50 protein-coding genes and 2 pseudogenes (1 of these 52 only partly in view) are annotated in these 56,781 nt (G+C 68.1%); 15 read left to right on the plus strand and 37 right to left on the minus strand.

What is annotated here, in order from left to right; all coding sequences use genetic code 11:
• Positions 1-110: 110 nt before the first annotated feature.
• Positions 111-1,322 carry an oxygenase MpaB family protein gene (locus ACFV15_RS00790; protein WP_378348025.1) on the minus strand — a complete coding sequence of 404 codons (1,212 nt, stop codon included), beginning with the start codon at positions 1,320-1,322 and terminating at the stop codon, positions 111-113.
• 72 nt (positions 1,323-1,394) lie between these two features.
• Here ACFV15_RS00790 and ACFV15_RS00795 point away from each other — a divergent pair, with 72 nt between their 5' ends.
• The gene (locus ACFV15_RS00795; protein ID WP_378348026.1) at positions 1,395-2,045 is read left to right on the plus strand and encodes a TetR/AcrR family transcriptional regulator; all 651 of its coding nucleotides are present in this window, start codon (positions 1,395-1,397) and stop codon (positions 2,043-2,045) included.
• On the opposite strand, the gene ACFV15_RS00800 is transcribed toward ACFV15_RS00795, so the two are convergent.
• The 3 genes and pseudogenes from ACFV15_RS00800 to ACFV15_RS00810 form a co-directional block, all read right to left on the minus strand.
• Positions 2,046-3,299: a cation:proton antiporter gene (locus ACFV15_RS00800; protein ID WP_378348027.1), complete on the minus strand. Its 1,254-nt coding sequence runs from the start codon at positions 3,297-3,299 to the stop codon at positions 2,046-2,048. It abuts the gene before it with no gap.
• A gap of 110 nt (positions 3,300-3,409) precedes the next feature.
• Positions 3,410-3,985 carry a type II toxin-antitoxin system Phd/YefM family antitoxin gene (locus tag ACFV15_RS00805; RefSeq protein WP_378348028.1) on the minus strand — a complete coding sequence of 192 codons (576 nt, stop codon included), beginning with the start codon at positions 3,983-3,985 and terminating at the stop codon, positions 3,410-3,412.
• A gap of 309 nt (positions 3,986-4,294) precedes the next feature.
• Positions 4,295-4,489, minus strand: a pseudogene (locus tag ACFV15_RS00810) (hypothetical protein); the annotation flags it as partial.
• Between the two features lie 75 nt (positions 4,490-4,564).
• On the opposite strand from ACFV15_RS00810, the gene ACFV15_RS00815 reads away from it, so the two are divergent.
• A complete protein-coding gene (locus ACFV15_RS00815; RefSeq protein ID WP_378348029.1) occupies positions 4,565-5,413 on the plus strand; it encodes a class I SAM-dependent methyltransferase in 849 nt (282 codons plus the stop codon).
• Between the two features lie 160 nt (positions 5,414-5,573).
• The gene (locus ACFV15_RS00820) at positions 5,574-8,429 is read left to right on the plus strand and encodes a S8 family serine peptidase (RefSeq protein WP_378348030.1); all 2,856 of its coding nucleotides are present in this window, start codon (positions 5,574-5,576) and stop codon (positions 8,427-8,429) included.
• Positions 8,430-8,501: 72 nt separating this feature from the next.
• Here ACFV15_RS00820 and ACFV15_RS00825 read toward each other — a convergent pair whose 3' ends face one another.
• The 3 genes from ACFV15_RS00825 to ACFV15_RS00835 form a co-directional block, all read right to left on the minus strand.
• Positions 8,502-11,432, minus strand: coding sequence for a S8 family serine peptidase (locus ACFV15_RS00825; RefSeq protein WP_378348031.1), 2,931 nt, complete (start codon positions 11,430-11,432; stop codon positions 8,502-8,504).
• A gap of 159 nt (positions 11,433-11,591) precedes the next feature.
• A complete protein-coding gene (locus tag ACFV15_RS00830; protein WP_378348032.1) occupies positions 11,592-11,963 on the minus strand; it encodes an MmcQ/YjbR family DNA-binding protein in 372 nt (123 codons plus the stop codon).
• A gap of 18 nt (positions 11,964-11,981) precedes the next feature.
• Positions 11,982-12,722, minus strand: a complete 741-nt coding sequence (locus ACFV15_RS00835; RefSeq protein WP_378348033.1) for an SGNH/GDSL hydrolase family protein — start codon at positions 12,720-12,722, stop codon at positions 11,982-11,984.
• A 112-nt stretch (positions 12,723-12,834) separates the two neighbouring features.
• Here ACFV15_RS00835 and ACFV15_RS00840 point away from each other — a divergent pair, with 112 nt between their 5' ends.
• The 3 genes from ACFV15_RS00840 to ACFV15_RS00850 are packed head-to-tail and all read left to right on the plus strand — an operon-like array spanning position 12,835 to position 15,364.
• On the plus strand, positions 12,835-13,512 hold the full coding sequence (locus ACFV15_RS00840; protein ID WP_378348034.1) for a response regulator: 678 nt from the start codon (positions 12,835-12,837) through the stop codon (positions 13,510-13,512).
• Positions 13,509-14,897 (plus strand): ATP-binding protein, encoded by a 1,389-nt coding sequence (locus tag ACFV15_RS00845; protein ID WP_378348035.1) that lies wholly within the window; start codon positions 13,509-13,511, stop codon positions 14,895-14,897. The genes ACFV15_RS00840 and ACFV15_RS00845 overlap by 4 nt, the downstream gene beginning before the upstream one ends.
• Entirely contained in the window at positions 14,894-15,364 is a 471-nt protein-coding gene (locus tag ACFV15_RS00850; protein ID WP_378348036.1) for a hypothetical protein, read from the plus strand. Before ACFV15_RS00845 ends, ACFV15_RS00850 begins: the two co-directional genes overlap by 4 nt.
• Here ACFV15_RS00850 and ACFV15_RS00855 read toward each other — a convergent pair whose 3' ends face one another.
• The 5 genes from ACFV15_RS00855 to ACFV15_RS00875 form a co-directional block, all read right to left on the minus strand.
• Positions 15,365-16,579 (minus strand): acyltransferase family protein, encoded by a 1,215-nt coding sequence (locus tag ACFV15_RS00855; protein WP_378348037.1) that lies wholly within the window; start codon positions 16,577-16,579, stop codon positions 15,365-15,367. It lies immediately after the preceding gene.
• Positions 16,580-16,681: 102 nt separating this feature from the next.
• A complete protein-coding gene (locus tag ACFV15_RS00860) occupies positions 16,682-17,410 on the minus strand; it encodes an ANTAR domain-containing protein (protein WP_378348038.1) in 729 nt (242 codons plus the stop codon).
• 228 nt (positions 17,411-17,638) lie between these two features.
• A complete protein-coding gene (locus tag ACFV15_RS00865) occupies positions 17,639-19,552 on the minus strand; it encodes a maleylacetate reductase and hydroxyquinol 1,2-dioxygenase domain-containing protein (protein WP_378348039.1) in 1,914 nt (637 codons plus the stop codon).
• Between the two features lie 21 nt (positions 19,553-19,573).
• Positions 19,574-20,125, minus strand: coding sequence for an NADPH-dependent FMN reductase (locus ACFV15_RS00870; RefSeq protein ID WP_378348040.1), 552 nt, complete (start codon positions 20,123-20,125; stop codon positions 19,574-19,576).
• 83 nt (positions 20,126-20,208) lie between these two features.
• Positions 20,209-20,772: a substrate-binding domain-containing protein gene (locus tag ACFV15_RS00875; protein WP_378348041.1), complete on the minus strand. Its 564-nt coding sequence runs from the start codon at positions 20,770-20,772 to the stop codon at positions 20,209-20,211.
• Positions 20,773-20,801: 29 nt separating this feature from the next.
• Between ACFV15_RS00875 and ACFV15_RS00880 the strand changes: the two are divergent.
• From ACFV15_RS00880 to ACFV15_RS00890, 3 genes and pseudogenes are all read left to right on the plus strand, one after another.
• Positions 20,802-21,644: pseudogene (locus ACFV15_RS00880) on the plus strand (amidohydrolase family protein); the annotation flags it as partial.
• The gene (locus ACFV15_RS00885; RefSeq protein ID WP_378348042.1) at positions 21,644-22,135 is read left to right on the plus strand and encodes a DoxX family protein; all 492 of its coding nucleotides are present in this window, start codon (positions 21,644-21,646) and stop codon (positions 22,133-22,135) included. The pseudogene ACFV15_RS00880 and the gene ACFV15_RS00885, both read left to right, overlap by 1 nt.
• Positions 22,132-22,842, plus strand: a complete 711-nt coding sequence (locus tag ACFV15_RS00890) for a YoaK family protein (RefSeq protein WP_378348043.1) — start codon at positions 22,132-22,134, stop codon at positions 22,840-22,842. The genes ACFV15_RS00885 and ACFV15_RS00890 overlap by 4 nt, the downstream gene beginning before the upstream one ends.
• Before the next feature lie 21 nt (positions 22,843-22,863).
• Here ACFV15_RS00890 and ACFV15_RS00895 read toward each other — a convergent pair whose 3' ends face one another.
• The 5 genes from ACFV15_RS00895 to ACFV15_RS00915 all read right to left on the minus strand — a co-directional run bounded on the left by ACFV15_RS00895 (position 22,864) and on the right by ACFV15_RS00915 (position 25,210).
• Positions 22,864-23,037 (minus strand): hypothetical protein, encoded by a 174-nt coding sequence (locus ACFV15_RS00895; protein WP_378348044.1) that lies wholly within the window; start codon positions 23,035-23,037, stop codon positions 22,864-22,866.
• 9 nt (positions 23,038-23,046) lie between these two features.
• Positions 23,047-23,451 carry a DUF4383 domain-containing protein gene (locus ACFV15_RS00900; protein WP_378348045.1) on the minus strand — a complete coding sequence of 135 codons (405 nt, stop codon included), beginning with the start codon at positions 23,449-23,451 and terminating at the stop codon, positions 23,047-23,049.
• Positions 23,452-23,529: 78 nt separating this feature from the next.
• The gene (locus ACFV15_RS00905) at positions 23,530-24,144 is read right to left on the minus strand and encodes a DUF3618 domain-containing protein (protein WP_378348046.1); all 615 of its coding nucleotides are present in this window, start codon (positions 24,142-24,144) and stop codon (positions 23,530-23,532) included.
• Entirely contained in the window at positions 24,141-24,554 is a 414-nt protein-coding gene (locus ACFV15_RS00910) for a phage holin family protein (protein WP_378348047.1), read from the minus strand. The genes ACFV15_RS00905 and ACFV15_RS00910 overlap by 4 nt, the downstream gene beginning before the upstream one ends.
• Positions 24,554-25,210: a hypothetical protein gene (locus tag ACFV15_RS00915; protein WP_378348048.1), complete on the minus strand. Its 657-nt coding sequence runs from the start codon at positions 25,208-25,210 to the stop codon at positions 24,554-24,556. Before ACFV15_RS00915 ends, ACFV15_RS00910 begins: the two co-directional genes overlap by 1 nt.
• Positions 25,211-25,478: 268 nt before the next feature.
• Here ACFV15_RS00915 and ACFV15_RS00920 point away from each other — a divergent pair, with 268 nt between their 5' ends.
• Positions 25,479-26,288 (plus strand): manganese catalase family protein, encoded by an 810-nt coding sequence (locus tag ACFV15_RS00920; protein ID WP_378348049.1) that lies wholly within the window; start codon positions 25,479-25,481, stop codon positions 26,286-26,288.
• 615 nt (positions 26,289-26,903) lie between these two features.
• Here ACFV15_RS00920 and ACFV15_RS00925 read toward each other — a convergent pair.
• Positions 26,904-27,710 carry an alpha/beta fold hydrolase gene (locus ACFV15_RS00925; RefSeq protein WP_378348113.1) on the minus strand — a complete coding sequence of 269 codons (807 nt, stop codon included), beginning with the start codon at positions 27,708-27,710 and terminating at the stop codon, positions 26,904-26,906.
• Between the two features lie 185 nt (positions 27,711-27,895).
• Here ACFV15_RS00925 and ACFV15_RS00930 point away from each other — a divergent pair, with 185 nt between their 5' ends.
• Complete coding sequence (locus ACFV15_RS00930) at positions 27,896-28,678, plus strand: helix-turn-helix domain-containing protein (RefSeq protein WP_063709878.1); 783 nt, start codon at positions 27,896-27,898, stop codon at positions 28,676-28,678.
• Between the two features lie 181 nt (positions 28,679-28,859).
• Here the strand turns inward: ACFV15_RS00930 and ACFV15_RS00935 are convergent, their stop codons facing one another.
• Positions 28,860-29,684 carry a DDE-type integrase/transposase/recombinase gene (locus ACFV15_RS00935; protein WP_378348050.1) on the minus strand — a complete coding sequence of 275 codons (825 nt, stop codon included), beginning with the start codon at positions 29,682-29,684 and terminating at the stop codon, positions 28,860-28,862.
• A gap of 20 nt (positions 29,685-29,704) precedes the next feature.
• Positions 29,705-30,052, minus strand: a complete 348-nt coding sequence (locus ACFV15_RS00940; protein WP_378348051.1) for a helix-turn-helix domain-containing protein — start codon at positions 30,050-30,052, stop codon at positions 29,705-29,707.
• A 333-nt stretch (positions 30,053-30,385) separates the two neighbouring features.
• On the opposite strand from ACFV15_RS00940, the gene ACFV15_RS00945 reads away from it, so the two are divergent.
• Positions 30,386-31,630, plus strand: a complete 1,245-nt coding sequence (locus ACFV15_RS00945; protein WP_378348052.1) for a PP2C family protein-serine/threonine phosphatase — start codon at positions 30,386-30,388, stop codon at positions 31,628-31,630.
• Between the two features lie 93 nt (positions 31,631-31,723).
• On the opposite strand, the gene ACFV15_RS00950 is transcribed toward ACFV15_RS00945, so the two are convergent.
• From ACFV15_RS00950 to ACFV15_RS00960, 3 genes are all read right to left on the minus strand, one after another.
• Positions 31,724-32,116 carry an STAS domain-containing protein gene (locus tag ACFV15_RS00950; RefSeq protein ID WP_378348053.1) on the minus strand — a complete coding sequence of 131 codons (393 nt, stop codon included), beginning with the start codon at positions 32,114-32,116 and terminating at the stop codon, positions 31,724-31,726.
• Between the two features lie 263 nt (positions 32,117-32,379).
• Positions 32,380-32,835 carry an ATP-binding protein gene (locus tag ACFV15_RS00955; protein WP_378348054.1) on the minus strand — a complete coding sequence of 152 codons (456 nt, stop codon included), beginning with the start codon at positions 32,833-32,835 and terminating at the stop codon, positions 32,380-32,382.
• A gap of 459 nt (positions 32,836-33,294) precedes the next feature.
• A complete protein-coding gene (locus ACFV15_RS00960; RefSeq protein WP_378348055.1) occupies positions 33,295-33,678 on the minus strand; it encodes a hypothetical protein in 384 nt (127 codons plus the stop codon).
• Between the two features lie 539 nt (positions 33,679-34,217).
• Between ACFV15_RS00960 and ACFV15_RS00965 the strand changes: the two genes are divergently transcribed.
• The 3 genes from ACFV15_RS00965 (at position 34,218) to ACFV15_RS00975 (ending at position 35,458) form a co-directional block, all read left to right on the plus strand.
• On the plus strand, positions 34,218-34,568 hold the full coding sequence (locus ACFV15_RS00965; protein WP_378348056.1) for a hypothetical protein: 351 nt from the start codon (positions 34,218-34,220) through the stop codon (positions 34,566-34,568).
• 348 nt (positions 34,569-34,916) lie between these two features.
• Positions 34,917-35,147: a hypothetical protein gene (locus ACFV15_RS00970; RefSeq protein ID WP_378348057.1), complete on the plus strand. Its 231-nt coding sequence runs from the start codon at positions 34,917-34,919 to the stop codon at positions 35,145-35,147.
• Positions 35,148-35,266: 119 nt separating this feature from the next.
• Positions 35,267-35,458 carry a hypothetical protein gene (locus ACFV15_RS00975; protein WP_378348058.1) on the plus strand — a complete coding sequence of 64 codons (192 nt, stop codon included), beginning with the start codon at positions 35,267-35,269 and terminating at the stop codon, positions 35,456-35,458.
• Between the two features lie 171 nt (positions 35,459-35,629).
• Here ACFV15_RS00975 and ACFV15_RS00980 read toward each other — a convergent pair whose 3' ends face one another.
• The 14 genes from ACFV15_RS00980 to ACFV15_RS01045 all read right to left on the minus strand — a co-directional run.
• Positions 35,630-36,319 carry a M15 family metallopeptidase gene (locus ACFV15_RS00980; protein WP_378348059.1) on the minus strand — a complete coding sequence of 230 codons (690 nt, stop codon included), beginning with the start codon at positions 36,317-36,319 and terminating at the stop codon, positions 35,630-35,632.
• Positions 36,320-36,687: 368 nt separating this feature from the next.
• The gene (locus tag ACFV15_RS00985) at positions 36,688-38,499 is read right to left on the minus strand and encodes a protein-arginine deiminase family protein (RefSeq protein ID WP_378348060.1); all 1,812 of its coding nucleotides are present in this window, start codon (positions 38,497-38,499) and stop codon (positions 36,688-36,690) included.
• Between the two features lie 37 nt (positions 38,500-38,536).
• Positions 38,537-38,776 (minus strand): hypothetical protein, encoded by a 240-nt coding sequence (locus tag ACFV15_RS00990; protein WP_378348061.1) that lies wholly within the window; start codon positions 38,774-38,776, stop codon positions 38,537-38,539.
• Positions 38,777-38,915: 139 nt separating this feature from the next.
• On the minus strand, positions 38,916-40,250 hold the full coding sequence (locus tag ACFV15_RS00995; RefSeq protein WP_378348062.1) for a glycosyltransferase: 1,335 nt from the start codon (positions 40,248-40,250) through the stop codon (positions 38,916-38,918).
• A complete protein-coding gene (locus ACFV15_RS01000) occupies positions 40,247-42,280 on the minus strand; it encodes a prolyl oligopeptidase family protein (protein ID WP_378348063.1) in 2,034 nt (677 codons plus the stop codon). Before ACFV15_RS01000 ends, ACFV15_RS00995 begins: the two co-directional genes overlap by 4 nt.
• Positions 42,277-43,299, minus strand: coding sequence for an NAD-dependent epimerase/dehydratase family protein (locus tag ACFV15_RS01005; protein WP_378348064.1), 1,023 nt, complete (start codon positions 43,297-43,299; stop codon positions 42,277-42,279). Before ACFV15_RS01005 ends, ACFV15_RS01000 begins: the two co-directional genes overlap by 4 nt.
• A 3-nt stretch (positions 43,300-43,302) precedes the next feature.
• Positions 43,303-44,616: a glycosyltransferase gene (locus ACFV15_RS01010; protein ID WP_378348065.1), complete on the minus strand. Its 1,314-nt coding sequence runs from the start codon at positions 44,614-44,616 to the stop codon at positions 43,303-43,305.
• A gap of 39 nt (positions 44,617-44,655) precedes the next feature.
• A complete protein-coding gene (locus ACFV15_RS01015; protein WP_378348066.1) occupies positions 44,656-45,858 on the minus strand; it encodes a cytochrome P450 in 1,203 nt (400 codons plus the stop codon).
• Positions 45,859-46,169: 311 nt separating this feature from the next.
• Positions 46,170-48,764 (minus strand): class III lanthionine synthetase LanKC, encoded by a 2,595-nt coding sequence (lanKC, locus tag ACFV15_RS01020; RefSeq protein WP_378348067.1) that lies wholly within the window; start codon positions 48,762-48,764, stop codon positions 46,170-46,172.
• A gap of 117 nt (positions 48,765-48,881) precedes the next feature.
• Positions 48,882-49,514: a flavoprotein gene (locus ACFV15_RS01025; protein WP_378348068.1), complete on the minus strand. Its 633-nt coding sequence runs from the start codon at positions 49,512-49,514 to the stop codon at positions 48,882-48,884.
• Positions 49,511-50,053, minus strand: coding sequence for a MaoC family dehydratase (locus tag ACFV15_RS01030; RefSeq protein WP_378348069.1), 543 nt, complete (start codon positions 50,051-50,053; stop codon positions 49,511-49,513). Before ACFV15_RS01030 ends, ACFV15_RS01025 begins: the two co-directional genes overlap by 4 nt.
• A 45-nt stretch (positions 50,054-50,098) precedes the next feature.
• Complete coding sequence (fabI, locus tag ACFV15_RS01035) at positions 50,099-50,869, minus strand: enoyl-ACP reductase FabI (protein WP_378348070.1); 771 nt, start codon at positions 50,867-50,869, stop codon at positions 50,099-50,101.
• A complete protein-coding gene (gene fabG, locus ACFV15_RS01040; RefSeq protein ID WP_378348071.1) occupies positions 50,866-51,570 on the minus strand; it encodes a 3-oxoacyl-ACP reductase FabG in 705 nt (234 codons plus the stop codon). The genes fabI and fabG overlap by 4 nt, the downstream gene beginning before the upstream one ends.
• Positions 51,570-56,781 carry the 3' portion of a beta-ketoacyl synthase N-terminal-like domain-containing protein gene (locus ACFV15_RS01045; RefSeq protein ID WP_378348072.1) on the minus strand. 188 nt of this gene lie beyond the right edge of the window, so 5,212 of the gene's 5,400 nt are visible here — the last part of the coding sequence; its start codon lies beyond the right edge, outside the window — the gene reads right to left on this strand; its stop codon occupies positions 51,570-51,572. Before ACFV15_RS01045 ends, fabG begins: the two co-directional genes overlap by 1 nt.

The following is a 56,781-nucleotide window of genomic DNA, read 5'->3' on the forward strand; positions in this document are numbered from 1 at the left end:
CGGACCCCCTCGTGAAGTGAGGGTGCCCCCGAGTGCGTACTACGCACCCAACGGCCCCCTCACTTCAAGCCCGCCCGAGGCTTGCGGGCGCCCCGCCGGACATCGAGCTTTCAGGCCGGGCGATTGGCGTCGGGGATCTCGATGCTGATCGGCTTCGCCTCGCCGAGGTAGAACAGCATGAGCTTGCGGATGAGCTCGTCGAGCGTCCACGAGATCGGCGGCGCCAGCGGCCAGGTGATGAAGCCTTCGCGTACCCGTACCCACAGCGGCAATCCGGTGTGCACCAACGGATCCCACACCGGTTCGCGGGGGATCTCGATCCAGTCGGACACCCGGTCGCCGAGCAGGTACCGCGTGAGCGAGTTGAGCAGCGCGCGGGTGACCGGCTGCCCGGGACCGGTCGCCTGGCTGGCCATGTCCAGCAGGGTGTCGGCGAGCGAGACGCCTTCGGGCGTCGGCGCCAGCACGGGATCGAGCACCTGCGCGGATTGGGCGTACGCCGCTTCCCAAGTGGCGGGCACGTACTCGTCGCGGATGCCGAGCATGTGCGCGTTGACCTGCCAGAGGTGCAGATAGGCCGCGGATTCGGCGGGGGAGACGCGGACCCGCCAGTCGGTCAGCTTGCGCATGACCAAGGTCGGCAACGTGTGCCAGGTGACCAGCATGTCGTTCTGGCTGATCGGAATCTGACCGCCGCTTTGTGGCCAGTGCGGTGACTTCGGCAGCAGATGCCGCACGGCGGCGTGCACCAGCCGCGTCTTCACCGAGCTGACAATGGCGTCGCCATCGGGTTTGTAGGCGTTGAGCGCATGCGCGTCGACACCGAACTTGGTGGTCTTGGCGATGCGGTCCTTCATGTCCGCGCCGCCCTTGGAGTAGTAGACGGCGCGGGCTTCGGCCGGAATGGCGGTGCTCATCATGCCGCCACCCAGCCCGTAGACCAGGATGAGATAGGTCCCTTTGGCCTTGATGAAGTCACTCACCCGATCGAGCTTCGCCCGATCGGCCCAGGCCGGCAGCCGCCTCGCCTGCTCCATGAACGCACGCAGGTCCTCAGGCAGTCCTGCGGGAAGCGGCTGGTCGTTGCGGGTCCAGGTCCGCAGCAACGCGTTCACCCGCGGCACGTCACCCCGATCGAGAATAGAGGCGAGCAGCGGATCGGCCTCCTCGTCCCACACCCACCGGGGATCGGCGCCCGCCCCGGTCCCGGCCACCGAGCCGCTGGCAGGCCAAGACCAGGCTCGATCGGGTGCCGCCATGCCCAGCGCGCCCAGCGCCCCGCCGGTGATCATCAACATTTTGCGCCTGCTGAGTTCGTCCACGCCCTCAACTCCTCGTCGAGCTGATACGGTGATACAAGTTGCGTAATCGCGTATCATCAAGGAGAGCACACAATGGGCCGAGACACCACCCCCGGCTCGGACTCGGTGCTGGAGCGCGCTTTCGCCGAAGCCCTCACTCAGGATCCCGGCACCGACGAGGTCACCACGCGCATCCTCGACGGCGCCTACGACCAATTCCGCCGGATCGGCATTCGCCGCTCGACCATGGAAGACGTCGCACGCCGCGCGGGCGTCTCCCGTATCACGGTCTACCGCCGCTTCACCACCAAGGACACCTTGGTCGAGCACGTGATCCGCCGCGAGTTCCGGCGCTATTTCAACGAATTCCTGCTCGAGATCAAGCGGGCGCCCACGGTCGCGGACCGGGTGGTGCTGGGTTTCACGAGCGCGCTGCGCGCCATCCGCGGCAACCCGCTCATCGGCGGCCTGATGGACGTCGAACCCGACGTCGTCGTGCCGTCCATGGTCAGCGACGGCGGCCAGACGCTCGCCGCGGTCCAGCGCTTCGTCGCGAGCAGGCTCCGCCTCGAACAGCGCGCGGGCACGGTGTCGCCTGCCGTGGACGTCGAAGTCGTCGCCGAGCTGATGGTCCGCTTGTCGGCGTCGTTCCTGGTCACCCCGAGCCAGGTGATCGACCTCGACGACGACGATCAGGTGCGGGCGCTGGCGCGCCGGTATCTCGTGCCGATGCTGGAACCCTGATCACTTGGTGGTGCCGAGACGGCGGACGACCGGTTCGGCGCCCACGCCGTGCAGCAGCACGCTGCCGATCACGCACAGCACGGTGGTCAGCAGGACCGTGTCGGCCGGGGCGCCGTCCGGCAGGCCGTTGAAGGCGATCAGGCCGAAGACGATGCTGGTCGTCCCGCGTGGCCCGAGCAGGCCGATCAGCAGCCGGTCACGGCGGGGTAGCGACGAGCCGAACAAGGACACGAGCACCGGCACCAGCCGGAGCAGCGTGAGCGCGGCGGCGCAGAACAGGACGGCCTGCCAGCTGATCCCGAGCACGACCATCAGCACGGCCGCGATGCCGACGACGAACCACATGGTCATGGTCATCAGCGCGGTCAGGTCCTCCAGCAGCCCGAAGTCCCTGGTGAGCGCGGTCAGCGCGTGGCCGCGCTCGCCGGCGGGCGCGCGGTGGATCGCACGCGCGACGAGCAGGCGGTGCACATAGCGGAAGGCGATCCCGCACACGAACGACGTCACGAACCCGTTCCCGCCGATCTGCACGGCGGCCGAGTACGCCAGCAACGGCGTCAGCGCGACGGTGACCCGGCGTGCCTGAGCGGTCGTCCAGCCCGCCCGATCGGTCCGGTGCATCAGCCACGCGACGAGGCTGCCGATCACGAGCCCGACCCCGATCGCGATCGCCGCCTGCGAGACGGCCTTCCCGAGCGCGTCCAGCGGCGTGGTGGCGGCCGCACCACTGCCTGCCAGCAGCAGCGCGAAGACGAACACCGGCGTGACGATGCCGTCGTTGTAGCCGCCTTCGACATTCAGCACGCTGCGCACCCGGGCCGAAAGCCGCCGATCGCGCACGACGCCCTCACTCGGCGCGAAGTCGATCGGCATGACCACGCACGCGATGATCAGCAGCATCGTCCACGACAGATCCGGTAACAGCAGCGCGCCCAGCAGCATCGCCGCGCCGAGGCTCAGCGGAAGCGCCAGCAGCAGCATCCGCCCGGCAGGCCCAGGCGAGTTGCCCCACAACCGGCCGCCGCGGATCTCGGTGGCGTCGACGAACAACAGGAAGGCGAGGATGATTTCGGCGACATGCTGCGCCACGTCGGTGTTCAGCGCGGCGGCGACCGAGTCCTGGACGAGCAGTCCAATGAGGATTCCCCCGAGCACCATCATCGCCGGTGCGCCGAGATGCCAGCGTTGCAGCCGCAACGCCGCGAGCGAACGGATCATGGCCACCACGGCGGCGGCGAGGACTGTGGGGATCATTCTCGGTCAACCTTCGGGCGGCTGGGTGGCAAGATCAGGTTTCAACCTAGCCTCTCAAGGCCGCGCAGGCCCGAGCAGACGTTCCAAGTGCCACCCAGGTCACGCTCGGGCTATCCGCCGCCGAGGCCATTGTGGACTTGCGGCGACTCGATGGTCAGCGGTGCCGAAGTGCTGCCGGTCAGCTGGTTCAGCTGCGTCATGGCACGGTCGAGCTGCCGGGCGAGCCGGGGGATCGAACTGGGCGGGAGATAGGTATCGGCGCCCGCGTCGAGAAGCCGGCGGACGGGGCCCTCGAAGCTCACACCGAACTCGTCGTCCTCGATCTCCGCGATGACCACCCTGGCCTTCGGGAACATCGACCGGAAATGCCCGATCAGCTGCGGGCTGTGCGGCGGTGTCAGCAGCACGTCGACGGTCTTCGGCGCCGACTTCATGTCCAGCACGATGTAGCCGGGACCGAGCTGTTCGGACAACGACGCCCGAGCCGCCGCCGACAGTTTCATCGCGGTGGCCACGACCGTGACGTCGTCGGAGTCCGCTGACGCGGATTCATCGGCTCCGGCATGACCGGAGATCGACGCGATCGGCTCGCCGTCTCGGGTGATGAGCAGATCCTCGCCCGGCCTGAGAGCGTCGATGAGTGCCACAAGCTCCGAGGGAAGCCTGGCGGCGTCGATCGATCGCATGATCGCCACTGTACTTAAAAACGGAGGGCAGAGGTGGCGTACCGCCTGGGGCCCGAGCCTGTCGGTCAGTGAGCCGTGAGGTGATTTCAGGTCGTTCAAGCTCCTGAAATCCGCTCACCTGAGCCCTTTCGCCGGGCCGGGCGCCACCGGGTGAGGGCCTAGTCCACCACGGATAGCTGGACGGCATGAACGGGGCGTTTGTGCCGGTCAGCGTTGTGAACTGTGGCGTTCATTCCTTCAACCGGACCGAGAGGGCGGCTGAGCCCGAACTTGGCACCACGACCTCACCTGACGTGGGCTCCCGCTAGGAAGCAGGGTCAGTACGGTTTCTTGGTTCCTCCCCGGCGTCCGGACGGTGCGCGCCTGCAGCCAGGCTTCCAGCCTGCTTTCGGTCAGTGGCCGGGAGATGAGGTAGCCCTGTGCCACATCGCATCCCATCGCCTCGGGCTGATCGCGTGCGGTTGCGTCTTCCAGCCCGTTGGCGACGACGGCGAGGCCCGGAGATTATGCCGCCTCCGTGCAACCAGCGGCATGGCGGCCGATTCGGCATGCTGATGTGCGTCGACGGAAGGAAACCCGATGCCAAGCCCTGATGAGATCAGAGACAGCCAGCGAGCGGCCTGGGCGGGCCTCGCCGCGGGCTGGGAGAAGTGGGACTCGGTGATCATGGACCAGCTGGCCCCGGTCGGCGCGGCGATCATCGAAGGCCTCGGTATCGGTCAGCGTCACCACCATCTCGACATCGCTTCGGGCACGGGCGAGCCGGGGTTGACCATCGCCCGGCTCGCGGTGGAGGGCCGCGTCGTGCTGACCGACCTCGCCCCGGAAATGCTGGACATAGCCACGCGCCGAGCCGCCGCGCAGGGCATCGCCAATATCGAGACGAGGGTGTGCAGCGCCGACGACCTGCCCTTCGGCGACGCCGCTTTCGACAGCGTCTCCGTGCGTTTCGGATACATGTTCTTTCCCGACATGGCCACGGCGACGGCCGAATTCGCGCGCGTGCTCAAGCCGGGCGGGCGCCTCTGCGCGTCGGTGTGGGTCAAGCCTGAGGAAAACCCGTGGACGTCGATCGCCATGCAGGCGATCGGGACCGAGACGGCGGTGCCATCACCCGCGCCGGACGCGCCGAACATGTTCCGCTGCGCCGCCCCTGGCTACATCAGCGCCCTGTACGAGGATGCGGGCCTGCTCGACATCGCCGAATGGGACGTCCCCGTCGAACTCACCACGAAATCGCCAGAGCAGTATTGGGCGATGATCAGCGAGCACGTTTCGCTGGCTGTCGCCGCGCTCCAACGGATCGACGAACCGGGGCGGGCGCGGATCCGGGCGCACGCGATCGCGAACGTGCGTGCTTTCGAGAAGGACGGCACGGTCCGCGTTCCGGGGCTGGCCCGGTGCATCGTGGGAACCAAGCAGAGTTGACAATGAAATCCGCACAAAATTGGATATGCCGACCGTGTCCGGCGCGATGATCGTCACCCGGTCGAATGACAGAATTGGCTTGGGTAGCGCATGACCTCCGCGACCGGAAACATCACGTTCTCGGTGAACGAGTCGGCAGGTTTGCGAGGAGAACCCAGTCATGAAGCTTGCGCTGGCGGCGCTGTTGATGAGCACACTGATCACGCCGGCCAGGCCAGCCGAACGGGTCACCGTCTTCGTGGAACTCGCCTCCGCTCCCGCGGTGGAGGCCCGCAGCGCGACGCAGGCGCGCAGTGCCCGCGACCGGACCGCCGAGTTCGCGGGCAGGGTCGTCCGATCGTCCGGAGGCCGTGAGGTCACGCGCACATCCAACGCCCTTCCCGGTGTCGTGCTGAACATCGAAACCTCCCGCCTCTCCGCTTTGCCCCGGATGCGTGAGGTGCGCGCCGTGCACCGGATGGTGCCGAAGACCCTGGCGAACGCGTCCGCCGTCAGGCTCACCAAGACCGTGGACGCCTGGCGGAATTCCGGGAAGCTCGGCGACGGCATCAAGATCGGCGTCATCGACACCGGCATCGACTACAACCACACCGACTTCGGTGGCCCTGGCACATTCCCGACGGCCAAGGTGGTCGGCGGGTACGACTTCGTGGGCGACGACTACACCGGCTCGATCGCGTCGGTTCCCGTACCGGACGGTGACCCCATGGACTGTGACGGCCACGGCACCCATGTCGCGGGCACGGCGGCCGGGTTCGGCGTGTCCGCCGACGGATCGACCTACCGCGGTTCCTATACCTCGGCGGGCCTGGACCTCGACTCGATGCGGATCGGACCGGGCACCGCCCCGCACGCGTCGCTCTACGCACTGAGGGTGTTCGGCTGCAAGGGCGGGACGAACCTGACCGCGAAGGCGCTGGACTGGGCGCTCGATCCGAACGGCGACGGGGACTTCACCGACCATCTCGACGTGGTCAACCTGTCGCTGGGCAGCGACTTCGGCGCGCCGGACGACCCGGACGCGCTCTTCGTCCGCCAGCTCGTGAAGCACGGCGTCGTCGTGGTGGCGGCCGCCGGAAACGGCGGCGATTTCTACGACGTCGGCGGCTCTCCCGGCAACACCCCCGAGGCGCTCACGGTGGCGAACAGCCGGGACGCGTTCGCGATGCGCGACGGTGTCGCGGTCGCGGGCAAGCCCGTCGCCGGGCAGTACGGCAAGAACTTCACCAAGCCACTGGACCTCGAACTGCCAGTGGTCCGACTGGAGTCCAATGTGGACGGCTGCGAGCCGATCACCGAGTCGCTGACCGGGAAGTTCGTCTGGCTGGAGTGGGACGACAACGACGCGACACGGGCCTGCGGTTCCGGCAAACGCGCGGACAACGCCTGGGCGGCCGGTGCGGCGGGAGTGTTGCTGCCGAGCACCTTGGAACTCTTCGCCGCGGGTATCGGCGGAAACGCGCACATCCCGGAGTTCCAGTTCACCGCGCCGTCGACCACGGCGGTGCGCCCCGCGCTGGACGCGGGCACGCTGACGGTCCGGATGACCGACTCACTGCGCCGCGCGGTGCCGACCGTGACCCCGTCGCTGACAGACCGGATCGTGCCGTCGTCCTCACGCTCCCGTGCCGGCAAGCCCGACGTCGCGGCGCCGGGCGACTCGATCTTCTCCGCCGCCTCCGGCACCCGCGACCATGGCAAGAGCGAAGGTGGCACGTCGATGGCATCGCCGCACGTCGCGGGCATCGCGGCGCTGCTGCGCCAGTCGCATCCGGACTGGACGGTCGAAGAGATCAAGGCCGCGATCATGAACACGGCAGGCGCTGCCGTCCGGTCCGACACCGGCCTCCGCGAAGCCCCGATGCGGGCGGGTGCCGGCCGGGTCGACGCGTTGTCCGCGCTGAACACCGAAGTACTGGCCATGGCGGCGAGCCCGTCCGGCGAAGTCGGCGTCTCGTTCGGCACGGTCGAGGCCGCAGGCCCGGTGTCACTCGACCGCACGATCAAACTCGTCAACAAGAGCGCGAAGACGGTCCGGCTGTCCGGCGGCTTCACCCCGATCACCACGGTGCCCGGCGTGACGTTCCGGCTGACCGAGTCCTATCTGGTGATCCCGCCGGGCAAAACCGCGGAAACGCGACTGCGGCTTCAGATCGCGAACCCGGCCCAGCTGCGTAAGACCGCTGATCCCACCGTTGATCTGGCCGGGGGCAGGCAGTTCCTGGCCGAGGCTTCGGGGCTGGCCGTGTTCACCGCCGACCAAGGAGCCTCGCTCCGGGTGCCGGTCTACGCGGCGCCGAAGCCGGTTTCGGCCCTCTCGGTGGCGGACGGCAAGGTCACCGGCCGCGGCCTGGACCAGAAGGACTACCGCGCCCGGATGACGGTACTGAAGCTCGGCGGCACGAGCCCTCGGCTGCCGGACTGCGGCGGCGAGGTGCAGCAGGAGTGCGCCGCGAACCGCACCGCGCGTGGCGCGGACCTGCGCTACGTGGGCGCGACGGCGACTCGCGACCTGCTGGCGTTCGGTGTCGCGACCTGGGACACCTGGGCGGACATCGGCAGTAACACGTCACCGGAGATCCAGTTCTCGGTGGGCGGCAAGAGCTTCAGGACCAAGGCGGTCAAACCGACCAACGCCGACGACGAGATCACCGAGGACCTCTGGCTCGCCCGGACCACGGACGAGGAAGGCGAGGTCATCGACGAGCAGCCGCTCAACGGTCGCGACGGCGCCGAGGACACGAACCTGTTCGACAGCGACGTCGTGGTACTTCCGGTCTCGCGCTCGAAGCTGCCCGAAGGCCCGGTCACCTACACCGCCGGGATAACGAGCCGCTACACCACACCCACCGACCCCGACGACCTCGTCGACGAGCTCAGCGCACCCATGACCTTCGACTACCAGCCGCTGATCCACGAACTGTCCACTGTGGTCACACCGGGCGACACCGTGCCGGACGACGACCTCATCCTTTTCCATCACAACGCGTCGGGCAGTCGCGCGCTGGCCAGGTGACGCAACGACCCGTCACCACGGGACGTTGTGGCCGACGGCCCCGCTGCCCGAGTGGACAGCGGGGCCTGCCTGCTACAGCGCGCCGAGCCCACGCGGGGTGCCCATGCCGGTCGGGGCGTCGTAGCCCTTGCGGGCGTTGCACAGGTAGTCCCCGCCGCAGTCCCACTTCGCGTTGCTGCCCTTGGTCACGTCGAACAAGGCAGACGGGTGTGAGTAGATGCGGCTCGCATTCGTCATCGAGGCCGAGTTCCCGGCCAGCGCGATCGCCGCGGCGATGATCGGCGCCGCCGCGCTGGTGCCGCCGAACACGGCCCACTCGCCCTGGTCGAAGACGGCCACGCCGGTGGCGGGGTCGGCGACCGCTGCGATGTCCGCCGTGGTGCGCATCCGGCAGTGCGTGTCCTTCTGCCACGCGGGTTTGGCGGAGTAGGCCGAGCAACCCGAGCTGCCCCGGCTCCACGCCGTCTCCGTCCAGCCTCGCGCGTCACGCGCGTCGCGGGTCAGCGAGGTGCCGCCGACCGCGATCACCCCTGGCAGCGAGGCAGGCCAATGCGCCTGCTCGAAACCCCGGTTGCCGCTGGACGCGGTCACCGCGACGCCCGGGTGGCTGAACGCCGAGGTCCACTGACGCTGCGAGCCGTTCTCGTCGCCGCCCCAGCTGTTCGACACCGCGACGGCGCCTGAGCCGGTGGCGGTGCGCTCGGCGGCCGCTAAGGCCTCGGCGGAGTTGTCGTCGGCTTCGGCCAGCAGGATGTCGCAGTCGGGGCAGATCGCCGACACCATGTCGAGGTCGAGCGAGGTCTCCGAACTCCAGCCTTGGTCCGGTTTGGGCAGTGGTGCGGGCTTGCCTGCCCCGTTGACCTTCTTGAAGCAGCCGTTCTGGGTCGTGCAAGGCCGCAGGTGGAAGGTCGAGCGGTACGCCGCGAGATCGGCCTCGGCCGTCGGGTCGTCGAAAGCGCTGACGATGGCGACCGTCCGCCCGGCGCCGCCGGTCTCCGGCAGCTTGTAGGCCGAGAGCAGGTCGGAGCGGTTGAGACCGTCCGGGTTTTCCCGCGTGAGCCCGGTACCGCGGGTCCGTTGTGACTTGAGCGCGAAGCATTGCGCGTAACCGGCCGGCGCGTCACCGCAGGCGGGCTTCGCGGACGAACCCTGCCCGGCGGGGTCGAGGCCGTCCGGCGCGTTCACCAGCGCCGCGTGCTCGACCGTCTCGTCCACAGTGGACCCTTGGGCGTCCTCGGCCTGGATGCGGACCGCGAGATAGCCGGGTTTGGCGTCCGGCGGCACGGTCCAGGTGCCGGTGGCGTGTGCGGCGTCGACTATCGAAGTCGTTGTGGGAAGCCAGGTTTTCCCGTCGTCGTAGGAAATGGATATCGTCGCGTTCTTGAGTGGACTGTCCGCCGCGCCGGTTTGATGCCGTGCGGTCAGCGAAAGCGTCGCCTGGCCCGGCGCGATGGAGCTGTGCGCGTTGGTGTTGAACCTGGCGCTGGCATAGAGGATCGGTACCGCCGTGGGGTTCGTGGTGGTCGCCGAGTCGAAGCCCCAGCTGATCCGCGAGGAAGTGGCCAGATTGGACGGTTCCGCCGAATGCGTGTTGTCCGTTGTGTAAAGGTAACGGTGCTTCCCGGCGGCGAGGCTTTGCTCAAACGCCTGCCCCAAGGTGCCGCCTTGGTAGATCTGCTTCCCATCCTCGGTGATGGTCGTGGTGCCGTCGCTCCACTGGCCGGAGTCACCGTCGAAGTCGGTGTCCATGATGCCGACGCCGTGCAGCGTGTCACCTTCGCGACAGACGAAGCAGCTTGCGTCGTAAGTGGATGGCGCGGGCACAGTGAGCCCGCCGCGCCAGGTGAGCGTGCGGTGTTCACCCGCTTTGGGGGTCAGCAGACGCTCAAGCTGGCCGTCGAGAAAGTTGCCGCTGTGAATCGGCGTCATCAGACCGGCATAGCTCAGGCCGGGCACCGTGCTCAGATACAGCCGCTGTGAAGAGGGCGCGAGCACCTCGACGGGTGGCAGTCCGGAGACGGGCGGATTGGCCGGGCCGGGATTCTGGACATCCCAGAAGTCGTCGAGCTTTACGTACTGCTTCGGCAGATCGGTGACGACCGTCGAATCCACTGTGGACAGTGATGCCGCGTCGATCTTGTAGTTGAGATCCGCCGGAATATGGTCGATACCGGGGACGGCGAGAACGTAACTGTAGGGCGTGGCTGCCGATTCAGGCGACATCTGGCGCGCGGCGACCGAGAATCTCAGCGCACCGGTCTTCGGCTTCGCCGCCTCGCCGACGTAGAAGTTGGTTCCGGCCATGGCGCCCATGTACAGGCTGCTCAGCTTGGCTTTCGTACCGCGCGACCAGGCGACCGTGGTCGCGTTGTTCTCACTGGGCAGCGGGGTCTGGAACGAGACCTGGTGCGCGCGCCTGCCGTCGAGCGAGACGGTCGCGCCACCGTTGGACACGGTCACGTCGGTCTGGGTGAGCAGTTCGGTGTCGATCTGGTTGTTGTGATCCTCGGTCTGGTAGATCGCCACGGCCACGCTGTAGTGCCCGTTCGGCACCTGGAGGCGAGCCTCGCCGTCGACCATGATGCCGTCATAGCTCGCGGCCGCGAGGTTGTCGGTGTTGATCACGACGACCTCGGCTTCGGGCGCCTTCTTCCCGATGTGGGTGAGCGCCTTGACACGCAGCAAGGACATCTGGCTGTCCGGGTGCGCCGGGCGTGGCTCGGCGGCGCCGATGCGGAAAGCGTCCAATGAGGACAGATGCTTGAGCTCGGTGGCGGGCACCACGGTGTACTGCCCGTTCAGCAGTGTGGTGAAGGCGATCTTGCCGTGACCCGGCGCGGGCACGAACTGCGGCCCGGCTCTGGTCATGAGCACGTGATCGCCGGTCGGCAGTGTGTACGTGCGTTGCGCGGAGGGTGGCGGCGCGCTCCCGGCGGACGCCGCCGGGACTTGCGTCAGTGAAAGGATCAGCAGTGCCGCTGTCGAAAGGGGGAGCTTCCGCATGATGCCTACTCCGTCTCTGCGAAGGGCCAGGGGGAGTTTCACCATGGGCAACGGACACTGAGCGCGTCAATTCGCATGCGGACGGTTACACCAAACTCGGCCGCGAAATCGGAGATTCCGGCACGAATACGTCCAATTGGCGACGTGCGCCAGTAGCGGTCATTCGCTGGACAGCGCGATCCATTTCAGTTTCTCCTGCTCCCGCTTGGGAAGCTGAGAGACCACGAGGTCGTAGGAGTCCTCGACCATCTCCCGTACCAGCTCGTCCGGCACCGATCCGTCGAGGACGACGGTGTTCCAATGCCGTTTGTTCAGGTGGTAGCCGGCGGTGATCGCCGGATGGGCCACGCGGAGCTGGACCGCGAGGTCGGGGTCGCATTTGAGGCTCACCCGCAACGGCTTCGCAGCCAGCGGGGTGAGCGCGAAGATCTTCCCCGCCACCTTGAAGACACTCGTGTTCTCGTCGAACGGGAACTCCTGGCGGGAACCGGGGAAGCCCGAGCACAGTTTCTCGAGCGCGGCAGGCGTCATAGGCCGAGACTAGTCCGTTCAGCAGCCCTTGAAACGCGCGTCGGCCGACCAGCCGGTGTTGGCCCAGGTTTCCGGTGCTGGGGGTGTGAAGCCCGGAAGCAGCGTCTTCAGCTCGGTGAGCAGCCACTGGGTGAAGCGGGCGGCGCCTTGCGGGCAGGTGTGGATGCCGTCCGCGCTGCGGTCGGCTTTGCCGTCCTTGGTCTGCTGGTAGGTGTTTCCCCATACCGCGGTGGCGTCCAGGAAGGTGGCCTTGCCAGCGGATCCGGCCGCGACGGCGGCGGCGACCGCGGACGTGCGCCCCAGTTCTTCCATGTGCGACTGGTAGAAGTCGTCGGCCTTGATGGGCGGCATGGTGACGAAGACCAGCTTGGCTCCGGCGCCGGTCACGGTGTTCAGCAGCTTTTCGTAGGCGGCTTGCTGCTCGGCCTGGGTGCCCCAGTCATAGGTGGTGATCTGGTAGACGACCACGGTCGGCCGGGCACCGGTGATCTCGCCGGGCAACGTCGTCCACTGCTGGTCGGCGGCCGGTCCGACGACGTTCCCGCCGCCGGCCGCGGCGAGGGACTGGTAGCCGACATTGCCTGCCTTGAACGCGGCGGCCAGCGGCAGTGACTGTCCTACCGCGACAGAGTCGCCGAGTAAGACCACTTTGGACTGGTTCGCGGCGGCCGGTGTGGAGGTCGTGGACTGGGCCGAGCAGGCCCCGGTCGCGAGGAGCAGGCCGGTCAGGCCGATAACGAGACTGCGTGTCTTGATCATGGCTTCGACTCTGCCGCCGCGGTGTCCCGGCACTGGCGCCGCTGTGTCGCAGTTGTGTCGTAAGAGAGCCGGCGGGCAGGCGCTCGACCGCCAGTCTGTCCATACTGGACACGTGGCGGCGATACTGCTCATCGAGGACGACCCGCTCGTCCGGCGCGGGCTTCAGCTGGCGTTGTCCAGGCACGGCCACGACGTGCGCACCGCGGAAACCGGCGAAGGCGGGCTGGAGGAGTTCCACGCGGTCACCCCGGATGTGGTGGTGCTCGACCTGATGCTGCCCGGCATCGACGGATTCGAGGTCTGCCGCCGGATCCGGGCGACCAGCGAGGCGCCGGTGATCATGCTGACCGCGCGTGGCGACGACTTCGACGTCGTCGGCGGCCTCGAGGCCGGCGCGGACGACTACGTGGTCAAACCGGCGCAGCCGACGGTGCTCGACGCCCGCATCCGCGCGGTGCTGCGCCGCGTCCCCGGCGGCGTCGCCGACGGGGTGCGGACGCACGGCGACCTGCGGATCGACACCACCGCGCTGACCGTGTCCGTGCGCGGCGAGGCGGTGACGCTGACCCCGACCGAGCTACGGCTGCTGCTGACCTTGTCCCGTGCTCCCGGCCGGGTGTTCAGCCGCGACCAGCTGCTGGAAGAGGTGTGGGAGCAGAGCCATCTCGGTGACTCCCGGCTGGTCGACAACTGTGTGCAGCGGTTGCGGGCGAAGGTCGAGGCCGATTCGGCGAGCCCGGTGTACGTGCAGACCGTGCGTGGGTTCGGTTACCGGTTCGGACCGGTATGAACCCCAGGAGGCTGTGGCCGCGCGGGCTCCGTGCCCGGCTGCTGGTCGCCTTCGTACTGGTGGCGGTGTCCGCGGCCGGGGCGGCGGCCTGGTCGAGCGCAGGGTCGGCGAGCACCGCGCTGGTCACCTCCACTCAGCAGCGGCTCACCGAGAGCGTCACCGGCCAGATCGCCGCGGTCGCCCCTCAGCTGACTTATCCGCCGGACCAGCAGGCACTCGACCGGCTGCGTGCGGCGGTCGGCGTGAACGCGCTGGTGACCTACCAGGAGCTGCGTTCGCAGGACAGCGCCGGCTTGGTCACCGACTCGTTGCGCGCCGCGGTACGCACCCAGAACCGGCTCGTCACCCAGCGGGTCGTCGCGGGCGGTACGCCGTGGTTGCTGATCGGCACACCGGTCATGGTCACCGCACCGGACGGTACCCGTAGCCCGTCGGGTATCGAGGTGTACTCGGCGCATGATCTCACCGGCATCGAGCAACAGATCGACGGCCTCGCCCGGTCCGCGATGGGCACCGCCGCGGCGGCACTGCCGCTGGCGGTGCTGCTGGCGGTGTTGGCCGCGGGCAGCGTGCTGCGCCCGGTGCGGAAGCTGCGGGACACCGCGTGGCGGCTGGCTTCGGGTGACCTTGACGCGCGCACCTCGCCGCGGGGCGCCGACGAGCTGGCCCAGTTGACGCTCAGCATCAACGAGATGGCCGAGTCGGTGCAGCGCATGCAGGCCGACGCCAAAAGGTTCGCCGCGGACGTCTCCCACGAACTGCGCACCCCGCTGAGCACGCTGACCGCGGTGGTGGAGGTATTGGCGGCCACGGCGGACCGGATGGAGCCGGACGCGCGGGAATCCGCGCACCTGGCGATCACCGAAACCCACCGGCTGGTCCGGCTCGTCGAGGACCTGATGGAAGTGTCCCGCTTCGACGCGGGCACCGCCCAGGTGCGCTTCGAGGATTTCAACGTGGCCGACGCCGTGCGGGAGTGCTTGCGTGCCCGTGGCTGGCTGGATCGGGTCGATCTGGTGGCACCGGCGGAAATCCTGGTGCGCGCGGACCGGCGCAGGCTGGACGTCATCGTCGCCAATCTGGCAGGCAACGCCTTGCGGCACGGCGCGCCACCGGTGCGCGTGCACGTCTCGGCTGCTCCCGGCCAGGTGCTGATCGAGGTCACCGACAACGGGCCCGGCTTGCCCGAACATGTGCTGCCGCACGTGTTCGACCGCTTCTACAAGGCTGACACGGCACGCACCCGCACCCCGGGCAGCGGACTCGGACTGGCGATCGCACTGGAGAACGCCCGCCTGCACGGCGGCGACCTCACCGCGGACAAGGCGCCAGGCGGCGGTGCGCGATTCTTGGTGCGGCTGCCTCGGAATCGGGAGGACCGGTGAAGCTGAGCTGGCTGCTAGTGGTCTTGTTGCTCGCGGGTTGCGGGGTCGAGCCTTCCGGACCGGACGCCGGGGGAGAGGCCCCGACCGGCCTCGCGCCTGGCGTGACGCTGTATTTCGTCGACGCACAGCGCCACCTCCAGCCGGACCTGCGCAAGTCCGGGAGTCTGGGCACGATCGCCGAGGCGACCTCGCTGCTGCTGACCGGACCTGGCGACTCGGACTTGCACACGGAGATCGCGTCGACCACGCGCGCCACGGTCGGGGTGACCACCGAACCCGGCGTGATCCGGCTGCTGGTGCCGCTGACCGTCCACGACTTCACCCCGCTGGGCATTGACCAGCTCGTGTGCACGGCGCTCGGCGTCCACGTGCAGAGCGGCGGCTCGCGTGCCACGAAAGTGCGGGTCCGGTTCACTCTGCCCACTCCCGAATCGGACCGCCTGCGGACCTGTCCCTTGATCACGTGATCAGCCGAGACCGGTGAGGTCGACGGCGGGCGGTGCCGGGGCGGGCAATACCAGCCACAGCACGGCAAGCACGGCCGTTATCACGGCGAACGCGATCATCCCGCTTCGTCCTCTTGCCCACCGCGCGCGGAACCGGATCGGGTCTTCGACCAGATATTTCGACAGCGTGGCCAAGCCGATCGACACGGCGAACACCAGTAAGGTCCGAGGCCACTCGCCGAGTCCGGTCCATTGTCCGGAAAGCAGCACGGAGACGGGCCAGTGCCACAGGTAGAGGCTGTAGGAGATCAGCCCCAGCCACCGCAATGGTTGCCAGGCAAGGACTTTGGCGACCACCGTGTGCGGCGCCAGCACACACGACCCGATCAGCAGCGCGGCGGCCAGCGAGTGCGCGAACAGCCCGCCGGTGAACAGCCACAACGAGTTCACCCCGTCGGCGAACCACCACAGCACGCCGATCCCGGCTGCCGAGAACGCCAGCACCGCACCCGCCACTCGGCCGGTCATCCTGGCCAGGACGGCACGCATCGGCCGGGTGGCGACCATCGCGCCCAGCAACAGCGAGAACGCCCGCGTGTCGGTGCCGGTGTAGACCCGGCTCGGATCCACCGGGTCGACCAGCGCGATCATCAGCAGCAGCGAAGCGACCGAAGCCACGAGCGCGACCACCACGACCCAGCGGTCCACCCGCCGCCCGCAACGGGCGATGACGAGCACCACCACGGGCCACACCAGGTAGAACTGCTCCTCGACGGCGACGCTCCACAGGTGCTCGAACACCCGCGTCTGCCCGAACCGGTCCCAGTAGCCGGCCGACTCCGCGAGCAGATGCCAGTTGAGCAGGTTCAGCTGCACCCACGGGCCGTCCGCGAGCGTGGCCCGCACGACATCCGGCGCCGCCACCAGCCACACCAGCACGGTCACTCCGGCGAGCATGGCCGCCAGCGCGGGCACCAGCCGCCGGATCCGCCGTCCCCAGAAAGCCGCCAGCGACACCGCACCGGTCGTCTCGACCTCGCGCAGCAACAGGTCGGTGATGAGGTAACCGGACAGCGCGAAGAACAAGTCCACGCCGAGAAACCCGCCGGGCAGGTGACCGGTGTGAAACAGCAGCACCCCCAGGATCGCGACCCCTCGCAACCCGTCCAGCGCGGGAAACCGCACCCTGCGCCCGGCGGCCGGGCCAACCGCCGGGACCAGCCGAATAGTCGTCATGGCACAGACTCTGCTGCGGCCGCGTCAGGCTGCCGTCCCCGCGACGTCGCAGTCGTGTCGCAACGATCGGCGCGCTTCCCGCCGATACTGCCGTGAGGGGTTTCAGTTCGGTGAGGTGACTTCGGCGACGAACCGCGCGGCGACCTCGTGCAGTTTGATGTTCTCCTGCTGGGATCTCGCCACCAGTTTCTGGAATGCTTCGTCGGCGGTGATGCGGTGGGCGGCCATCAGGATGCCCTTGGCCTGGTCGATGGTGGCCCGGGTGGTCAGCGCGGCGCGGAGCTGGTGCGCGCTGGCATGCGCGGCGACGGAGCGCTGGGTGGCGCGCAGGGCGAACGTCACGACGGTGGTGTAGAGCTCCAGTAGTTTCTCGTCGGTGTCGTGGAAACCGTGATCACCGAAGCCGAACAGGTTGATCGCCGCGGACGTGGTGCCGGTCACGGGCAGTGGCGCGGCGAGGTAACTGCCAACCCCGAGATCCGTGGCGGCGGCGGTGAATTCCGGCCAGTACCGTGCGGCGTCCTCGATCCGGACACGTACCACCGTGCCGGTGCGGGCCGCGCGCACGCAGGGGCCGTCGTCGTGGCGGTACTGCTCGGCGTCGATGTCGTTCGCCCTGGTGTCGGTACTGACCGCCGTCTCGGGGACGCCGTCGCGGATCAGGGTGACGCTGGCCAGGTCGGCGCCCGGCACGACACGGACCACCTGATCGCACACCGCTTGCAGCATGACGTCGAGGTCGGGCTCGCGGTCCAGCGTGGTGGTCAACGCGTCCAGTGCGTCGGTGACCTCGTCGAGATGATCGACCAGCCGATCCACACTCTCACTCATCGCCACAATTCCTTCCCGGCGCCCACTCGCACCGCAGGCCGGGAGGCGGGAGATCCGGACGCGGCGTGACGCGGGCCGCTGTCGTCATCAACGGATCCAGCGCGAAATGCTACGCCGACTCCACCGCTGTCCGGCAAGGTCGCCCGCGTAACGTCGCGCACAGGACGCGCGACTTAACAGGACCATCCCGTAGGTGATCGTCGAGTCACTCTGCGCAGGCAGGTCCGGTCACCTGTTGTCCCGCTGAATACGGAAGGTGAAGTCGAGCCTGCGCCACCGAGCGAGCTTGCGACCGTCCGGAGTGGGACCGTTCTGCTCCGCGAAGTCGACGATCAGGCCGTCCTTGACCCCGAACACGGTGTCGGAGTCGAGGTAGTCGCCACCGCGCACGAACAACTGCGTGATGAGCGTGCGGTATCCGGGCTTCGCGATCATGAAGTGCAGGTGCGGCGCGCGGTACGGGTGCCTGCCGGTGGCGTCCAGCAGACCGCCCACCGGGCCGTCTGCCGGGATGGGGTACGGCGAGGGGACGATCGTCCAGAACCGCAGCCTGCCGGCGGTGTCGGTGCGGAAACGGGCACGCAGCACCGGGCCGTCGCTGTCGGGTAACTGGACGTCGTAGAATCCGTCCTCATTGGACTGCCAGACATCGACGATCGCGTTCGGCACAGGGCAGCCCGCCGTATCGTCGACGATGACGTCGGTCCACAGTGGAGTTCCGGGTAGTCCGGCCGCGAGGTCGGTGCCGTGCGGGGTATCCGGTGGACCGTCCACATAGAACGGGCCGAGCACCGCGGACGGGGTCGTGTCCGGGGTTCGTGAGTTGGTCAGGATGTCGACGACGCTCGACACGCCGAGTGTGTCTGACAGCAGGATGAATTCCTGCCGGGTGTCGGTGGTGATCTGCCCGGTGCGGGTCAGGAACTCGATCGCGTATTCCCATTCGTCCTGCGTGATGTCGTTGCGCACGAGGAAACCGTGCAGGGTGCGCACCAGGTCGCTCAGCACGCCGCGGAGCCTGTCGGGCGCGGCCGCGAAGCTCGTGACGACCTGGCCGGTCAGCGCGCGTACGTCAGGCGGGGTTCCGGCCGCCGCGACAGGGCGGCTGCCGGACCACGCTCGGCCCAGCAGGTCGGCGATCCCGTCGCGGGTGAGCGCCCGCGGGTTCGGATAGGGCACCGCGACGGCCGTCTCGGCCGCCTTGATCAAGTCGCTTTCGGCGAGCCCGAGCTCGGCCAAGGACCGTGGTGCCGGCAGCGCGGAGATCAGGTCGTGTATCCCGGTCGCCGCGTCGGGTGCGCCGAGGGCATCGGCGATACGGCGCATGACGTCCGGTACCGCCGAAGTGTTGTACGCCATGACATAAGGCAACACGACGGTGTGGGTTTCGGCGTGTGGTGACCCGAACGTGCCACCCAGGATGTGACAGAGCTGGTGGTGCAGGCCCATGCCGGTCGAGCCGAGGCAGGTGCCCGCGAACCACGCGGCACGCAGCGCCGCCGACCGGGCGTCCACATCGGACGGATCGGCCGCGATCCTGGGCAACGCGTTCGCCAGCAACCGGATCGCTTCGAGCGCGAGCTGGTCGGTGACAGGGTTCGCCTCGGGGGAGTAGAGCGCCTCGACCGCATGCGCCAGTGCGTTGACACCGCTGGCCACCGACATCGGCACCGGCAGCCCGAGGGTCAGGTCGACGTCGTAGAGCACGGTCTCAGGCAGCACGCCGGGCGTGCGGATCGTTGTCTTGACACCGTTCTCGGTCTGCCCGAGCACCGGCGTCAGCTCCGAACCCGAATACGTGGTCGGCACGATCAGCTGCGGGAGACCGGTGCGTAGCGCGATCGCCTTGGCGAGCCCGGTGGCCGAGCCGCCGCCGACGGCGACCACACCGTCGGCCGAGTGCCCGACGGCCAGCCGCAGCGCTTGGTCCGTGACATCGACGGGGGTATGCATGGCTGCGCCGCCGAACCGTGCCGCCAGCAAGGAGCCGAGCGCCGCCTCGGCGCGTTTCGCGTGCCGGGGCCCGGCGATCAGCAGGAGACGGCCGAGTCCGAGGCGTTGGGCTTCGGCCGAGAGTGTGTCGAGTGTGCCGTGGCCGAAACGCACGCGGACGGGGGTTGCGGTATAGCTGAACGAAGTCATACCAGGAGTTCTCCGTGTGAATTAGTTCTTGATGCTGTCGTGCAGCGCGATGAGCTGATCACGCAGCAGATTCGCGGTCTCGCCGTCGATCAGGTCGCCTGCCTGGTCGAACCGCTCCGCGCAGCGGAACACCATGACCTCGGGGCGGGTCAGCACCGCTGATCGTGTCCACAGGAACACCTGACGGAGCGCCAGCTGCGCCCGTACGGTGCCGAAGTTGCCGGGCGCCGCGCCGGTGATCGCGATGGGTTTGTGCAGCAGTGCGGAACTGGTCGCGGGCCGGGAGGCCCAGTCCAGCGCGTTCTTGAGTACGCCGGGGATCGAGTAGTTGTATTCGGGGGTGGCGATCAGCAGGCCGTCGGCATCGGTGATCGCCTGCCGGAACCGCTGGACCGCCGCGGGCGGTTCGGCGGTGTCCAGATCGCCGTTGTAGAGCGGGATGTCACTGAGTCCGTCGTAGAGGGTCAGCGACACTCCGGCAGGCGAGTGTTTCTGAGCGGCTCGCAGCAACGCGGTGTTCATCGAACCGGCACGGAGGCTTCCCGAGATGCCGAGAATGTTCACTTCATTCATGGTGTTCAGGTAACGGCACCCGTGACGGCCGCGCGATCACGATGGGCCGGGTGACTCATTCACAGACTTTGGGTGTCACGTGCTCACAACGGCGAGCTGGTGAGGTGGGTGAAGACGGCGCGGACGCGGGGAAGGTGCTCGCGGCCCCGGCGCATCGCCAGATAGAGCGGGTTGACCACGGGGCTCTCCGCGGTGTGCGCCACGTCGAGCGTCCCTTGGGCGAGGCCCGAAGCCGCCAGGTACATCGGGACGACCGCATAGCCGGTGCCCGCCTGAACGGCCCGGACCACCGCCCGCATGTCCGGCACGGTGAGCGTCGGCGACGGTGGCGAGTCTCCCCAGCAGGCCCGGAAGTACCGGCGTGCCATCGGCATCGACTCGGCATAGCCGATGAATCGCTGCTTCTCCCCGGCCGGGTCGTAAGGCGCGCAGCCCGCCGGACCGACGAGCACGAATTCCTCGTTCTGCCACGGGAGCAGGTAAAGCTGCTTGATCGGCGCCCCTTCGACCTTGGTGAGGACGGCGATGTCGAGCTGGTCGGAGAGCAGTTTCGTGAGCACTTCGCCGGGGAGGCCGATCTGGCAGTGCAGCTCGATGCCGGCGTCGAGCAGCGGAAGGGTGTGCGGGAGCACCAGTTCGGCGAGCACGTCTCCCGGCGCGCGCGGCCGAGGACCTCGAAGCGGCCGCGCGGCTGCTGCTCGAGAACGGCTGGGGTTTCCGGCTGCACGCCACCTACGACGAGACGATCCGGCACGACCTCGACGTGTTCGAGAAGATCGCCGCGGACGGGGCGTTCCCGCCTGGCACGCGGTGGCTGTTCGACCATGCCGAAACCGTGACACCGCAGAGCCTGGACCGCATCCAGGCGCTGGGCGGAGCGATCTCGGTGCAGAACCGGATGATGTTCCAGGGTGAGGCGTTCGTCGAGCAGTACGGGGCGGAGCGAGCGGAGACCGCGCCGCCGATCCGGGCGATGCTCGACACCGGACTGCTGGTCGCGGCCGGTACCGACGCCACTCGCGTGTCCAGCTACAACCCGTGGCTTTCGCTGTCCTGGCTGGTGAGCGGACGCACGGTGGGCGGGCTGCGCCTGTACCCGGAGACCAACCGGGTCGACAGGGAGACCGCACTGCGCATGTACACGGTGGCGGGCGCGGAGCTCACCGGTGAGGCCGAGGCCAAGGGCACGATCTCGGTCGGCAAGTACGCCGACCTCGCGGTGCTGTCCGCGGACTTCTTCTCGATTCCCGAAGCCGAGATCCCGTCGATCGAGTCCGTGCTGACCGTGGTCGGCGGCAAGGTGGTCTACGGCGTCGCGGAGTTCGGCGGGGCGGCGTCGCCGCTGCCGGAGATCTCGCCTGCCTGGAGCCCGGTCGCGAAGTTCGGCGGCTACCAGAACGGTGGCGTCGAGCAGGCCAGGGTGCTGGCCGAGGCGGCCGCAGACTCGGTGTCCCAGCGAGAGTGGCGCGAACGGCGCGGCGAAGAAGTGTCCATTGTAGACTTCGAGGACGGTTGCTGATGGACACCGGGCTGTTGGTGCTCCGCGTGGTGATCGGCCTGGTGCTGGCAGGCCACGGGGCGCAGAAGGTGACGTACCTGTTCGGCGGCGAAGGGCTCGCCGGCGGGACCGAGGAGTTCCGCCGCGACGGTTTCCGCGGTGGTGTGCTCACCGCGCTCGCCGCTGGCGCCGGTCAGATCGGCGGCGGGCTGCTGCTCGCGGCGGGCCTGCTCACCCCGCTGGCCGCGGCCGCGCTGGCGGGCACCATGACGGTGGCGGCCGGAGTCAAGTGGCACAAGGGTTTCTGGGTGCAGAACGACGGCATCGAGTTCCCGTTCGTACTGATCGTCATCGCCGCGTCGCTGGCGCTCACCGGCCCTGGCTCGTGGTCGGCGGACGCCGTGCTCGGCATCGCATGGCCTGGCTGGGCTGGACCGGCCGCCATCGCGGCAGGCCTGGCCGCGGGCCTCGGCGCCCGTGTGGTGCTGCATACCCGAGGAGAGTTGAAATGACCGGACAACCACGCCCCTGGGATGGCTCGCTCTTGAGGGGGCCGGTGCACGGCCCGCTGCCGATCCTGCTGGTGGCACTGACCTTCACCACGGGCATCGTGGACGCGGTCAGCGTGCTCGGACTCGGCCGGGTGTTCGTCGCGAACATGACCGGCAACGTCGTATTCCTCGGCTTCGCGCTGGCGGGCGCCCCAGGGTTCGCGCTGCTCGGCTCGCTCGCCGCGCTCATCGGCTTCCTCGGTGGCGCACTCGCCGGTGGCGCCTTGATCCCCCGGCTGGGTGGTGACCGGCGCCGAGTCTTCCTTGCCGCGGTGACGACGACCGCCGCGTTGCAGGCCGCCGCGGTCGCCGTGCTGCTCGCGGTCCCTGCGGGGCCGGTGACGGCCGCGATCGTCTCCGCGTTGCTGGCGGTCGGGTTCGGACTGCAGAACAGCGTCGTCCGGCACCTCGCGGTGCCCGACCTGACCACCACCGTGCTGACCATGACACTCACCGGCATCGCGGCCGACCTGCACGGGCCAGGCCGGGGCACGTTGGTCCGCCGGGTACTGGCGGTCGTCACCATGCTGGCCGGCGCCCTGCTCGGCGCGCTGCTGGTGGACGGGCCAGGCTTGATCTGGCCACTGGTGGTGGTACTGGCACTGCAGCTCGGTATCGCGGTGGTCTTGCTGCTCCAGGATCGCGACGCGCCATGGGTTTCGCGGTAGCGGGCCCGCGACCGCAATGGCTTACGGGTCTGTGGCGGATTCGTCGGGTGTCGCCTCGTGCCCGGGTTCGCCGTTGGTGCGGCGGCGTCGTTTCAGATCGGCTTCGTGCACATGCGGGACGCCGTCGGTGAGCTGGCGGAAGGCGAACAGGTGGCCGCGGGCGGACGTGCCGAGTACCCGTTCGGACGAGTTCACGCACGTGGATTACCCGTTCTGGGGTGCTCGAGACGTCGGTTGGGCGATCGCGAGCCCGGCCACCGCGGTGAGCGCGTGCAGGATGTTGTCCGGCCAGTTGGCGTTCAGCGCGGCGTCGCCTTCGAAGCCCGCGATCGCCGCGACGATGCCGTATGCAGTCACGGCGGTGAACACGAAGAACGCCCCCAAGCCGAACAAACGGGCCTGACCGCTCTTGCGGGCGGCCACCAGGCCCAGCAGTCCGATCGTGATGTGCAGGGCGTTCTGCAACAAGCCCACCGAGAAGATCCAGACGGTGTTGGACGGCTGGTGGCCGTTCAGCGCGGTCGGATCCGGTGCGAGCAGGAAACCGAGCACACCGAGCGCGAGGTACACCACGCCGATGACCAGTGCCGCTGACCGAGGCAGCGTCATGACGAGTCCCCTTTCGTAATGCCGATCCACCAGGTGAGGCGGCCGGTGTGCTGCCGAGGCGGCACCCCGGCCGGTCGGCTACTGATTGCCGTTTCGGGATTCCTTCGCCCGGTCGGCGACATCGCCGGTCGCCGAACGAGCCTCGTCCGAGACGGTGGACGCGGATTCCGCGACCTCCGACTTGATCGAGTCGACGGCCTCCTGCGCGGGCTCCTGGAGGTTGTCCTTGATCTCCTCGGCCGCGTGCTGGGCGACCGGCTGGACATGTTCGCGGGCGAGGTCGGTCGCTTGCGCGGCCATCCGGCGCTCAGCCGCCGACGCGGGCAAGAGGGAAGCGACCAGCCAGCCCGCGCCGAGCGCGATCAGGCCCGCCGCCAGTGGATTACCCTCGGTGCCACGGCGAAGCGCTTCAGGTGTTTCGCTGATCGCTTCGGCCGCGGCGGAGGCGGTCGAGCTCACCTTGTCGCCGGCCGTCGACGCGACGGAGCCGATCTTGTCGCCCACCGAGGGGCTGTGCTCACGGGGGCTGCCCATCACCTTGTCCTTGGCTGAGCCCACCGCGTCGCGGACCCGGTCGATCCGGCGCCCGACGATCCGGCTCGGCGTGACCTTCTCGGTCAACGCGTTGACATCCGTGCTGATCCTCCGCTGGGTGGTCTCGATGTCACGGCGGATCTGGTTCGCTTCGTTCATGGTCGTTCACCCTTCAAGGCGCTGGGGACCTGCTGCAGCGTGTCGACGGTCTGCTCGGGTTTCGGGGAGACCCGGCGCATCTCCTCACGGCCTCTGGTGAAGAGCGCGGCGCCGATGACGAGCCACACCGCGGCCACGATGAGCGCGGCCCAGCCGTGGTCCATGACGTTCGCCAGTCCCCACCACAGGGCCACCGAAGCGAACAGCAGCACCATGTAGGCGGCGAATCCCGCACCGCCGAGCATGCCCGCGCCTTTCGCGGTCTTACCGGCCTCGGCTTTGATTTCGGCTTTCGCCAGGCCGACTTCCTGGCGGACGAGCGTCGAAAGGTCGCCCATCACGTTGGACATCAGTTCGCCGACCGAGGTGTCGCCGACGTCGGCGGGAGGCGGTCCGTCCGCGCGGGACATCACGGCGCTTGCCTCGGTGCGAGCCCGACTGGCTCGGGCGCGGTGGTCTCCGGGAGCGGACGCGGAGGCACGGCGGGAGTGATGGCCCCGTCGGTGGCGGGCGTCGAGGTCCGCGGGGGCTCGGGTGTGGCCTCCGTCTTGTGCTGGTGGCCGGCCACCGCGCCACGGGTGAGCCTGCCGATCACCGCGCCGGTGACCGCGGCGCCTGCGAGGAACAGGCCGGGACGACGGCGCGCGAATCCGCGTACCTCGTCGAGCAGGTCGCCCGGCTGCCTGGCTTCGAGCCATCGCGCGGCCGAGTGGGCGTGCCCGGATACTTGGCGGGCGACGTCGGCGGCGACTCCGGCAGAATCCGCCTGTCCCGCCATCCGGTTCAATTCGTCCGCCAGCCCGTGCAGGCTCTTCGCGGCTTTCCGCTGTCCTTCGGTCGCCTGGGAAAGCAGCTGCTCCCTGCCTTCCTGCAGCAGGTCGCGAGCTTCCTCCTTCGTATGTGCGGCAACGTGTTTCACTTCTTCAGCCGCCGTGTGCGCGACTTCGCCGCCGCGGTCCGCGGCGGTCGAGGCCAGCTCACGTGCTTCGGACTGGGAAGAGTGGGGCCCGGAAGGACGTTCTTCGTTGCGCGGTGGTGGCGACTGGCCGCCAAAACCCTGAGTCATTCCAACCTCCTGGCCGGATAATGAGCCGATGCCGACATCGGCGTTGAGCGGACCGGCTACCCGTGCGGTGACCCCCTAAACCGAATCGGCAGCAGATTCAGCCAGCCGCCAATGGCTTGGTGATCTTGTCGCACACCATCAAGACCGCGGTGGAACGCGCTGAAGACCGCTAATCCTTTTCGCCTGTCGCCAAAACTCGAACTCGCTGGCTTTCCCTGCAATGCCAGGGAACTCAGTGCTTTCCACACGCAAGGCGAAGGAGAAACGGATGTTCCGCCATACGGATCACTTGCAGTTCCAGGCAAAGCCGGAGAAGCCGGATCCCGTGTACGCGCGCAAGCTGCAGGAGCTCATCGGTGGCGCCTACGGCGAGATGACGGTGACCATGCAGTATCTGTTCCAGGGCTGGAATTGCCGGATGCCTGGAAAGTACAAGGACATGATCATGGACGTGGCGACCGAAGAGATCGGGCACGTCGAAATGATCGCGACGATGGTGGCGCGGTTGCTCGAGGGTGCTCCGGCGACGGAATCGACTCGGGCGGCACTCGCCGACCCGGTGACGGCGGCGGTGCTCGGCGGGATGGATCCGCAGCACGCGATCGTCGGCGGGGGAGGGGCGCTGCTCGCGGACTTCCGCGCCAACGTCGCCGCTGAAGCCCAAGGCAGAGTCCAGACCGCGCGGCTGTACAACATGACCGACGACCCCGGCGTCCGCGACATGCTGCGGTTCAACCTCGCCCGCGACACCTACCACCAGAACCTGTGGCTCGCCGCCATCGAGGAACTGCAGGCGGACGGGTTGGCGGGCGTGGTCGCGCCGGACGCGTTGTTCGACGAAGAACACGCCGAGCACGCGACCCAACTGTGGAACCTTTCCGACGGCAATGCCTCGGCCGAGGGCGGGTGGGCGAACGGGCTCGCCCCGGACGGCAGCACACCATGGCCTTCCTGCCCGACCCCGAACCGCTCGGCGGCCCCGGTACCCCGCCGCCGCCCGGTCCCCTGCTGTACGCCACCTATGACGGCAGCCTCGGGGAACCGCGGAAGCCTGAACTGGGCTCCGAGACCGGCGTGATCGGCAAGATCAAGAAGGCCATCGACTAGCTGTCGACGCCCATGGCAGGCGAGGTTCGCTCGTCCTCGCCTGCCACGGGCGGTCTCGCGCGTGAGGCGGACTGCGGCTCAGCGGGCTCGCGATTTCGCGGAGCAGGCTGACGATGAGTTCGGACTTGCCGCCGCGGCCTGCCAGACGACCTGCGCGTTGCTGCGTGTCATGCGTCAAGGAGTTGGCAGGGTTTGATCTTGATAGAGCTGGGCTCAGCACATGTACGTTTAGGCTCGACGGCGACCTCGGACAGGTCGAGTCCGATGATCCGGTCGAACGCGGCGAGCGCTTCGGCGCGTAGTTGGTGGAAACACCCCCGCAGCGATCCACTCATCGCGACGGGCTCGCAGCGTGGTGTCAGAGACCCGGTGTTCGAGGATTGCTTCGATGTCGACCCACGACGCCCCCGTGGTGAGGCGGATCAAGATTCCCCAGAACACCAACCGGTCGGGCACCCGTGGCCGGTGGCAGCCAAGCGGGTGGACTGCCGGAACTCAGGAGTCGCCGCTCACCGACCGATGCTGACGTGGCCGATGGGCCTGCGTTCCGAAGCGACCCACGGTCGCGACCTGATCAGTCGACGGGTTACTGGTTGAAGAACGTCTTCAGTACACGGGCCATGAGTTCGGGGTCGACGACGTGTCCCTGCCCGTCGAGCGTGTGTCGTTCGGTCTGGGGGATGGCAGCAATTATCGCTTTCGCGGCGCGGTCGAAGAAGTCGGTCGGGAGGCCTGCGAACTGGGGCTGGGTGGTCGGACCCTCGGTGGTCACCAGGACCGACTGAGTGATGCGGGCAAGTCGGTTTGTGGGGATCTTGTAGTCATTGAGGACCATGGCGTCCTTGACGAGCGTGTGGGCGAGCGCGACGGACGAGGCCCAGAGCGGGTGCTGTTTGCCAGCCGCGATGTCCGCGTCGGGTCCGCCGGTAAGCCTCATGAACAGTTCCAGGAGCTCCTCGTCCCGGCCGGCTTTGTATGCCTCGTGGGTGTCCGCGATGTACTGGTTGAACCTCGGCCACAGGTCGTCCCCGATCACGTACGGCACATCCCACACCGCGATCTTGTCGATCGCCGAACCTGCCGCTGCTGCCTCCAGCGCGAGGGCGCCGCCAGATGAGGCGCCGTACACGTGAGCCGAGCCGCCGGCTGTCGCAATCAGCGCGTCGAGGTCTTCCACCTCCCGCGCCACGGCGTACGGCGGTGTATCGCCGCTGTCGCCCCGGCCGCGTCGTGCGTAGTTGTAGACCGTGAAATGGTTGGCAAGGAGCCGGGCCAGCGGCGCGTTCTCAGCGCCGTCGTCCAGGGTGCCGCCGACGAGGATCACCGCCGGGCCAGTGCCTTTCCGGTCGTAGGCGATCCTCGTACCGTCGGCGGACGTCACACGAAGTGTCATCTCGTTCACTGCTTCTCTCCATTTCTCGATGCGTGGTCGTCACCGTCGGAGCATGTCGACCAAGGACCACCCGGGGGCCCCGTCGCCGTGCCGTGTGTAGCCGATGACGGTGCCGTCGACGGAGGCCACGTTCATACTCCTAATTTAGGAGCATTCACACCTGTTGTGCAAGTACAATCGGGTGCATGAGCAAGAAGCGGCTGTTCGACGACCCCTGCGGCATCGCGCGAGCGCTGAATGCGGTCGGCGAGCGGTGGGCGTTGCTCGTCGTGCGGGAGCTGGTCTTCGGCCCGAAGCGCTACTCCGACCTGCACCGCGGGCTGCCGCAGATGAGCCAGAACGTCCTCGCGCAGCGGTTGCGCGAGCTCGAAGCCGACGGCCTGGTGCGGCGAAGGCGCCTGGGACCGCCTGCGCCCGCCGCCGTGTATGAACTCACGGAGCGCGGGCAGGAACTGGAGCCCGTGCTCCGCGCGCTCGCCCACTGGGGCAGCCGCGCACCGCTGCCCGAGGACGGCGCGGCGGAACTGAGCGTCGACGCGCTGCTGTTCGCCCTGCGCGCGACCTTCGATCCGGCACTGGCGGGTGAGCTGTCGCTGCGCTGCCAGCTGGACGTCGCGGGCGATCGGTTCCGCATCACCGTTGCGGGCGGGCGCCTTGAGTTGGACCGCGGTGAGCACGCCGAACCCGAGGCGTGGCTGACCGTGCCGGAGGCGGCGACATTGCGCGATCTGGTGTTCGCCGGTGCGGCGCTGCACGACGCCGTCGAGCGGGCAGACACCGAGGTGGCGGGCGATACCGCGCGGCTCGCCGCACTGCTGCGCTGCTTTCCCGCAGCCGTGCGGTATCCGGCGCCACAGGACCCCGGGCCGCCGGATCCCGTGTCGCCGGGCCCCGTTTCACCTAGCCCTGAGTCGCCGAACGCCGAACACCCGGATCCCGCCGTCAGCGCAAGAAGTCGTCGGGGGTGAGCGGCAGTCCGCGGACCCCGGACACCGGTGGCGAGGTTACGCCGGCCGACAGTTCAGACTCCGCGGGCTCGCGGAACTCATCGCCGAGACGACGACGCACCACTGGGATAGCGACCCGCAGCTCAACGCCTGGCGCTGGTCCACGACCGAGCATGATCGACTTGTTGCAGTAGCCCATCCCCTAACGGGACGACCGGACCGGGTGGCTACTGGCTCTCCGGCTGGTGAGGTATACCTGTCGCGGCGTCCGGTCGTTGAGGGCTTGGTGCGGTCGCAACGTGGTGTAGGTGTGGCGAAAGCAGTTGATCTCGACGGCCAACGCGTTGCCGTCGCCGGTGAACGCCTCCGCGAACACGGTCCCGCGGAAGCACGGCCCGTTGTCGGTGACCACCGCGACCGGTGCGGGCGCTTCGCCGATGACGAAGTCGTCGGCGTCGGCGTCGATGACATCCATCCAGCCCCGGTCGGCGCGGAGATCATCGAGGTCGAGGACCCGTTCCGCCTCGACCACCGCACGCCGCAGGCAGGCGAGCGCGTCCTGACCGCGGCTGGTTGGGGTGACGGTGGCGGCCAGACAGTACTTGCTCGCGTAGTCGATAACGGCGCAGATCCGCCAGATCCCGCCGCGGGCGGTCTCGAACTCACTGAAGTCCATCTGCCAGACCCGGTTCCGCTCGGTCGGAGGGGCGCGGAACACCCGCTTGCGAAGCCGTGACCAGGATCTGCGGCCGGCGCGGAACCCGGACGGCAGCAGCAGCCCGCGGCGGCGTAACGCCCGTTCCACGGTCGAGGTGGACACTGTGTGGCCGTCGGCGCGCATCATCGCGGCGATCTTGCGGTGTCCCCAGGCGGGCCAGTCCGCGGCGTACTTCGCCGCGGTCGCCTCGACTGTGTCCACCTTCGGCGCGGACCAGGGACCCTTCGACGGGCCGCCAGCGCGGTGACGCGCGAGTCGCCGCCAGTAGGTCCGCTCCGGGATCCCGGCCAGTGCTGCGAACCTCGACACCGACACGTGTTGTGTCGCTCTTAGGGCCTCGAGGTCGGCGAAGGGACCGCGTCGATGTACTCCGAGCCCTTCTGCCAGATCCGCAGCTGCACCGTCGCCTCCGCCAGGGCGAGCTTGAGCTCCTTGCACTCGGTGCGGAGCCGCCGCTCGGTCTGCGACTGACCGCCGTCCGGGCCGGGCAGCGACCGGTCCATGCCCGCCTTGCCCGCGTCGACGAACCGGTCCCGCCAGTTCCCCACCGTCGCCGAGGAAACACCATGCCGGCGCGCCGCCTCGGCCAGCGACAACTCGCCCTTCAACACCGCCAAGACGACCTGGATCTGCCCGTCCACCTGCACCTGCCGGGACGGCTTCTGCGATCTGCTCACCCAGACACCCTTCGTGACCGATCAGCCTCGGACCCTGCCACAAAGTCTGACGCACTCCACACCCAGACAGTAGAACATGTGTTCGACTCGTGCAACTTGCCGGTCCTGGAAGGGCGAGTGACTGCTCAGCCTGTCGACTGTTCCTGTGGCGTCCGGCGGGCCGCTGCTGGAGCTGATGCCGCTGCCTGGCTGTTCACGGCCGACGGTCAACCGGTGCATACGGATGGGGGTATTGTCCTGTTGGGCCGCCTGTTCGATACAGGTCATTGGCGAGTGTCACGCGTTCCCACCGGTCCCACGGGGTAGTCGAGTTCGGACGGGACGGAGCCGCAGATGGGACGCGACCAGGCCTCGCAGACCAGGCTGCGCGTGCTGGAGGCGATCACTGACAATGCCTTGCGGGAACTGGACCCTGACAAGCTGTTCGAGGTGTTGCTGAGCCGCGCGCAAGAGCTGTTGGCTGTGGACACGGTCACGGTGCTGCTGACCGATCCGGCCGGTGGCCACCTCGTGGCGCGCGCCACCCGCGGTCTGGAGGAGGAAGTCACCCAGGGCGTCCGGGTGCCGGTCGGCGCCGGGTTCGCCGGACGGGTGGCACAGCACCGCGAGGCGCTGCAGATCACCCACGTCGACGAGTCGACGGTGTTCAATCCGCTGCTGTGGAAGCGGGGTCTGCGTGCCATGCTCGGCGTGCCGATGGTCACCGGGGGAAACCTCGTCGGGGTGCTGCACATCGGCTCGCTCACCGAACGGCGATTCAGCGACGACGAGGTCGAGCTGCTGCACCTGATCGCCGACCGGCTGGCGGCAGGCGTGGACGCGCATCGCGCCCGCGCCGAACGCGCCGCGGCGGCGTTGCTGCAGGAAAGCCTGCTGCCAGGGCGCCTTCCCGAGATCGGCGACTGGAGCCTTGCCGCCAGGTATGTGCCCGACGCGGACAGTGGTGTCGGAGGTGACTGGTACGACGTGTTCACCCTGCCCGGCGGATGTCTGGGCCTGGTGATCGGCGACGTCGTCGGCCATGGACTGGGGGCGGCGGTGATCATGGGGCGGTTGCGCAGCGCGTTGCGGGCCTACGCCCTGGAGTTCAGCGACCCGGCCGTGGTGCTGGGCAAGCTGGACCGCAAGGCCTCCTACTTCGAGCACAAGACCATGGCCACCGTCGCTTACGCCGTCCTCGACACCGCGACCGGCCGGGTGAACCTCGCCCTCGCCGGCCATCCACGACCGGTGCTGGCCGTCCCCGGCCAGAAGACCACGTTCGCCGATGGCCCCGTCGACCCGCCCATCGGCTTCGAACTGGCGACGACCGGCCGCCACACCATCACCGTCGACCTGCCGCCCGGTGCTCTGGCCGTCTTTTACACCGACGGTCTCATCGAACGTCGCGAGGTGGACTTCGACGAGCGCATGGAGCTGCTGCGCCACACGGTGACCGCGATGCCGGTCGAAGCCGCCTGCGCGTGGATCATGTCCGAACTCATCGGCGGCCACCCCGCCACCGACGACATCGGCCTGCTCGCCGTCCGGCGCGCCCCGGCTCCCGGCCCACCAGGTCCGTCGATCCATGCCGGGTGACTGTTCTGCTGCCTTAGCTCAGCAACGTCGGATTTCGTGGTTCTTGCCGACCAGATGACAACCACTTCTGCGTAGTCGATCTGAGCAACGTGGTCAAGAAGGAGCGGTGCCCGGCGCTCGCAGGGCGTCGTCTCGTGTCGAGCGGATATCCAGGGTCTGTTCGAGCCCGGTCACTGTGATGGCTCGCAGCACCGAGGGGTTGTCGATGACTACGCGCACCGTGGTGCCCGGTCCGGCTTCCTGGTGGGTTTCAACCAGCAGCGATAGTCCGTTCGAGGCGCAGAAACGCACGTCCGCGAAGTCGAGAACGAGCAGGGGTGGCGGGTTGGTGAACACGGTGGAGATCGCTGTCTCTAGCTGCGGGATGGTGGCGAGGTCGATCTCGCCTGCGGCCACCACGATGGCAGCGTCCCCAGTCCGCTCCACCGATACGGTGAGCAGGCGGGCGGGGTCCGTGCTTGCCGGGTCGTCAACAGGCTCAGGCATGGCCTCATCATGCCCGCCACCCGTGCGAGTGGCGACTCCACAGGCAACAGCCGCGACGCGGTCGGGCGCTCCGCCTGACCCGATCATGAATTCGAGGTGCCGGTGGTGGCTGGCTTCCGAATAGTAGCCCGCGCCGCCTTCGCGCTGGCCCCGTCGACATCTGTTTGGCCGTCAACCAGTGAGCCGGCTCCTGTGTCGCGTCTCGGCGGGTGTCAGGCACCAGGTTGGTCACGAGCGGTCGAGGACAGGCTGTCCGCGGGTGCTCAGAGGGCCCACCTCATTCGAGTGATCGTTCCACGGCTGGTGGGCGTGATCACGGTCTGTGTGGTGACAGCGTTGAGCAGCGTTATCCCTCTCATGTGGAGCTTGTCCGAGTTCATCGCTTTCGCTGGCGGACGCCAGCGTCCGTAGTCGGTGACGGTGATGGTCACGTGGTGATCTTCGGGCTGGTACCGGGCGTGTACGTCGAAGATGCCCGGCATGACGGGATAGGCATGGAGCACAACGTTGCTCATCGCCTCGTCAGTGCCGAGCGCGACGTCGAGTATCTGCTCCCCGGACATGCCGATCTGAGCTGCCCAAGCGCTCAGGGCATGACGGATGCGGTGGAGCTGGCGGGGGTGTGCTGGAATCTCGGCGAACCGAAGGACGTGCCCAGAGCTGCTTGGGTGTGACGTGTCGGGTTCCTGCCACGGTTGCTTGCTGGAGGGGATATCCATGAGCGCTCGTTCCCTCTTCGTTGTTCGCTCTTGGCTTTTCGCGTGCACATGCGCATACCCGTGCGGCTAGCCAGCAAACACTTGGTCAGGCATTTTGATCACGAGGCTTCACCGGCAGCAAGGTCATTGCGCTTCTCAGGCTCGCTGCGCACGGTGTGCGACAAGCGACCTCCAGCGGTACAGCGTCGGTGGTCGCTGGCCCCGCGCTATAAATCGCGGGTGAGTGAGCGCGCTTCGGGTTTGTGCGAGCTGGACGCAGATCGGCCCCGGGCCAGCTTGCGCAGAGTTCGAGCACCGCTTGTTTCCGCGGAGTTCGGGGCTGATTTCTCGACCGGCGCTCCAATGGTGGGCCCGGCCACCACGACCGGTATGCGCAGGAGTTCGCGATCGTGTAGGCGTTGGATCGCCGCAAGCGTGCGTCACCCGTGTGAGTGGCTATCCGGCGTTCCAGGGCTTGCTTCACCAGAGGTGCAGGTAGTCCCGGACGTCGTCATAGCCGTCGAGCGCCCGACCATCCACGTCAGTCGGATCTGTTTCAGCGCGCGCTGCTAGAGATTTCACCAGTTCAACGGCGTCGTTGCTGAGACGTCCGAAGCGGCGAGCGGTATGCCCCAGGCAGAGGCCAGCCAACCCGAGCAGGGGACTGCCCGGCACCGCCCGCGTCCCGACCTGCACACACCAGTGCTCGACGAACTCCTGATCGTCATCGTTCAACGCACTCCCGACGAGAGCCTCTGCCGCCTCGTACTCCTGCGAGCGGTCACGCAGAGCCTGCTCCAAGATCGCGGCCACCACGTCATGCGGCAGCGCCGGAGGGTTTTCAAAGCGCAGATGGGAGTGCACCTCATGAGACTACGCATCTGCGACAACCGATATACGTCTCTGCTGCGGTGTTGTGACGGGTACGCGGCTACCCGACTCACCGAACCGGCAGAGCGTTGCTTGAGTACCTGCGTCCGGAACTCGGCGAGCTTGTCTTCCGCCGTACGCCAAGCCTTGTCGTCCGTGCCTCGATCGTGGCGCGAAGGTAGACCTGCTTGCTGGTGACCGGATCAATGCCCGCGTAGAGACGGACGCGGAGCGCTCCGCCGCGTTCTTCGATGTTCCCGCGCTTCCGTCCCGCGCCGCGTTGACCAGCCATAACGGTGACGGTAGGCCGGGGTCATGCACAAAGCGATGCCCAAAGATCGCGAACGTGGATCTTGGAAACGGCGAAATGCCTGGTCAAGCGTGGTGCGCCCCCGGAGCGGCTCGCCCAGGATGCACACGGATTCCCAATCCGCCCAGGCGAGCCGCTCGGGTCCGCTTCTGAGTGGAAAACCGCTGGTCATTGAGGCGCGGGTGCCGTTGGTGATGGAGCGTCGGGCGAAGCGGGAGGTCCGATGATTGGGGAGCGGGCCTCGGTAGCTCGGCTGGTGTCGGTGCTGATGGGCGTGGTTGTTGGGTTGACGTTCTTGTTCGGCTTCGGGAACGTCCTGAGCTTGGCGTTGCGGCTGGATGTGCCCGGGTATGTCGCACCGTTGGTGGCGCCCGCGGTTGATCTGACTGTCGTTGGCCTGTTGATCTCTACTCGGCATTTGGCTGAGGCTGGTGCTTCTGCCGAGGTGCTGCGGGCGGCGCGGCGGTTGCTGCTCGGCGCGGGCGTCGTGACATTGGCTCTGAATGTGACTGACCTCTGCTGGCTGGTCACTGGGGGCGAGCAGCGTTCGATGCGGTTGGACCGTTGTTGCTGATCGGCTGGTCAGAGGTTGGGCCAGCGTTGCTGAGTGCGATGAGTGGGGTTTCAGAAGTCGACCTGCAAATGCCTGAGCCAGAACCTGCCGGTGGTCAGGTAGTCGGAGTGGTGGCTGGAGATGGCCGTGAGCGACCCGTGTCCGGCGGCATCGTCGGAGGAGCTCGACCGGGCGCGCGCCGAGAACGCGCTCCATTGGGCGAAACATCAGCGGCCTATTCGGCGGATGTGCTTCGCAAGCGGCTGGGGATTGGCTCCTCGCGATCTCGGATGCTGGTGAAGGCTGTGCGGTCTGAGTGTATTGGCGCAGAACATTCGTAGCGGGCGAGCCGTGCGTTGGACCTGTCGTATGCCACTGAGGGTGATGCTCGAGGCCACTGCGAACGCGCTGACCAGCGGGTTCGCCGCGGTGGGGCCGACGCCGAAGCCCTGGGTGAACAGCGGCAGCACCGGCGAGATGATGCCGACCCCCAGCGAGCACAAAGTACCCGGCTGCGAGGAATGGGATCGCCGGATCGAGGCGCTTCCCGGCGCCGATGGGTGGCTGGGCATCGAGCATGGCGGGTCCCTCTGCCAGTGATGTTCGGCCGATGCGCGGAAGCTATGCGTGGTTCGGCGTGTACAGAACGCGTGTGCTGAGGAAACCGGGCAGCCGAATTCGGAACTTCAGCCGATCGAGGGTTGAACGAGGAGCCCCGGATGGACGATGTCGAACGCCCGGACGAGGCTGGCTCGGAGCTCCGGTCGCCCGTGCGGCGGTCGACCGGAGCTGGCGGAGCATCTCAGGATATGTCGGTAATTTTGGTGATCGTCATCATGACGGTAAAGCTCTCGAGTATGGCGGCCGCGGTTTTACGAATAGACCTCTCAAGGTCGCAGTGTGGTAACTGACCGGTGGCAGGCCATGCGAATGTGACAGCCATTCGGCGTGCGCATCGGAGGCCGCCGGCGTCGATCAAGGCGGCGTGGTCATACGCGGCCCAGTACCACCATCAACTCATCCAGTGGCTTGTTCGCGTCACCCGGTGTGGCGTACCGCGCCGGCGGCCTCTTCTGCTGGTGTCAGGGCTTCTCGAAGTGCTGGTAGTCGACTGGGGTCTCCCAGAAGCCACCCCAGGTCCAGCCGCGGGAGGTGAAGGCCCGCTCGGTCACGTCGCCTGCGTGGATCATGCCGGGTGCGCGGAGCGCGCGGTCGGCATACGGCGCGCCGTTGGGCGGGTAAATCGTGCCACTGCCGGAGATGTAAGGGTTCTGCACGGTGTTGATGTCGATGGCGCGCCCATAGGAGTGATTGGACCATGCGGTGCCGCCGGTGATCGCCCGGCAGTTGAACGCCGAAGTGTTGTTCGCGGCCATCGACGCGTCGTCGTCCGAGTCGTATTTCTCCACGGTCTCCATCCGTTCGATGGGGAACCGGCCGAAGTACAGGTCGGCGAAGGTGTACGCGACCTCGACGGCGCGATCGGCGTTGACGATCAATTCGCCCCGGTGTGTCGCACCGTCGAAGCCGAGAAAGGTCAGGCTCATCAGCCGCAGCTGACCGGGACCGACCGGGCAGCCCTCACGCCAGCTGGAACCAAGCCGTTCTGCCGTAACCGGCTTGATGACGGCGATGTAGGGCGCGAGCCCGCTGCCTGCGGGCGCGGCGAGTCGAACGGTCTGGGTCGAGGTGGCCGGCGCCGACGTGGCACCGCCCAGAACCACGGACAGTGTGAACGTGACGACAGCGAAAACTCTGGTTCTCAGTTTCATGATCGCTATACGTGCTTGCGACGCTGGCCGGTTGCCGAGAGTCGGGTTCGCCACATCCGGGCAACCTCGAGTGTGTCGGCGGATCTGGGTCACCGACCAATCAACTGTCCACAGCGGACTGTTGGCCGACTTCGTCGGAGCAATGCTCGCCATGAGCCATGGCGCGGCTGGTTCGGATGTCAAGAGGGCGGATCCGCCACTAGACGGGCTGACAATTCTCTATGCAGACTAACGGGTTCGGCCTGCGGTCGTTTCGCGATCTCGTCGATGCCGGGCTTGACCGCGTGGGCGCCCTCGCGTCAGAGGCAGATTTGACTTCCGAATTGCTCGAGGCCGCGTGCTCGTCCGCCGGGGCTTGATCGGGTTGGTCAGGTCACTCCGGGCGGTGCGGGCTTTCGAGTCCACCAAGGACGGGTCGAACGGATGTCCCGCCACGCGTTCGTCGCGCAATGCACCTCGCCGAAAGCCAGGTGTGCCCAGCTGAAATCCTCGACCCAGCGCACCGAGACCCTGTTCGCGGCCAGCGCTCTTTCGGTGGCATCGCGGAAAAGGTCACGGCCTGCCACTACCGGGCCATGCGGATCAGGTGCCGCGAAACGACTCGCGGTCAGTGATATCCCGTTGACGACATCAGGGGTGAACGCCACGAGCTTCGGATAGGCCGGATGGTTCCTGAACAGCACGGGCACGCAAACCAGCTCATCGCGCGACAAGCCGGTCTCGGCCAGCAAGACCGCGATCTGCGCGTCGATGTGCGTGGCAGCGCTCTCGTTTTCACTGAGGAGAGCGCCGTCGCTGAGCAGTTGCGCCACGGTCGGCTTGATCTCCGCCTGGGTGCCTTCGAAAAGCCGAGCTTGGCCGGAGCCGGTCGCCTGAGCCGAGCGGAGCAGCGCGACCGCGGCTCTGGGATCGGCGACCATCACCGTCCAGCGGCGTGCGTTGTCCGCTCGCACCACGTGGACGGTTTCATCGACATGTCCGACCGCGAGCCATGACGTGTCGAGCACCAAGGGCGGCTGCATGCCCTGACCGGTCAGCATGGTGAGGAAAGCCGGATCCGGACGCAGCGCGTCCGTCGCGGAGCTGCCGTAGAGGAGCCTGCCGTGTGGAAAGCGGCCGTCGGGCGGTAGCGCCTCGAAATTGCCGGTGGCGTTGCGAAGGTCGACGCCGAAATGCCTGCTCACGTCCGTGAACTCCTGGACGACCGCCACGTCGGGACCGCGCAGATCGCGGAACAGCAGCCGCCCGGCGGGCCTGAGGGTGCGCTCGATCCTGCCGCCCGGCCCGGCCAGGTCCCAGACGTTGGCCGACCGGATCGCGAAGCGCATCACCTGCCTGCCGCCGTGGCGGGCAGGCATCTCGGCGTAGGCGGGCTCGAACAGATCCTGCCACCACATGTCCTTCCACCAGCCGGCGCTGCCGGCGATGTGCCGGACGCCCGCACCGGTGCCCCGTGCCGCGTCCCGCAGCGTCGTGCTGAACGGGGCCCAGTCGCCGGGAACGCCTTCGGGCGGGAACAGCGGCCCGCCGTCCGCGGGCAGTCCGGGACCGTCGCCAGGTCGAGCTGCGAAGACGGTCGTCGCGGGTTGCAGGTCGTGCTGGAGCATCAGCGGGGCAACCTGGAGTGTGTGGCGGTACCTTCGCTCGGCACCCCGGTCGGTGACGGTGAGCGTGATCGTCACGTGGCCGTCCCACACAGCCGGGTCGCGGATGATGTCCCGGCCTTCGACCGCGAGTTCGGCGCCGCGGCGTAGTTCGGCGGCGGTGAGGACGCCAGAGCCGGGGGCCAGCGGCGTGAAGCCCGCCGCACGGCGGACGAAGACACGCGCGTATTTCCCGTGATCCAGCTCGACGAGTCCGGTCGCGCCCGCACTGAGCCTCGGGTTCGCGAGTACGTTCACCCTCGCGAGATCCGCCTCGTCGGCGTCGCCGTTGACCACTTCGTCGGCAGCGTCGCCGCATTCGGCGAGCCGCCGATCGACCTGGAGGCCGACCAGGTCGAGATCAGCCTCGGCAACCCGGCAGCGTCGCTGGTCGTCGTCGAGGTTCGGCAGCATGACCGTGTCACCGCGCAGCGTGGACTCCGGGCCTGCCGCCGCGGAGTCCACGCCGATAACGGCCATGGCCGTTATCGCGACGAGTGCCGGGAGCATTTTGGCGCGCGTACTGGAATTCCCCATGGGAATATTCTAATAGTCGTTCAATGTCTGCGACAGGCTAGGAGTCCGTCGAGTTTTCGCTCGACTGCTTCTGGTTGCGAGTGATGTGCAAAAGAAAGGAGCCGAGTAAGATCAGGATAATGGATCCGACGATCTGGAACACGGGCCCATCGCTGAGGTAGAGCACGAGATACCAGCCATGATAATCCGGTTTGACCATGCGCTGGATGAGCCCGCCGATTCCTTGGATGACGCAGAGAAGGCCCAGTACGCCAACGGTGAACTTCGCGCTTTTCACAATTCCCCCTTGAGTTGTCGGCTGCGCGACGGAGTGTCGAATGCGGACGGCCGTCAAACGACTACTCTCAGCTACACGGTAGCACGCGAGCAGAGTGGCTCGCAACGAGAGCTGGAACCTCTTAAGAGCGGAGGAGTGTTTATCGCAGCTGTGAGATTCGAGCCCTTTCCGCAAATGCCACAATGTTTTCCAGCGCGGTCACCGCGCGGCGTACCCCGTCTTCGGGGTGCACGATCTCGGCCAGCGCGCGTGCCTGCCGGATGAGGGCCTGGTCGGTGACCGCTTTCCGGATCGCACCGGCCAGGTTGTCCGGACGCAGGTCGCGGACGCGGATCGGCGCGGTGGCCACACCCGCCCGATGCGCACTGACTCCCCACATGAGCTGTTCGTTGTGCACTGGGCACGGCACCTGCGGAATGCCGATACGCAAGGCCTCGTTGATGGTGCCCACACCGGCCGCGTGCACGATCGCGGAGACATACTGGAGCAACCACCAGTAGGGGATGTCGTCGGTAAGGTGGATCGACGGCGGCGGGTCGGCGATCTCGATACTGCCCGAGGCCCGGATGACCACGGCTCGCACGCCAGCGCGCTGGACGGCCTCCGTGACAAGTCTGCCCGCCGCGTGCGGGTCGAGTCCGCGCACCGTGCCGAGACTGACGCAGATCGGCGGATCGCCCTCGCTGAGGAACCCGGTGAGTGCCCGCGGCGGATGGTAGTCCGAGTCCGGTGGCAGGTACCAGAAGCCGGTGGGGTGAACCCAGGTGGGCCAGTCGGGGGCCGGTGGCACGAGCTGCTCGCTGAACCCGTTCAGCACGGGGACCGGGCCGCCGTCGGGCCTGCGCAGCCGGTTGTGGGCGCCTCTCCGTGGTGGCAGCCCCAATACCTCCGCGCGCCACATGTCGACCGGCATCTTCCCGATCGGCCGCAGCACCCGCGCCGGCAGGTGGCTCAGTCTCCGGACCACCCGGGGGAATCGCTTGTCGGCAGGGAGGTACTTCGCCGGGTAATGCCAGGACGGGACATAGTTGGGGAACAGCGTCGCGAGCACGACGGGGGCCCCGATCCGCTCGGCGACGTGGTGTCCCTGTTCGAAGGGCAGTGCCTCGTATGATTGGACGACGACGTCCGCGCCGCCCTCGGCGGCGGCGGAGATCTCGCGGAGGATCCCGGGAAAGCAGCGGATGAATTCCTTGGAGAGTTTGTCCAGCGCCGTCTTGCGTATTTCCCGTGTCGACGCGTTGTTGTTCCCCTGGTTGCGGAGCCAGGCGCTCACATCAGGGTCGTCGACATAGAAATCGAGCAGTTCGTCGTTGCGTGGAATGTAGTCGACGTCGTAACCGGCCGCATGCTTGGCGAATTTCGCCGGACCGGCGAGCACGGCCTTGTGTCCGGATTCGTTCAATGCGTGCGCCAGCGCCAGATACGGCTGGACGTCACCGCGTGAGCCGTAAGCGTAGATCAATGCTTTCATGCTGATTTCCCGTCCTCCGGTTCGAGGCCGAGCCGATCCGCGAAGAACGCGAGCTGGTCGGCCGCCAATTCGATTTCCGAGCGGCGCGACCGCTGGCCGTGCCCGACGGCGCTTTCCCGGCGCAGCAGTACCGGATTCCCGCTCGCGCTGCCGTGCTGAAGCGCGGCACACATCTTGTAGGCGTGCACGGGTGAGACCCTGGAATCCGCTTCGAAGACGGTGAACAGGACCGCCGGGTACCTCGCTCCTTCGCGCACCCGGTGGTACGGCGAGTACGAGATCAGCCAGTCGAGCTGGTGCGCGTGCTCGGCGGAGCCGTACTCCGACCGCCAGAGCGGCCCGAACCCGAACCGTTCGTAGCGGACCATGTCGAGCAGCGGTGCGGAGCAGACGGCCGCGCCGAAGCCGCCGGGGATCTGCGTGATCGCGGCGCCGACCAGCAGACCGCCGTTGGAGACGCCGTAGAGTCCCAGTTGCCGTTCGGTCGTCCATCCACGGTCGACGAGCCAGGCGGCCGCGGCGTGGAAGTCGTCGAAGCTGCGCTGCTTGCGGTCGAGGCTGCCGTCACGGTGCCAGGACCGGCCACGTTCGCCACCGCCTCTGACGTGGGCGATCGCGAACACGCCGCCTGCGAGCACCCAGGCCAGGATCATGGGTGAGTACGCGGGGCCCATCGAGACACCGAAGCCGCCGTAGCCGTGCAGGATCGCCGGCCGGGCCTCCGTGCTCGTCCCGGCCGAGATGACCTCGACCTCGACTTCGGTGCCGTCGGCCGACTGGTAGCTGTCGCGCTCGACGTGGACCACGGGCCGCGGTGGCGTCTGCCGGGACCATGCCCGCGTCATGCCGGTCACCGCGTCATAGCGGAAGACGGAGGCGGGAGTCGTGTAGTCGGTGTAAGTGAAGAACGCGTCGCGCCCTGAACCGTCCGCCAGTTCCAGTACGGATCCCCAGCCGGGTAGCGCGACGGTTCTCGGCGGACGCCCGCCGTCGAGCGCGTGGACGGTCAGTTCCGTCCGCGCGTCGCGGGCGACGGCGAGCAGCAACGCCGGCTCAGGGACGTTCAGCAGCAGGAACGACTTCAGCACCGCATCATGCGGTTCGGGTACCAGTTCGTGCCAGTCGCCTCGGCCGGACAGCGGCCCAGCGCACACCCGTCCGCGGTCCGCGCCCTCGTCGGTGAGCACTATCGCCCGGCCGTCAGCACTGACGGTGGCCTGGACGCGCTTTCCCACGGCGCGTTTCACCACACTTGGCCTGCTCACGTGATCGGGACCGGCCAGCTCGCATGCCCAGAGATCTTTGCTCTGCGCTGGGCCGAGTGAAGCTGTGATCAGCAGCTGGGTTCCCGACTGGTCAGTGGCGAATTGGTAAGACCGGTAAGGTTTCTCGTCAGCGTCGAGTACGACCAGGTCGTCGGCAGGCGCGGTGCCCACCCGGTGCAACCGGACCTGTCGGCTGAACGTCTCGGCATCGCGGACGTAGCAGAACGCCTCGCCGCCGGGCAGCCAGGCGACAGGTGAGTAACGGCATCGATCGATCGGGCCGTCCACGAGTTGCCCGGTGGCCACATCGAGTACCACCAGGCTGGCTTGCTCGTCGCCACCAGAGGAGAACTGGCAGGTGAGCAGGTCGCCTTCCCTGGAGGGACACCAGGCGTCGATGGTCGCCGTGTCGTCGGACGCGAGTGAGCGCGGGTCCACCAGCACCCGGGGGTCGCCGCCGTCCGCGTCCGCGATCCACAGCAGCCGATGCTGGTCGTCCGGCGAGCGCAGTGTGAAGAAGGATCGGCCGCCCGCGAAAACCGGCGCGCCGGCCTCCGGCACCCTGGACAGACGGTCTGCCGCGCGGCGGAAGTCGTGCGGCCATTTCCGCCGTTGACCGGCGAAGAGTGTGTCCTGCTCCGCCAGCCACGTGAGCACTCGGTCATTGTCGGCGTGCTCGAGCGGCCGGTAAGGATCGCGGACGTGACGGCCCAGCACGACGGTGTCGTGGTCGTCTCGTTCCCACGCCGGGTATCGGATGGTCATCGGCCGCGACCGGATCCGGTGGCGGCCAGCCGGGCATCGCCGTGTGGGTAGTGTTCGCGATACCACCGCACGGTTTCCCGCAGCCCCGCACTGAGCGGACGAGGGACGAAGTCGATCACTTCGGCCATCCTGCTCACGTCCAGCTGCCTGCCGGAAGGTCCGGTCGGTTCGTCGCGCAGCAGCTTCAGCCGCTCGGGCTCGCCGAGCATGTCCGCCAGTGTGGTCGCCAGCTCGAGGATGGACACCGACTCCGCTGTGCCCACATTGAACGTCCGGTGCCTGCCGTCGGCCACCAGCCGCAACGTGGCCTTGACCATGTCCGCGACATGGATGAACGATCGAGTCTGGCTGCCGTCGCCCCAGATCTCGAGGTCCTCGCCTGCGGCGAGCTTGCCCAGCATGCTGGGGATGACCCGGCCGACCGGGCCGTGGAACCCGTCACGAGGACCGTAGATGTTGGTGGGCCTCGGCAGGAACACGCGCATGCCGAACTGGTCGCGGAACAGCTCGGCCAGCACTTCGCCGAACACCTTCGAAAGGTAGTAGCCGTTCGACGAGTAGCGCATGCTGCGGCGGAAGTCCTGGTCTTCGGAGACGATCGCGCCGTCTTCGGTGGCGTAGATCTCGGCCGAGCTGACCACAACGGTGTCCTCGACTTCGTGGTCGCGGGCGCAGTTGAGCACGTTCGAGGTGAACCGCAGATTCTGGTCGAGTATCCGAGCGGAGTTCTTGATCTTGAACGAGGCGTTCCCGTCCAGCGCGGCACAGTGCACCATCGCGTGCACCGTGGGCGCGCAATACTTCACCGCGGCCTGCAGTTCCTGTTCGTCGAGCAGATCGAGTTCGAGCGTGCGCAGCCCTGGGGCGGGCGGAAGCTGCGCGAGCCTGCCGAACCGGTCGCCGCGGTGCAGGCACACCACCTCGGCGCCCTCTGCGAGCAGCGCTTCCACGAAATGGGAGCCGAGGAAACCAAGCCCGCCGGTGACGATCACCGTTCTTCCGGCCCAATAGCCTGCCATGACTCACCTCGCTCCCGTTCCCGCGGCGTGCTCGCGGTGAACCGACTCCAGGAACCGGACCGCGGTCGCGGCACCGTCCTCGGCGCGGATCCGGCGGCCGAGCCGGCCGGCTTCGGCCGCCATGGCACCATCGGTCGCTTCCCGCAACGCGGCGCTGAGCGCGTCGGGGCTGAGGTCGCGCTGCCTGATCGGCGCCGTCGCGACACCGAGCTCGCGCGCCCGCACGCACCAGGCCTCCTGCTCACTCGTGTGCGGCACCGGCACCTGCGCCACGCCCGCGGCGAGCGCGTCGTTCACCATGCCGACGCCGCCGCCATGCACTACGGCGCTCATCCTGGGGAACAGCCATTCGTAGGGGAGTTCGTCGACCAGCAGCACATTGTCGCCTAGCTTGGCGGCGTCGATGTTCGCGTCGCGTCGCACCACGGCGCGGACGTTCGTCTCGGCGACGGCCGCGCCGATGATCCGGCCTGCCTCGCCCGCGTCCCGGCTGACCAGGCTGCCGAAGCCGATGAACACCGGCTTGTCGCCGTCCATGAGAAAGCGGGTCAGTTCGGTGGGCGGTGCCCAGGAGTCCTCGGCAGGCAGATGCCAGAAACCTGATGTGGTCACCCTGCCCCGCCAGTCGGAGGCGGGTGGCACGACCAGCGGGCTGAAGGCGTGGATGAACGGGACCCGGCCGCCGGAGGGGGTGCGCAGGCGGTCATGCCTGCCGCGCCGGGGCGCGAGACCGAGCGTGCCCTCGCGCCACTGGTCGACGATCCCGCGTCCGATCTGGAAGTGACGCATCGGCAGGTAACTCAGCCGGTTGAGCGGTTCGGCGACCTTGGTGCCGAACGGAAGCAGCTCACCGGGGTAGTACCGGCTCGGCACGCAGTTCGGCCACAGCGAGCTCATCACCAGCGGTACGCGAAGCCATTCGGCGATGTGCTGGCCGAGCTCCCATTGGTAGAAGCCGGCGACGACCAGGTCGGCACCACCGACCGCGGCCAGCGCGGTGTCCTCCAGCATCGCGGGCAGCCGGGCGCGCAAGGTCTCGCGGAGCCTCGTGCTCGCCTGTCTGCCCCGCTTGCGGTAGCCCGCCTCACCGCTGCCCTGGTAGGCGATCGTGTACTGCACCTCAGGATCTTCCAGATACATCCGGATGATCTCGTCGTCTCGTCCGGCGAACTCCACCTCGTAGCGGTCGGCCAAGCCCGAGAAACGCGATGGCGCGGACAGCACCGCGTGATGGCCGCGTTTGTTCACCGCGTCGGCCAGCGCCAGATACGGCTGGACGTCGCCGCGGGTCCCGTAGGCGTAGATGAGTACCTTCAAGCTCGCCTCCGTGGCGAAGTGGCCGGTGCTGGATTGCCGTCAGCGCCGGACGGTGAAATCGACGGTCAGCTCTTCGAGTGCGAGCACGCCACCTGCGGGGTCGAAGTGCCGTAGCGGGGCGTCGCGTCGCACGCTGATCTCATGGAACCGGCTCGCCAAATGGACGATCGCCCGTGTCGCCTCGAGTTTGGCCAGATGAACACCGAGGCAGAAGTGCACCCCGCGCCCGAAGCTGAGATGCGGGTTAGGCTCCCTGGTCACGTCGAACCGGTCCGGATCGACGAAGCGCCGCTCGTCGCGATTGGCCGAGATGATCCACGGGATGACCATCTGCCCCGCCGGGATCCGGACTCCGTCCAGTTCGGTGTCCACTGTGCTCCAGCGGGCCGCCCTGGCGAAAGGTGGCCTGCAGCGCGCGATCTCTTCGACAGCGGACTCGATCTTCGCTGTGTCGGGACGAAGGCGGCCGAGCAGTCCAGGGTGCTCGTCGAAGCAGAGCACCGCGCTGGTGAGCAGCGAGCATGTGGTCAGGTCACCGCCGGTGAGCAGCAACCGGAGGAAGCCCGCTATCTCATCGTCGGACAGTGGGACGCCGTCCACGCTGGCCTCGGCCAGCTCGGTGATGAGGTCGTCCTTCGGTGCGGCCCTGCGCTGGGCGAGCTGGTCGAGCAGATACTCGCGCATGGGGGACAGGACCGTGCCGGTGATGTCGTCCGGTGCATCGTGTTCCACGGATCGGGTGCGCTTTCCCCGCCGCTGGGCGAAACTCCACTGTTTGAACAGCGGCACATCCGCGACGGGCAGGCCGAGCACACTCGCGATGACAGTGGCAGGCAGCCGATAGGCGAACTCATCGACGAAATCGACCCCTTCGGTGCCGGAAAGCTCGTCGAGCAGTGTGCTCGCCACCCGGTCGACCTCGGTTCTGAGCGCGCCGATCGCCGAGGCGGTGAACCGGTTGCTGACCACTCCGCGCAGCCGGTTGTGCCGGGGCGGGTCGAGCAGCGCGAAGTTGCCGTCGATGAGGTCGTCGTTGACCGAGATCTCCGACGGGAACTCGCTCGAGTACGCCAGCCGATCGGTCAGTACCCGATTGGCCCCCTCATAGGAGAAGACGTGCCAGGCGCCGGAACCGGGATCGAAGATCACCGGTTCGGTGGCCCGCTGATGCGCACCCCAGTCGTGCAGCGCGCGTACGGGATCCTGCGGTTCACTGCCGGCCGTCACGACCGATTTCGTCATGGTGGTAACCCCCGGGTCATGGGGTGGGGACGCGGGCGGCTAGCCCGCGCCCCCACCTTCGTGGTCAGCCGTTCAGCTGCTGATTCAGCAGGTGATCGAGCCGGTCGAAGCGGGCAGGTCGCTCTCTTCGATGTCGACGATCAGGTTCTGCAGATCGCGGATGTTCTCCATGGTTCACACCTCCTCGTTCACGGGTGTTCAACGGAAGTGGCTGGACTGGTTCAGCAGGTGATCGAGCCGGTCGAAGCGGGCAGGTCGCTCTCTTCGACGTCGACGATCAGGTTCTGCAGATCGCGGATGTTCTCCATCGTTCACACCTCCTTTTGCGGTGAGTAGTGCTGGTTGGAAGCCCGGTCGGTGAAGAACGGCAGGAACCTTCCGGTCCCGCCGGTGCAGGCCGTGGTGGCGAGCAGTACCCCGGCGACCCCGGTGGCGAGGTCCATCGAAACGCGCAGGCCGAACTCGCCGGGAAAGGCAAGATGTCCTTGGTACGAGAGCGCGTGCCACGACTGGCGGGCCAGGTGCCGGGAGATCAGGTCGGTGAAACCGAGACCCGGATCCCGCCTGCGGTTGCGTTCGAGCGCGGCGATCAGGCCGGCGCGGCCGTTGAACAACTGGGGCTGTAGCACGAACTCGCTCGTGCAGGCCTTCAGCAAGGCCGGTAACTGCTCCGCGGCGCGTCCGCCGTCCACGTGCCGCGACAGTTCGTCGATGGCGAGCGCGATGCCCGCGCTGCCACCGTCGAGGTAGGCGAGGGTGCGCACACCCTTCTCCTCAACCAGCAGCGCCCCGGTATCGGCGAACACGCAGCCGTCGAGATCGCGGTCCACGGCGCGGGTGGCCAGTCTGAGGTACGCGTCGTCGTTGGTGTGCTCGTACAACCTGGTGAAGAGCAACGCCGGGCCGGACCAGCCGTGCATGAGCCCGGTTTTGGCCGGGCGCCGGTCATCTCGCGGCTCCGCCAGCCGCGAGGCCAGCTCGGTGGCGATGCCGATCGCGGCGGTGGCGAGGCGATCGTCGTCGTGACGACCGGCGAAGTGAAGCAGGTTCAACCCGATCCCGGAGAGGCCTTTGAAAAGCCCGATGTCCTTGACCAGCGCGGCATTCGCTTCCCTGTCCAGCAGCTCGGCCGCGGCATCCTGATAACCGAGGAAATCGAGTGCGAACGCCACCCCGTGCAGGCCGTTGTAGAAGCCGGGAGGCTGGTGCTCGGTGCTCATCGCGGTTGTGACGAACCATTCTTCGGAGCGCGCGTCGCGTCTGCCGGCCACCGCGAGCGCCCAGAGGATTCCCCCGGCGCCGTGTGCGAGGTTGATGGCACCGCCCGCGCGGAACTGCGCCGAGTCACCGGGGAACAGCCGATCGGAGCGCTGCGGGTCGGCCGATGCCAGAATCGCCTCGCACATCGAGGCCGTCTGCTGCGTCCAGTCGGCCGCGTCCAGGTCCACTTCGAGTGGCTCGCCACCGAGTTCCGGCGGTGACGGCGGGCGCAGCGCGCGGTCGGTCAGCGTGGCGCGGATGCCCTCGAGAAAGCCTGTGGGGACGTCGAACCGCTCGGCGATGACGCTGAGCTGCTCACCTGCCTTGTGCTCGTCGAACACCCGCATCTTCTCCAACGGGAAGAACAACGCGCACTTGAGCGCGGCCAACGCGTAGTCGTCCAGCTGCCTGCCGCTGGCACGCTCACCCGCGATGAATCCCATGGTACCCATCGCGGGCCGATAGTCGTGGTCGGTGAGGTCATAGGTCATCTCGAAGTCGATCAGGCACACCGAGCCGTCGGGGCGCACCATGACGTTTCCGAAGTGGAGATCCCCGAAGCCGATGTTCTTCGCATGCATGCGCTCGAGGATCTTTTCGATCTCCGCCAGTATGCGCAGTGCCTCGTGCGCGTATGCGGCGCAGGCGGACGGCTCAGGGGTGTCGAAGAGGATCATCGGGTGGTTCTTGGCCATCCAGACCCACAGGTTCGTGCCTTCCACGTACTCCATGGCCAGGAACTTGTGCCCGCCCGCCTCGAAGTAGCCGTGCCAGGCCGGGATGCCGTCGATGCCGGCAAGCTTGGTCAAGGCGTCGTGCTCCCGGTCGAGCCTGCTGACCGCGTCGCCGTTTCCCCGGTCCAGGCCTGCCAGGCCGCGCGCCTCTTTGAGCACGACCTGGAGCCCGTCCGACGGCCGCTCGGCGAGATACACGCCGCCGCCGTTGGAGAAGTGCAGTGCCTTGGACACCCGGTAAGGGAAGCTTTCCGTGGCTCGGTGCGCTTGGTCGCTGGCGCCGAGGAAATCGGGAAGCCTCACCCAATCAGGAACCTTGAAGGAGGTGCCTCGGACATCCGGAACCAATTCGCCGGCAGAGTTGGCGAGCGCTGCGACAAGATCCCCTTCGGCGTCCATGCAGTAAGCCTCGATAAAGGAACCATAGCGTACGAAAAGAGGAGATTCTCGCCAGCGGAGATCGCTGAGTATCGCTGGGCCGCGCACTTCCGAGAGAATGTCCTCCAGGTCTATGAGAGTCTTCTCAAGACTGTTCTCATCGCTCGGATAGATGGTGATCAGCTTTCCGCTCGCGCTGCGCGGTGCGTATTTCGAGTTGACCGCGAGGTAGGTTTTCTTGGTAGCCAGGTGCTTGAACGGCAACCCATGCCGGACGCAGTAGTCCCACACGGCCGAGCAGGTGCTGTCGAGCTCTGACGTGCTCGCGGTCACGTGAATTTTCCAGCCCTGTGCGGGAAGATTCGCGGTGATCGGGTGGAGGTGGGTCCAGAAGCCCCGCTCGCGCCGTCGCCAGCCCTCGGGGACCGGTCGTCGCGAAACCTGCAAGGCGCTGAGCGTGGGATCCCAGCGGTCCGGGGTCTCGTAGAATACCGGATCCGCGAAGCAGTAGACCTGACGTGCGGCAACACTCATGGTTGGCAAACCTCGAATTTGTTTCGTACTGAGCGAAGAACAAGTCTGGGGCACTGGCAAATGTGCGCAGATTGATTCTTTCTTCGTATACCAGTCTGGTCGCGGACAACCTGGTCGTCAAGTGGATTTCTTGGGGTTTTCGTCTTTTCTGGCGAGTTCCGCGCGCATTTCCTCGATATCGCGCAGTAATACCGGTAAAGGTGCAGCGCCGCGAGCGTCCGAACGGCCCGTGGTGACGCTGGTCGCCCGCTGGGTGGCGGAGATGACCACATTGGACCGTTCGCCGAGCAGCTTGAGGTTCCGCTGGTGCACCGGGTTGTCTTCGACCCCGGGCGGCAACGACGGCGCGAATCCGATCGGGATGCTCGCCGCGTGCACGATCACCATGCTGGGTGAGTCGGCCAGCCCCGTCGCCGCGCGCGAGAGATAGTGCAGCGAAGCCGGGTAGACCGCGATCGCGTCTGCCCATTCGCCCAGATCGACGTGCAGCGCGGTGGGCGCCGCGTCGTCGGGCCACTCGTCGACGTACACCTCGTTCGAGGTCAGCGCGCTCACTGCCTGCTTGGTGGTGAAACGCAGCGCGGACCTCGTGACGATGGCACGGATCTCGAGGTCCGGATAGCCGCTCCGCAGCCAGGTCAACCAGTACGGCAGGTGGACGGACTGGATCGCGCCGGTGATGACCATCAGCAGCTTCCGCGCGCCGAACGCGGGCTTGGCCTGCTCGGTCTTCCGGGTTTCGCCGCTCATGCCACGGCCTCCGTTCCCGCGGGCGGCGGATCGAGCCGCGGCAGGCCTGCCGCGGCGGCGCCGGGGAGTCCGGCGTCGGGTGCGACCTGATAGAGCCTGGCGTGATCGGCGGTGCACACCGGTCGGTCGCCGCCCTCGGCCTCGATCGTGACCGCGAGTACGAGTTCGAGGAAGCCCCGTGGGCGCACCTTGCTGGCACCGATCTTGGCGGTCGCGCGCACCCGAGCGCCCACCGGTGTCGGCGCGGGGAACCTGATCCGGTCGAGCCGGTAGTTCAGTCCCAGCGTCGTCCAGCTCAGATCCAGCAGCTCCGACGTCAGGTACGGGATGAGGGCCAGCACGTAGAAGCCGTGCGCGACCGGTACCCGGTACGGCCCGGCCGCGGCTGCGGCGGTGTCCAGGTGGATGCGCTGCCAGTCCCTGGTGACATCGGCGAACTTCCGCACATCGTCCTGGGTGACCTCATGCCAGTCGCTGTATCCCAGCTGCGTGCCTTCCCGCTCGGCGAACCAGTCCGCCACTTCCGTCAACCCGGCCATTCCGACCGCCCCTTCCGTTCGTGGTGTTCCCCGCTGCCAGGTGGGTCAGCGGCCCATCGCGTGCACGCCGCCGTCGACATGCACGATTTCCCCTGTCGTGGCGGGGAACCAGTCGGACAGCAGCGCCACGCAAGCACGTGCGGTCGAGGTCGCGTCGGTCTCGTCCCAGCCCAAGGGAGCCAGTTCGCTCCAGTGCGTGCCGTCGCCGGTGCTGAGCAAGGTCCTGGCGGCGGAGGTGCGCAGCGGTCCCGCGGCGACCAGGTTCACCCGGATTCCGTGCTGGCCCAGGTAACGCGCGAGGTAGCGTGCGGTGGATTCGAGCCCTGCCTTGGCCACGCCCATCCAGTCGTAGCCGGCCCACGCGGTGGCCGCGTCGAAGTCCATCCCGACGACGCCAGGGCTGTTTCCTTGACGTAGCAACGGAAGTACCGCGCCCGTCAAAGCCTGCAATGAGTAGGTCGAGGTGCGCAGGGTGGTCGCGACGTCGGTCCACGGGGTGCGGAGGAAGTTCCCGCCCAGCGCCGAGTCCGGCGCGTACGCGATCGAGTGGAGCAGACCGTCGAGATGATCGGTGTACTCGCCGAGGCGGTCCGCCAGCGAATCCAGCTGGGTCTCGTCGGTGACGTCCAGCTCGACGACCGGCGTGGGTGACGGCAGCCGCCTGGCCATCCGCTCCACCAGCCCGAGGCGCCCATATCCGGTGAGCAGGACCGTGGCACCCGCTCGTTGCGCCTCCGCGGCCACGTGGAAGCCGATCGACGCCGTGGTGATGAGGCCGGTCACCAGCACGGTCCGGCCCTCGAGCAGCCGCGTCATCGCTCCACCGTGAGTCCGCCGTCGATCGGCAGCACGGCGCCGGTGATGTATCCGGCGCCTTCACCCGCCAGGAAAGCGATCACCTCGGCCACCTCGTCCGCTGTCCCGAAACGGCCCATCGGGATTCGCGACGCCGCGGCGGATCTGACGGTGTCGGGCAGCGCGTTGGTCATGTCGGTGGTGATCCAGCCGGGAGCGACGACATTGACCGTGATGTTGCGCGAGCTCAGTTCGAGTGCCATCGACTTGGCGAAGCCGACCATGCCCGCCTTCGCGGCGGCGTAGTTCGCCTGGCCGCGTGAGCCGATGAGCGCCGAGGCCGAGGCCACCGCGATGAAGCGGCCACCGCGCCTGCGGAGCATGGGCCGGATCGCGCGACGTGCCACCTGGAAGGTGCCGGCCAGGTTCGTACTGAGTACCTCGTCGAAGTCCGTCGCCGTCATCGTCGCGACGAGGCGGTCCCTGGTGATGCCCGCGTTGGCGACGACGATCTCGACTGGGCCGAGCTCGTGCTCGATCCGGGTGAAGGCGGCATCGACCTGCTCGGCGTCGCGGACGTCGCACCGCACCGCGAAGACGTCCGGCGGGGCCTCGCTGGAATGGTGCGTCACCGCAACCCGCATGCCCGCGGTCCTCAGCGCGCGGGCCGTCGCCAGGCCGATTCCCCGGTTTCCCCCGGTGACCAGCGCTACCTTTCCCATCAGTGGCTCCTTTCGAGGTCCTGCTCGGCGAGATGGTCTGCCAGCGCGACGATCGTCGGGCGGTCCAGCAGCACCTCGGGATCGAGCCGGTGGCCGAGCGAAGTGCGCACCGACCTGATCACGCCCAGGCTCATCAGCGAGTCCATCCCCAGTGAGAAGAGGTTCTGCTGCACGTTGAGCGCCGCGGGGTCCGCTCCCATCGCGTCGGCGACGAGCCGTCGCAACTCCTCGCGGAGCTGTTCGCGTCGGTCCCCGCCGGTGCGCGCAGACTCGCTGGGCGCGGTACCCGTTGTTTCAACGGCGGCAAGCTCGGCGAGCAGCGGGCTGCGCAGCGCCAAAGCGAAGGAATCGTCGATAGCAGGCCAATCGGCGTCGGCCAGCACCAGCCGCGGCGCTCCCATCGGGTTTTCCAGCACCGGGCCGACTGCCGCCACGGCCGCGCGACCTGGCATCAGGCGCAGCCCCGACGCCAGTATCACCTGTTCGTGCGCGGTGCCGGCGATGCCGTCGGCGCAGGGCCCGAAATCCACGCTCCACAATGGAGCGCCATCGTTCGCGCGTGCCTGGGCGAACGAGTCCATGTAGCAGCTGGCGGCCGCGTAGTGCGCGAGTCCGCGTGAACCGAGCAAGCCGGTGGTCGAGGAGAAGCAGAAGACACCGGCGCCGTGTGCGGCCGCCAGCTCGCCGATCGTGTGCAGGCCGTGCACCTTGCCGCGGAACATCGCGGCCAGCAAGGGTTTCGACAGGTCCGCGATATCCGCGATGGATTCGTCGAAGACCGCGTGGTAGACGCAGCGAAGCGGCGGCAGATCGGCGCCGAAGCGGGAGAACACCGCCTCGAGCGCGGCACGGTCGGCGATATCGGCCCGCGCGTCGATCACCTTCACTCCCGACGCACGGAGCCGATCGGCTCGGTCGGCGGCCGGACCGCGCAGGCCTGCTCTGGACAGCACGACCACACACCGCGCGCCGCGCCCGGCCAGGTCGTCGAGCAGGTGGGGAGCCAGCCGTCCGGTGCCGCCGACCAGCAGATGGCTTCCTGAGGTGCGTTCCACCACCGCCCGCAGCGCCCGTGCCCGTGGCTGTAGCACCGGCACGAGGCGTTCACCGTTACGGTAGGCCGCCTGTGCGCCTGGCTCGGAGCCGAGTAACTCGCTGTGCACAGCCTCGGCGTCGACGGCGTCGGCGAGGTCGAGGACGCCGCCCCAGAGACCGGGGTGCTCCAACGCCGCGCTGCGGCCGATTCCCCAGAGCACCGCCTGTGCCGGGTTCGAGTCACGTTCGTCGCCCAGTACCTGCGCCCGGTTCGTCACGAAGTGCAGCCGGGCTCGTTGTTGCGGGGAGTTGGCCAGGTTCTGGATGAGTTCGACCGACTCGGTGGCGAGCCGGAGCGCGTCCGCGGGGGAATCTCCGTCGGCCGCCAGCGCGCCGGTGTAGAGCACCCGGTCGTACGGCCGTGCTCGCCGGTGTGCCGGAAGGCGGCCCGGAGCGGCCAAGTCGAAGTCGGCACCCAGCCGCCGCAGTCCGGCCGCCAGCCCGTCCTCCTGCCCGACGATCAGCCAAGTCTCGGCAGGGCGGGCAGCACGCTCCGGCAGCGCGCTGCGGCGCCAGGTCAGTTCGTGCGCCCAGGCTGGATCGGGGCGGACGGTCCCGGTGATCGGCGTCAGCCGTACCTCGGTGAGCAGGGCGACCTGGTCGCCCTTGACGTCCCACAGACCCAGCTCGGCGGAGGCGCCATCGCCCCGCTCGGTGAGCCGGACCGCGGCCCGTACCGGTGTGCCGGCACCCCAGCGGGTGATCGATCCGAAGCCCGCGATCGTCATCGGGACGGCGCTTCCCGGCGGCATGGCCGAGGCGATCACCTGCATCGCGCCGTTCACCAGTACCGGGTGCATCCGGTACCGGTCATCTGCCGTGACGGTCCCGGGAAGCCTGAGCTCCGCCTCGGCGTAGCCGGCGGCAGCTCGCAGGCGGTGCACCGCGCGCAGGCCCTCACCGAATTCCACACCGGACGCGGCGAGGTCCTCGTACCATCGGGAAACGGAAACTTCACGCAGGCCGACGTCGTCAGGGGAGAACCACACACCACCGGGTGCGGCGTCCGCGTGCACCCGAGCCGACGCGCACTGCGTCCAGGCGCCGTGGTCGTCAGTGCGGTAGTGGATGTGCAGGGTGGCGGCGGCCGCACCCGGATCGCGCCGGCATATCGCCTGCAGCACGAGCGTGCGGTCGGCGGGCAGCGGACGGTGCAGCACCAGGTCCCTGATCACCACGGCGGAGAAGCCGAGCCGGTGCGCCGCCGCGAGCGCGACCTCGCCGAGCACCGAGGCCGGGACGATCCTGCTACCGGCCACCACGTGCTGGCTCAGCCAGGCGAGCGCGGACGGCCGGAGATCGGCCTGCGTCACCTGGGTGCCGGGTTGGTCGGCGGGCTCGACCACGGTGCCGAGCAGCGGGTGATCCGAGGCGACGGCGAGCGGACCGGTGGCGTGTGCGTGCCAATACGGCGTGCTGTCCCAGCGCCGTGGCGGCAAGGGGACCAATGCCGCTCGCGTCCATGCTCCCTTCCAGGCTATCGGCTGACCAAGACAGTGCAGGCGCGCGGCGGCGAGCGCGAACATCGCGCGGTCGTCGGCGCCCCGGCGCAGCGTGCCCAGCACGGCAGGATCGGGCACGCCGGCCGCGGCCAGGCTGTCGGCCAAAGCGGTCGTCAGTACCGGGTGTGGGCTCACCTCCAGCAGCAGTGAATGCCCCGACTCGGCCGCCGCGGCGACCGCCTGCCGCAGCAGCACCGGGCTGCGGAGGTTGGACGCCCAGTACCGCTCGTCGGGCGCGTCGGTCTTGAGCGTGCCGGAAACCGTTGAATAGAAGGGGATTCGCGGTGCGCGCGTGGGTATTCCGGCGAGCTCGCCGAGCACATCGGCGAGGATGGCATCGACCTGAGGCGAGTGTGAGGCGACGTTCACCTGGACGGCCAGCATGTCGACAGCCGCGGCGGCGGCCACCTCGCCGAGCCGGTCGATCGCGTGCGGAGATCCGGAGACCACCGTCGACAGTGGACTGAGCGTCGCGGCGACCGCGAGCTGAGCGTCGAGCGCCTCGTCACGAATCCAGCGGCCGACCGTGCCGGTGTCCGCGCGCACCACGGCCATCCGGCCGTCGCCCTCGATCCGCTTCAGCAGTGCTGATCGGCGGCAGGTCGTCTTCGCTCCGTCGCGTGCGCTCAGCGCGCCGGCGACCACTGCGGCGGCCACCTCGCCCATGGAGTGGCCGATCACCGCGACGGGTACCACACCGTGCGCCTGCCAGCTGGCGGCCAACGCGACCTGCACCGCGAAGAGCGCGGGCTGCACCACGGCGACATCTTCGAACGCGTCCGAAGCCAGTGCCGCACGCAGTGAGAAGCCCGACTCCGCCATGATCACCGGTTCCAGCTCGTCGATCATCGCGGTGAAGTCCGGATCGTGGTCGAGCAGGGCGGTCGCCATGCCGGTCCACTGTGAGCCCTGACCGGAGAAGACGAACACCGGACCCGCCGAGTCCCGGATCTGGCCCCGCACAACGGCTTCATGGTCTTCGCCCGCGGCTATCGCTCGCAACCCGGCGGTGAGGCAGGCACGATCGGTCGCGAGCACGCCCGCCCGCACCGGCCCGTGGGAACGGCGCAACGTCAGCGTGTGCGCTATGTCCATTGCGGATTCCGGCATCCTCGTGCTCAGGCAGGCCAGCTGCTCGGCCGCGGCTCTCAGGCCTTCGGTGCTACTCGCCGAGACCAGCGCGATCGGCGCTGTGCCGTCGTCTGCTCGCGCGGGACGTGCGGCGGCCACGGGCGCCTGTTCGAGTACCGCGTGCGCGTTCGCGCCACCGAAGCCGAACGAGCTCACCGCTGCTCGCCGTGGGTGGGCGCGGTCGGGCCATGCGGTGTGCCCGGTGAGCACTTCGAGCGGTCTGGCCGCCAGTTCCAGCCTGGGGTTGAGGGTGGTGAGATTCAGATTGCCCGGAAGTTCGGCGTGGTGCAGCGCCAGCACGGTCTTGATGAACCCGGCCACTCCCGCCGCGGCTTCGAGGTGGCCGAGGTTGGTCTTCACGGCACCGAGCAGCACCGGCTGGTCCGCGGGCCTGCCGGGGGAGAGCACCGCGGAGAGCGCCTTGACCTCCATCGGGTCGCCGAGCGCGGTCCCGGTGCCGTGTGTCTCGACGAAATCGATCGTGAGCGGGTCGATTCCGGCGGCACGGTAGGTGGTGCGGAGCAGTTCCTCCTGGGCGGCTGGCTGCGGTGCCATCAGGCCGTTCGAATGGCCGTTGGCGTTCACCGCTGTTCCCCGCACGATCGCGAGCACAGGGTCGCCATCGCGCACCGCGGCCGAAAGACGTTTGAGCACCACGACACCGCAGCCTTCGGCACGCGAATACCCGTCCGCGTGCTCGTCGAACGTCTTGCAGCGGCCATCCGAGGAGAGCACTCCGGCATCGGTGAAGCCCGCCGAGACCGCCGGGGTGAGCAGCAGGTTGACCCCGCCCGCGACGGCCAGGTCGCAATCACCGCCGAGCAGGTGGCGGCAGGCGAGGTGGATCGCCACCAGCGAACCGGAACAGGCGGTGTCCACCACCATGCTCGGCCCACGGGTGCCGAGCAGGTAGGAGATCCGGTTGGCGATCACCCCCATCGACGAGCCGGTGGCCGACCAGCCGTCGACGGCGGACACGCCGTCCGGGAGATACTCGACGGCCGAGGCCGCCATGAACACGCCGGTCTTGGTTCCCGCCAAAGCCCGCGGCGGGATGCCCGCGTCTTCGAGCGCCTCCCAGGTCACCTCGAGCGCCAGTCGCTGCTGGGGATCGGTGACCGTCGCCTCACGCGGCGAGATGCCGAAGAACGCCGCGTCGAAGCCCGCGATGTCGTCGAGGAAGCCCCCAAGCCCCGCGGCCCCGGCGATCAGCGCCGCCACTTCGGGGTCCTGCTCGGCGTAGGACTCCCATCTGCCAGGCGGGATCCGGCGGATGCCGTCCCTGCCTTCGCTGAGCAGCCGCCAGTACATTTCGGGGCCGTGCACGGCACCGGGGAACCGGCAGCCCAGGCCGATGACCGCCACGGGGTCGTCGTCTTGCACGGCTTCGGTAGGAGTGTGGTGCGCGGCCGCATGTCGGTGCGCCGCCATGGCCGACACGTGGTCGGCGAGAACCGCGATCGTCGGATACTCGAAGACGGTA

This window comes from Amycolatopsis sp. NPDC059657 (assembly GCF_042734395.1).
GTDB lineage: Bacteria > Actinomycetota > Actinomycetes > Mycobacteriales > Pseudonocardiaceae > Amycolatopsis.

Excerpts from the sequence above, each read along its gene's own strand:
- ACFV15_RS00795 (WP_378348026.1), top strand. The coding sequence starts at position 1,395 with ATGGGCCGAGACACCACCCCCGGCTCGGACTCGGTGCTGGAGCGCGCT.
- ACFV15_RS00800 (WP_378348027.1), bottom strand. The coding sequence starts at position 3,299 with ATGATCCCCACAGTCCTCGCCGCCGCCGTGGTGGCCATGATCCGTTCG.
- ACFV15_RS00805 (WP_378348028.1), bottom strand. The coding sequence starts at position 3,985 with ATGCGATCGATCGACGCCGCCAGGCTTCCCTCGGAGCTTGTGGCACTC.
- ACFV15_RS00815 (WP_378348029.1), top strand. The coding sequence starts at position 4,565 with ATGCCAAGCCCTGATGAGATCAGAGACAGCCAGCGAGCGGCCTGGGCG.
- ACFV15_RS00820 (WP_378348030.1), top strand. The coding sequence starts at position 5,574 with ATGAAGCTTGCGCTGGCGGCGCTGTTGATGAGCACACTGATCACGCCG.
- ACFV15_RS00825 (WP_378348031.1), bottom strand. The coding sequence starts at position 11,432 with ATGCGGAAGCTCCCCCTTTCGACAGCGGCACTGCTGATCCTTTCACTG.
- ACFV15_RS00830 (WP_378348032.1), bottom strand. The coding sequence starts at position 11,963 with ATGACGCCTGCCGCGCTCGAGAAACTGTGCTCGGGCTTCCCCGGTTCC.
- ACFV15_RS00835 (WP_378348033.1), bottom strand. The coding sequence starts at position 12,722 with ATGATCAAGACACGCAGTCTCGTTATCGGCCTGACCGGCCTGCTCCTC.
- ACFV15_RS00845 (WP_378348035.1), top strand. The coding sequence starts at position 13,509 with ATGAACCCCAGGAGGCTGTGGCCGCGCGGGCTCCGTGCCCGGCTGCTG.
- ACFV15_RS00855 (WP_378348037.1), bottom strand. The coding sequence starts at position 16,579 with ATGACGACTATTCGGCTGGTCCCGGCGGTTGGCCCGGCCGCCGGGCGC.
- ACFV15_RS00860 (WP_378348038.1), bottom strand. The coding sequence starts at position 17,410 with ATGAGTGAGAGTGTGGATCGGCTGGTCGATCATCTCGACGAGGTCACC.
- ACFV15_RS00865 (WP_378348039.1), bottom strand. The coding sequence starts at position 19,552 with ATGACTTCGTTCAGCTATACCGCAACCCCCGTCCGCGTGCGTTTCGGC.
- ACFV15_RS00870 (WP_378348040.1), bottom strand. The coding sequence starts at position 20,125 with ATGAATGAAGTGAACATTCTCGGCATCTCGGGAAGCCTCCGTGCCGGT.
- ACFV15_RS00885 (WP_378348042.1), top strand. The coding sequence starts at position 21,644 with ATGGACACCGGGCTGTTGGTGCTCCGCGTGGTGATCGGCCTGGTGCTG.
- ACFV15_RS00890 (WP_378348043.1), top strand. The coding sequence starts at position 22,132 with ATGACCGGACAACCACGCCCCTGGGATGGCTCGCTCTTGAGGGGGCCG.
- ACFV15_RS00900 (WP_378348045.1), bottom strand. The coding sequence starts at position 23,451 with ATGACGCTGCCTCGGTCAGCGGCACTGGTCATCGGCGTGGTGTACCTC.
- ACFV15_RS00905 (WP_378348046.1), bottom strand. The coding sequence starts at position 24,144 with ATGAACGAAGCGAACCAGATCCGCCGTGACATCGAGACCACCCAGCGG.
- ACFV15_RS00910 (WP_378348047.1), bottom strand. The coding sequence starts at position 24,554 with ATGTCCCGCGCGGACGGACCGCCTCCCGCCGACGTCGGCGACACCTCG.
- ACFV15_RS00915 (WP_378348048.1), bottom strand. The coding sequence starts at position 25,210 with ATGACTCAGGGTTTTGGCGGCCAGTCGCCACCACCGCGCAACGAAGAA.
- ACFV15_RS00920 (WP_378348049.1), top strand. The coding sequence starts at position 25,479 with ATGTTCCGCCATACGGATCACTTGCAGTTCCAGGCAAAGCCGGAGAAG.
- ACFV15_RS00925 (WP_378348113.1), bottom strand. The coding sequence starts at position 27,710 with ATGACACTTCGTGTGACGTCCGCCGACGGTACGAGGATCGCCTACGAC.
- ACFV15_RS00930 (WP_063709878.1), top strand. The coding sequence starts at position 27,896 with ATGAGCAAGAAGCGGCTGTTCGACGACCCCTGCGGCATCGCGCGAGCG.
- ACFV15_RS00945 (WP_378348052.1), top strand. The coding sequence starts at position 30,386 with ATGGGACGCGACCAGGCCTCGCAGACCAGGCTGCGCGTGCTGGAGGCG.
- ACFV15_RS00950 (WP_378348053.1), bottom strand. The coding sequence starts at position 32,116 with ATGCCTGAGCCTGTTGACGACCCGGCAAGCACGGACCCCGCCCGCCTG.
- ACFV15_RS00955 (WP_378348054.1), bottom strand. The coding sequence starts at position 32,835 with ATGGATATCCCCTCCAGCAAGCAACCGTGGCAGGAACCCGACACGTCA.
- ACFV15_RS00965 (WP_378348056.1), top strand. The coding sequence starts at position 34,218 with ATGATTGGGGAGCGGGCCTCGGTAGCTCGGCTGGTGTCGGTGCTGATG.
- ACFV15_RS00970 (WP_378348057.1), top strand. The coding sequence starts at position 34,917 with ATGCCACTGAGGGTGATGCTCGAGGCCACTGCGAACGCGCTGACCAGC.
- ACFV15_RS00975 (WP_378348058.1), top strand. The coding sequence starts at position 35,267 with ATGGACGATGTCGAACGCCCGGACGAGGCTGGCTCGGAGCTCCGGTCG.
- ACFV15_RS00980 (WP_378348059.1), bottom strand. The coding sequence starts at position 36,319 with ATGAAACTGAGAACCAGAGTTTTCGCTGTCGTCACGTTCACACTGTCC.
- ACFV15_RS00985 (WP_378348060.1), bottom strand. The coding sequence starts at position 38,499 with ATGGGGAATTCCAGTACGCGCGCCAAAATGCTCCCGGCACTCGTCGCG.
- ACFV15_RS00995 (WP_378348062.1), bottom strand. The coding sequence starts at position 40,250 with ATGAAAGCATTGATCTACGCTTACGGCTCACGCGGTGACGTCCAGCCG.
- ACFV15_RS01000 (WP_378348063.1), bottom strand. The coding sequence starts at position 42,280 with ATGACCATCCGATACCCGGCGTGGGAACGAGACGACCACGACACCGTC.
- ACFV15_RS01005 (WP_378348064.1), bottom strand. The coding sequence starts at position 43,299 with ATGGCAGGCTATTGGGCCGGAAGAACGGTGATCGTCACCGGCGGGCTT.
- ACFV15_RS01015 (WP_378348066.1), bottom strand. The coding sequence starts at position 45,858 with ATGACGAAATCGGTCGTGACGGCCGGCAGTGAACCGCAGGATCCCGTA.
- lanKC (WP_378348067.1), bottom strand. The coding sequence starts at position 48,764 with ATGAGTGTTGCCGCACGTCAGGTCTACTGCTTCGCGGATCCGGTATTC.
- ACFV15_RS01025 (WP_378348068.1), bottom strand. The coding sequence starts at position 49,514 with ATGAGCGGCGAAACCCGGAAGACCGAGCAGGCCAAGCCCGCGTTCGGC.
- ACFV15_RS01030 (WP_378348069.1), bottom strand. The coding sequence starts at position 50,053 with ATGGCCGGGTTGACGGAAGTGGCGGACTGGTTCGCCGAGCGGGAAGGC.
- fabI (WP_378348070.1), bottom strand. The coding sequence starts at position 50,869 with ATGACGCGGCTGCTCGAGGGCCGGACCGTGCTGGTGACCGGCCTCATC.
- fabG (WP_378348071.1), bottom strand. The coding sequence starts at position 51,570 with ATGGGAAAGGTAGCGCTGGTCACCGGGGGAAACCGGGGAATCGGCCTG.